The sequence below is a fragment of the Nonomuraea sp. NPDC051941 genome, from assembly GCF_044593615.1.
Window position 1 is genome coordinate 793512 of the sequence record NZ_JBIUCF010000001.1, and the last position, 55835, is coordinate 849346.

Annotated in this window: 50 protein-coding genes and 1 pseudogene (2 of these 51 cut by a window edge); 24 read left to right on the plus strand and 27 right to left on the minus strand. The window is 71.1% G+C overall.

Annotation, left to right across the window (positions count from 1 at the left end; genetic code table 11):
• Positions 1-21, minus strand: the start of a protein-coding gene (locus tag ACIHFD_RS03595) for an APC family permease (protein WP_397365392.1). The gene continues 1473 nt to the left of window position 1, outside the view; 21 of the gene's 1494 nt are visible here — the first part of the coding sequence; the start codon lies at positions 19-21; the stop codon falls past the left edge of the window.
• Between the two features lie 149 nt (positions 22-170).
• Between ACIHFD_RS03595 and ACIHFD_RS03600 the strand changes: the two genes are divergently transcribed.
• On the plus strand, positions 171-1160 hold the full coding sequence (locus ACIHFD_RS03600; protein ID WP_397365393.1) for a hypothetical protein: 990 nt from the start codon (positions 171-173) through the stop codon (positions 1158-1160).
• Here ACIHFD_RS03600 and ACIHFD_RS03605 read toward each other — a convergent pair.
• From ACIHFD_RS03605 to ACIHFD_RS03615, 3 genes are read right to left on the minus strand one after another with little or no spacing between them, the layout of a single operon-like run.
• On the minus strand, positions 1102-1827 hold the full coding sequence (locus ACIHFD_RS03605; RefSeq protein WP_397365394.1) for a DUF998 domain-containing protein: 726 nt from the start codon (positions 1825-1827) through the stop codon (positions 1102-1104). The genes ACIHFD_RS03600 and ACIHFD_RS03605 overlap by 59 nt on opposite strands.
• 56 nt (positions 1828-1883) lie before the next feature.
• Positions 1884-2231, minus strand: a complete 348-nt coding sequence (locus ACIHFD_RS03610) for a nuclear transport factor 2 family protein (RefSeq protein WP_397365395.1) — start codon at positions 2229-2231, stop codon at positions 1884-1886.
• Complete coding sequence (locus ACIHFD_RS03615) at positions 2228-3631, minus strand: MFS transporter (RefSeq protein WP_397365396.1); 1404 nt, start codon at positions 3629-3631, stop codon at positions 2228-2230. The genes ACIHFD_RS03610 and ACIHFD_RS03615 overlap by 4 nt, the downstream gene beginning before the upstream one ends.
• A gap of 93 nt (positions 3632-3724) precedes the next feature.
• Here ACIHFD_RS03615 and ACIHFD_RS03620 point away from each other — a divergent pair, with 93 nt between their 5' ends.
• A complete protein-coding gene (locus ACIHFD_RS03620; protein ID WP_397365397.1) occupies positions 3725-4429 on the plus strand; it encodes a TetR/AcrR family transcriptional regulator in 705 nt (234 codons plus the stop codon).
• 2 nt (positions 4430-4431) lie between these two features.
• Here the strand turns inward: ACIHFD_RS03620 and ACIHFD_RS03625 are convergent, their stop codons facing one another.
• Positions 4432-5058 carry a hypothetical protein gene (locus ACIHFD_RS03625; RefSeq protein ID WP_397365398.1) on the minus strand — a complete coding sequence of 209 codons (627 nt, stop codon included), beginning with the start codon at positions 5056-5058 and terminating at the stop codon, positions 4432-4434.
• Between the two features lie 390 nt (positions 5059-5448).
• Between ACIHFD_RS03625 and ACIHFD_RS03630 the strand changes: the two genes are divergently transcribed.
• The 3 genes from ACIHFD_RS03630 to ACIHFD_RS03640 all read left to right on the plus strand — a co-directional run bounded on the left by ACIHFD_RS03630 (position 5449) and on the right by ACIHFD_RS03640 (position 9901).
• The gene (locus ACIHFD_RS03630) at positions 5449-6669 is read left to right on the plus strand and encodes a cytochrome P450 (RefSeq protein WP_350722173.1); all 1221 of its coding nucleotides are present in this window, start codon (positions 5449-5451) and stop codon (positions 6667-6669) included.
• Between the two features lie 59 nt (positions 6670-6728).
• Positions 6729-9278 carry a polysaccharide lyase family 8 super-sandwich domain-containing protein gene (locus tag ACIHFD_RS03635; RefSeq protein WP_397365399.1) on the plus strand — a complete coding sequence of 850 codons (2550 nt, stop codon included), beginning with the start codon at positions 6729-6731 and terminating at the stop codon, positions 9276-9278.
• A gap of 155 nt (positions 9279-9433) precedes the next feature.
• Positions 9434-9901 (plus strand): hypothetical protein, encoded by a 468-nt coding sequence (locus ACIHFD_RS03640; protein ID WP_397365400.1) that lies wholly within the window; start codon positions 9434-9436, stop codon positions 9899-9901.
• On the opposite strand, the gene ACIHFD_RS03645 is transcribed toward ACIHFD_RS03640, so the two are convergent.
• The gene (locus tag ACIHFD_RS03645; RefSeq protein WP_397365401.1) at positions 9796-11226 is read right to left on the minus strand and encodes a hypothetical protein; all 1431 of its coding nucleotides are present in this window, start codon (positions 11224-11226) and stop codon (positions 9796-9798) included. The two genes, ACIHFD_RS03640 and ACIHFD_RS03645, sit on opposite strands and share 106 nt — an antisense overlap.
• A 146-nt stretch (positions 11227-11372) precedes the next feature.
• On the opposite strand from ACIHFD_RS03645, the gene ACIHFD_RS03650 reads away from it, so the two are divergent.
• Complete coding sequence (locus ACIHFD_RS03650) at positions 11373-11678, plus strand: hypothetical protein (RefSeq protein WP_355194997.1); 306 nt, start codon at positions 11373-11375, stop codon at positions 11676-11678.
• Between the two features lie 266 nt (positions 11679-11944).
• Here ACIHFD_RS03650 and ACIHFD_RS03655 read toward each other — a convergent pair whose 3' ends face one another.
• Positions 11945-12772: a class I SAM-dependent methyltransferase gene (locus ACIHFD_RS03655; RefSeq protein WP_397365402.1), complete on the minus strand. Its 828-nt coding sequence runs from the start codon at positions 12770-12772 to the stop codon at positions 11945-11947.
• A 131-nt stretch (positions 12773-12903) separates the two neighbouring features.
• On the opposite strand from ACIHFD_RS03655, the gene ACIHFD_RS03660 reads away from it, so the two are divergent.
• On the plus strand, positions 12904-13443 hold the full coding sequence (locus tag ACIHFD_RS03660; RefSeq protein ID WP_397365403.1) for a dihydrofolate reductase family protein: 540 nt from the start codon (positions 12904-12906) through the stop codon (positions 13441-13443).
• A gap of 50 nt (positions 13444-13493) precedes the next feature.
• Positions 13494-14426, plus strand: a complete 933-nt coding sequence (gene pip, locus ACIHFD_RS03665) for a prolyl aminopeptidase (protein WP_397365404.1) — start codon at positions 13494-13496, stop codon at positions 14424-14426.
• A 44-nt stretch (positions 14427-14470) separates the two neighbouring features.
• Here the strand turns inward: pip and ACIHFD_RS03670 are convergent, their stop codons facing one another.
• From ACIHFD_RS03670 to ACIHFD_RS03685, 4 genes are read right to left on the minus strand one after another with little or no spacing between them, the layout of a single operon-like run.
• Complete coding sequence (locus ACIHFD_RS03670) at positions 14471-15058, minus strand: ATP/GTP-binding protein (protein WP_350722156.1); 588 nt, start codon at positions 15056-15058, stop codon at positions 14471-14473.
• Positions 15039-15416: a DUF742 domain-containing protein gene (locus ACIHFD_RS03675; RefSeq protein ID WP_185077533.1), complete on the minus strand. Its 378-nt coding sequence runs from the start codon at positions 15414-15416 to the stop codon at positions 15039-15041. The genes ACIHFD_RS03670 and ACIHFD_RS03675 overlap by 20 nt, the downstream gene beginning before the upstream one ends.
• Positions 15413-15832: a roadblock/LC7 domain-containing protein gene (locus ACIHFD_RS03680; RefSeq protein ID WP_397365405.1), complete on the minus strand. Its 420-nt coding sequence runs from the start codon at positions 15830-15832 to the stop codon at positions 15413-15415. Before ACIHFD_RS03680 ends, ACIHFD_RS03675 begins: the two co-directional genes overlap by 4 nt.
• A complete protein-coding gene (locus tag ACIHFD_RS03685; RefSeq protein ID WP_397365406.1) occupies positions 15829-18174 on the minus strand; it encodes a nitrate- and nitrite sensing domain-containing protein in 2346 nt (781 codons plus the stop codon). Before ACIHFD_RS03685 ends, ACIHFD_RS03680 begins: the two co-directional genes overlap by 4 nt.
• A gap of 609 nt (positions 18175-18783) precedes the next feature.
• Between ACIHFD_RS03685 and ACIHFD_RS03690 the strand changes: the two genes are divergently transcribed.
• The gene (locus ACIHFD_RS03690) at positions 18784-19665 is read left to right on the plus strand and encodes a terpene synthase family protein (RefSeq protein WP_350722152.1); all 882 of its coding nucleotides are present in this window, start codon (positions 18784-18786) and stop codon (positions 19663-19665) included.
• A 17-nt stretch (positions 19666-19682) separates the two neighbouring features.
• Here ACIHFD_RS03690 and ACIHFD_RS03695 read toward each other — a convergent pair whose 3' ends face one another.
• The gene (locus tag ACIHFD_RS03695; RefSeq protein ID WP_397365407.1) at positions 19683-21206 is read right to left on the minus strand and encodes a prenyltransferase/squalene oxidase repeat-containing protein; all 1524 of its coding nucleotides are present in this window, start codon (positions 21204-21206) and stop codon (positions 19683-19685) included.
• Between the two features lie 11 nt (positions 21207-21217).
• The gene (locus ACIHFD_RS03700) at positions 21218-22579 is read right to left on the minus strand and encodes a cytochrome P450 (protein WP_397365408.1); all 1362 of its coding nucleotides are present in this window, start codon (positions 22577-22579) and stop codon (positions 21218-21220) included.
• Between the two features lie 297 nt (positions 22580-22876).
• Between ACIHFD_RS03700 and ACIHFD_RS03705 the strand changes: the two genes are divergently transcribed.
• A complete protein-coding gene (locus tag ACIHFD_RS03705) occupies positions 22877-23887 on the plus strand; it encodes a polyprenyl synthetase family protein (RefSeq protein ID WP_397365409.1) in 1011 nt (336 codons plus the stop codon).
• Between the two features lie 25 nt (positions 23888-23912).
• On the opposite strand, the gene ACIHFD_RS03710 is transcribed toward ACIHFD_RS03705, so the two are convergent.
• A complete protein-coding gene (locus tag ACIHFD_RS03710; protein WP_397365410.1) occupies positions 23913-24842 on the minus strand; it encodes an aldo/keto reductase in 930 nt (309 codons plus the stop codon).
• A gap of 126 nt (positions 24843-24968) precedes the next feature.
• On the opposite strand from ACIHFD_RS03710, the gene ACIHFD_RS03715 reads away from it, so the two are divergent.
• Positions 24969-25514 (plus strand): TetR/AcrR family transcriptional regulator, encoded by a 546-nt coding sequence (locus ACIHFD_RS03715; RefSeq protein WP_350722143.1) that lies wholly within the window; start codon positions 24969-24971, stop codon positions 25512-25514.
• Here ACIHFD_RS03715 and ACIHFD_RS03720 read toward each other — a convergent pair.
• The 4 genes from ACIHFD_RS03720 to ACIHFD_RS03735 all read right to left on the minus strand — a co-directional run bounded on the left by ACIHFD_RS03720 (position 25452) and on the right by ACIHFD_RS03735 (position 30433).
• On the minus strand, positions 25452-27044 hold the full coding sequence (locus ACIHFD_RS03720) for a wax ester/triacylglycerol synthase family O-acyltransferase (protein WP_397365411.1): 1593 nt from the start codon (positions 27042-27044) through the stop codon (positions 25452-25454). The two genes, ACIHFD_RS03715 and ACIHFD_RS03720, sit on opposite strands and share 63 nt — an antisense overlap.
• A gap of 143 nt (positions 27045-27187) precedes the next feature.
• Positions 27188-28234, minus strand: coding sequence for a sulfite oxidase (locus ACIHFD_RS03725; RefSeq protein WP_397365412.1), 1047 nt, complete (start codon positions 28232-28234; stop codon positions 27188-27190).
• A 610-nt stretch (positions 28235-28844) separates the two neighbouring features.
• Positions 28845-29957: a serine hydrolase domain-containing protein gene (locus tag ACIHFD_RS03730; protein WP_397365413.1), complete on the minus strand. Its 1113-nt coding sequence runs from the start codon at positions 29955-29957 to the stop codon at positions 28845-28847.
• Between the two features lie 302 nt (positions 29958-30259).
• Positions 30260-30433: a hypothetical protein gene (locus tag ACIHFD_RS03735; RefSeq protein ID WP_397365414.1), complete on the minus strand. Its 174-nt coding sequence runs from the start codon at positions 30431-30433 to the stop codon at positions 30260-30262.
• 404 nt (positions 30434-30837) lie between these two features.
• Here ACIHFD_RS03735 and ACIHFD_RS03740 point away from each other — a divergent pair, with 404 nt between their 5' ends.
• Complete coding sequence (locus ACIHFD_RS03740; protein WP_397365415.1) at positions 30838-31458, plus strand: L-threonylcarbamoyladenylate synthase; 621 nt, start codon at positions 30838-30840, stop codon at positions 31456-31458.
• A 236-nt stretch (positions 31459-31694) separates the two neighbouring features.
• The gene (locus ACIHFD_RS03745; RefSeq protein ID WP_397365416.1) at positions 31695-32735 is read left to right on the plus strand and encodes a PP2C family protein-serine/threonine phosphatase; all 1041 of its coding nucleotides are present in this window, start codon (positions 31695-31697) and stop codon (positions 32733-32735) included.
• Positions 32736-32792: 57 nt separating this feature from the next.
• Here ACIHFD_RS03745 and ACIHFD_RS03750 read toward each other — a convergent pair whose 3' ends face one another.
• The 4 genes and pseudogenes from ACIHFD_RS03750 to ACIHFD_RS03765 all read right to left on the minus strand — a co-directional run bounded on the left by ACIHFD_RS03750 (position 32793) and on the right by ACIHFD_RS03765 (position 37321).
• Complete coding sequence (locus tag ACIHFD_RS03750; RefSeq protein ID WP_397365417.1) at positions 32793-34019, minus strand: RNA polymerase sigma factor; 1227 nt, start codon at positions 34017-34019, stop codon at positions 32793-32795.
• Positions 34019-34434, minus strand: a pseudogene (locus ACIHFD_RS03755) (YciI family protein). Before ACIHFD_RS03755 ends, ACIHFD_RS03750 begins: the two are co-directional and overlap by 1 nt.
• A gap of 199 nt (positions 34435-34633) precedes the next feature.
• Entirely contained in the window at positions 34634-36313 is a 1680-nt protein-coding gene (gene polX / locus ACIHFD_RS03760; RefSeq protein ID WP_350722131.1) for a DNA polymerase/3'-5' exonuclease PolX, read from the minus strand.
• Positions 36314-36352: 39 nt separating this feature from the next.
• On the minus strand, positions 36353-37321 hold the full coding sequence (locus ACIHFD_RS03765; RefSeq protein WP_397365418.1) for an aldo/keto reductase: 969 nt from the start codon (positions 37319-37321) through the stop codon (positions 36353-36355).
• Positions 37322-37558: 237 nt separating this feature from the next.
• Between ACIHFD_RS03765 and ACIHFD_RS03770 the strand changes: the two genes are divergently transcribed.
• The 6 genes from ACIHFD_RS03770 (at position 37559) to ACIHFD_RS03795 (ending at position 46868) form a co-directional block, all read left to right on the plus strand.
• Positions 37559-38680, plus strand: coding sequence for a sensor histidine kinase (locus ACIHFD_RS03770; RefSeq protein ID WP_397365419.1), 1122 nt, complete (start codon positions 37559-37561; stop codon positions 38678-38680).
• A 125-nt stretch (positions 38681-38805) separates the two neighbouring features.
• Positions 38806-41319, plus strand: coding sequence for a class III lanthionine synthetase LanKC (gene lanKC, locus ACIHFD_RS03775; protein ID WP_397365420.1), 2514 nt, complete (start codon positions 38806-38808; stop codon positions 41317-41319).
• Between the two features lie 3 nt (positions 41320-41322).
• Positions 41323-41454 carry a SapB/AmfS family lanthipeptide gene (locus ACIHFD_RS03780; protein ID WP_103955008.1) on the plus strand — a complete coding sequence of 44 codons (132 nt, stop codon included), beginning with the start codon at positions 41323-41325 and terminating at the stop codon, positions 41452-41454.
• A 76-nt stretch (positions 41455-41530) separates the two neighbouring features.
• Positions 41531-43192 (plus strand): ABC transporter ATP-binding protein, encoded by a 1662-nt coding sequence (locus tag ACIHFD_RS03785; protein ID WP_397365421.1) that lies wholly within the window; start codon positions 41531-41533, stop codon positions 43190-43192.
• Positions 43189-44910 carry an ATP-binding cassette domain-containing protein gene (locus ACIHFD_RS03790; protein WP_397365422.1) on the plus strand — a complete coding sequence of 574 codons (1722 nt, stop codon included), beginning with the start codon at positions 43189-43191 and terminating at the stop codon, positions 44908-44910. Before ACIHFD_RS03785 ends, ACIHFD_RS03790 begins: the two co-directional genes overlap by 4 nt.
• Complete coding sequence (locus tag ACIHFD_RS03795; RefSeq protein ID WP_397365423.1) at positions 44907-46868, plus strand: prolyl oligopeptidase family protein; 1962 nt, start codon at positions 44907-44909, stop codon at positions 46866-46868. Before ACIHFD_RS03790 ends, ACIHFD_RS03795 begins: the two co-directional genes overlap by 4 nt.
• Here ACIHFD_RS03795 and ACIHFD_RS03800 read toward each other — a convergent pair.
• Positions 46854-47462 (minus strand): DNA-binding response regulator, encoded by a 609-nt coding sequence (locus tag ACIHFD_RS03800; protein WP_397365424.1) that lies wholly within the window; start codon positions 47460-47462, stop codon positions 46854-46856. The genes ACIHFD_RS03795 and ACIHFD_RS03800 overlap by 15 nt on opposite strands.
• Before the next feature lie 122 nt (positions 47463-47584).
• Here ACIHFD_RS03800 and ACIHFD_RS03805 point away from each other — a divergent pair, with 122 nt between their 5' ends.
• Positions 47585-48079, plus strand: a complete 495-nt coding sequence (locus ACIHFD_RS03805; RefSeq protein ID WP_350722116.1) for a carboxymuconolactone decarboxylase family protein — start codon at positions 47585-47587, stop codon at positions 48077-48079.
• On the opposite strand, the gene ACIHFD_RS03810 is transcribed toward ACIHFD_RS03805, so the two are convergent.
• Entirely contained in the window at positions 48057-49094 is a 1038-nt protein-coding gene (locus ACIHFD_RS03810) for a zinc-dependent alcohol dehydrogenase family protein (RefSeq protein WP_350722114.1), read from the minus strand. The two genes, ACIHFD_RS03805 and ACIHFD_RS03810, sit on opposite strands and share 23 nt — an antisense overlap.
• Before the next feature lies 1 nt (position 49095).
• Positions 49096-49926, minus strand: coding sequence for a helix-turn-helix transcriptional regulator (locus tag ACIHFD_RS03815; protein ID WP_397365426.1), 831 nt, complete (start codon positions 49924-49926; stop codon positions 49096-49098).
• 103 nt (positions 49927-50029) lie between these two features.
• On the opposite strand from ACIHFD_RS03815, the gene ACIHFD_RS03820 reads away from it, so the two are divergent.
• The 3 genes from ACIHFD_RS03820 (at position 50030) to ACIHFD_RS03830 (ending at position 53265) form a co-directional block, all read left to right on the plus strand.
• Positions 50030-50740, plus strand: coding sequence for an SDR family oxidoreductase (locus ACIHFD_RS03820; RefSeq protein ID WP_397365427.1), 711 nt, complete (start codon positions 50030-50032; stop codon positions 50738-50740).
• Positions 50741-50775: 35 nt separating this feature from the next.
• A complete protein-coding gene (locus ACIHFD_RS03825; protein WP_397365428.1) occupies positions 50776-52173 on the plus strand; it encodes a glutamate--cysteine ligase in 1398 nt (465 codons plus the stop codon).
• Between the two features lie 108 nt (positions 52174-52281).
• A complete protein-coding gene (locus ACIHFD_RS03830) occupies positions 52282-53265 on the plus strand; it encodes a hypothetical protein (protein ID WP_397365429.1) in 984 nt (327 codons plus the stop codon).
• A gap of 6 nt (positions 53266-53271) precedes the next feature.
• Here the strand turns inward: ACIHFD_RS03830 and ACIHFD_RS03835 are convergent, their stop codons facing one another.
• Positions 53272-54000: a PaaX family transcriptional regulator C-terminal domain-containing protein gene (locus ACIHFD_RS03835; RefSeq protein ID WP_397365430.1), complete on the minus strand. Its 729-nt coding sequence runs from the start codon at positions 53998-54000 to the stop codon at positions 53272-53274.
• Between the two features lie 31 nt (positions 54001-54031).
• On the opposite strand from ACIHFD_RS03835, the gene ACIHFD_RS03840 reads away from it, so the two are divergent.
• Positions 54032-55693, plus strand: a complete 1662-nt coding sequence (locus ACIHFD_RS03840; protein ID WP_397365431.1) for an acyl-CoA dehydrogenase family protein — start codon at positions 54032-54034, stop codon at positions 55691-55693.
• Positions 55694-55719: 26 nt separating this feature from the next.
• On the opposite strand, the gene ACIHFD_RS03845 is transcribed toward ACIHFD_RS03840, so the two are convergent.
• A protein-coding gene (locus ACIHFD_RS03845; protein ID WP_397365432.1) for a hypothetical protein crosses the window boundary here: on the minus strand, positions 55720-55835 show its 3' end. 178 nt of this gene lie beyond the right edge of the window; the window shows 116 of its 294 coding nt (coding positions 179-294); its start codon lies beyond the right edge, outside the window; the stop codon is at positions 55720-55722.

The following is a 55835-nucleotide window of genomic DNA, read 5'->3' on the forward strand; positions in this document are numbered from 1 at the left end:
CAGCAGCTCGTTCTCGGTCATGGGCGACCTCCTACCTGCAAAGATCCGCCGGGCCACGGCCGTCGTCAAGCACGTGAGCCCGGCGGGTGATTACATCACGAATATATTTACATCAGTTGTAACTTTACTCGAAGTGGTGTTATCTGGAGGTCGTGACAACGACTCATCAGATGCCCTTACTCGCTCGCGTGGCGCCCGCGATCGGGCTGTTCTTCCTGGCGCCGCTGACCGCCGAGTTCCTGATGGGGAACATGGCGATCACCAATGTCGGGGTGCTGGTCGGCACCGTTCCCCTCTACGGGACCGGCGCCCTGCTCATCCGCGAGGCGGTCCGGCGGACCGGGCGCGGCTGGCCGGCCATGCTGGCGTTCGGGCTGGCGTACGGGATGTTCGAGGAGGCGTTCCTCACCCAGACGTTGTGGAACCAGGCCTGGTACGGCGTGCGCATCCTCGACTACGGCTACGTTCCCGCGCTGGGGACCGGGGTGCCCTGGTTGATGCTCATGGTGGGGGTGCACACCATCTGGAGCATCAGCGTCCCGATCGCGGTCATGGAGACGCTGGCCGGTCCGCGCCGCACCGAGCCGTGGCTGAAGAAGCGCGGCTTCTGGGCCGTGGCGGTGTTCTTCGCGATCTACTTCGGCCTCGGAGCCTTCGTCACGGGCGCGCTCGGCGGCTGGTTCGCCACCCCGATCCAGTACGCCGGCGCCGGTGTGCTGGTCGTCGCGCCCATCGTGCTCGGCCTGCGCCTGCGCCGCGCCGCCCCCTCCGTCGCGGGGCGGGCGCCGAGCCCGTGGGTGGTGTTCGTGTTCGCCCTGGTGGCCGGCGCGTTGTTCGTGCTCCTCTACGCGTGCGACCCCACGGGCCTGTCGCCCTGGCTGGCCGGGCTGCCGGTCCCGGCGTGGCTGAGCGTGCTGCTCTATCTGGCGTTGTTCGCCGGGGTCGGCGTCCTGGTGAGACGCTGGTCGCACGGGTCCGGCTGGTCGGACGCGCACCGGCTGGCGCTCGCGGCGGGGGCCATGCTCACGTACGCGTGGCACTCGTTCCCGTGGAAGGTGATCGTGCCCGCGAGCCCGGCGGCCGACCTGACCAGCAATGTGATCATGACGGTCGCCGCGGTCGTCCTGCTGGTGTTCGCGGCCCGGCGGGTGGCCGCCTGAGCAGCCGGAGCGCCAGCAGGGTCAGCCAGGCCCAGCCGATGGTCACCGCCACGCGCTGGAAGAGCCCGCCGTGGGCGACCAGCGCCGGGTTCTGGCTGAAGGCGATCGTGGCCAGCGCCATCGCGATCGTGAACCCGGCCCCGCTGGCGGCCGAGTACGCCGCCCACCCGAGCTTCCGGTCCCGCGCGAACCCGACCGCGAAGACCAGGCAGGCCGCGATCAGCGCTGCGAATCCCGCCAGCGAGAGGTAGTCGTGCAGCGCCGCGTGCGTGCTGCCGTGCTGGGTCAGCAGGTCGGGGGTGCCCTGCGGGTAGCCGCTCACCGGGTCGGTGGTGAACACCCCGGCGCCGATCAGGCCGGCGCCCCAGACCCCCACCAGGGCCGGGCCCCAGACCTTGTGGAGCGCCCGCCGCAGCCCGGCGGCGAAGGCCAGCGTCAGGAGGCCGGCCACGACGAAGTTGACCGCCTGCATCCAGCCGCCCGGCCCGAGTGCGAGCGAGCTGACCGGGTGGCGCAGCGGGTCGTAGTGGGCGCGGAGGGCGCCCTCGACGAGGAACGCGACGACGAACAGCGGCCCGGCGACCACCCCGCACAGCAGCAGCCGCCTGGGCGTCGGGTCGCCGGGCCCCGCAGTGGGGGCGGGGCCCGCAGGTGTGAGAGTTCGCATGCTTGTCAAGCTAGACTGACAGGCGCGCTGCTGTCAATCCAGCCTGACAAGGAGGCTCATACGAAGAAACCGACCACGCGGCTGATGCGGTCGCCCGCGAACTCCACGACGTCGTAGCCGGTGGCCACCGGCGTCTCCGAGCCCGGCGCGCCGAGCCGCCAGGTGAACAGCGCCGTGTCGTGATGGGCGCCGACCAGCGTGCCGAGGGTGAACACCAGGTCGCCGAAGTTCTCCTGGGCCCGGCCGATCGCCTCGGACAGCTCCGCGTGCCCGCGCAGCCCGGCGTAGTCGGGGTCGGAGTAGACGGAGTCGTCGGTGAGCACGGTCTTGATCAGGAGGTCCCGGGCGGCGGCGTCGCGCTCGTTCCAGACGTCCAGGTACCTGCCGATGAGGTCGTCGATCATGACGTGATTCCTTCCGTGGTTCGGTTCGGTTCGAGTGCCAGGGCGGCGAGGCCGCCCAGGGCGGTGGCGGCCGCGGCGGCCCAGCCGGCCGCGTGCAGCCCGCCCAGCAGATCGGAGGAGGCGGTGGCGACGGCGACGAAGACGGCCAGCCCCATCGCGCCGCCGACCTCCTTGGCGGTGCTGGCCAGGCCCGACGCGACGCCCTGCGCCTCCGGTGCCACCCCGGCGCCGGCCGCCGCGAACAGGGCGACGAAGGCCACGCCGCCGAAGAATCCCCAGACGAGGCTGCCCGGCATCAGCGTCCAGAAGCCGCCGCCCGCGGGCATGCCCGCGGTCAGCAGGGCGATCCCGGCTGCGGCGCCGAGCATGCCGACGCTGAGCGTCGTGCGGATCCCCCACCTGCCGAGCATCACCGGGGCGGCCTTCAGCGCGGCGGCCATGCAGACGAGGGTGAGCGGCAGGAACGTCAGCCCCGCCTCCAGGGCGCTGTAGCCGAGGACCGGCTGCAGGTACGTGGTGAGCACGTAGTAGGCGCCGCCCAGCGTGCCCTGGAACACGGCGATCACCACCATCGTGGTGGCCGGGCCGCGCCGCCGGACCAGCCGCAGCGGGATCAGCGGATCCCGGCCACGCGCCTCGACCAGGACCAGCAGCCCCAGCAGCGCCAGGCCCGCGACCAGCGACCCGGCGCCGCGCAGCGACCCCCATCCGGCCTCCGGCCCGCTCGCCAGGCCGAACACCACCAGCGTCGACCCCGCCGTCGCCAGCAGCGCGCCCGGCACGTCGAACCCGCGCAGTCCGGACGCGGGACGGCCGTCGGAGGGGAGCAGCCGGGGTGCGGCGAGGACGGCGCCGCCGGCCAGGGGGACGTTCACGAAGAACACCCACTCCCAGCCCAGGGCGCTGGTGAGCACGCCGCCCAGCAGCGACCCGGCGGCCAGCCCGGCGCTGCCGGCCATGCCCCAGGAACCCAGCGCCCGGTTGCGCGCGGGCCCCTCCTCGAACCCCCGGTAGATCAGCGCGAGCGTGGCCGGGGTGAGCAGCGCCCCGCCGACGCCCTGGACGGCGCGGGCGGCGATCAGCACGCCGGAGCCGGGGGCCAGCCCGCCGGCCAGGGAGGCCACGCCGTACAGCGCCAGTCCGAGCATGAACGTGCGCCGGGCGCCGAGCTTGTCCACGGCCCGGCCGCCGAGCAGCAGCCCGCCGAGTCCGATGGCGTACGCGCTCACCACCCACTGCACGGATCGCGCGCTGAAGCCCAGCGCCGTCCCGATGTCGGGCAGCGCCACGTAAACGATGTTGTAGTCGAGAGCCACGATGAGCTGGGTGAACGCCAGCAGCGCCAGCCTGGGCCCGGAACGGCCCACGTCGGTCGGCGCACGAGAGGTGGCAAGCGTCACTCGGAATCCCCTCTCTTTACACGGCGCGAACTTTCTACACGCCGTTCAATTCATACACGGGGAACAGTAGCCCAACGCTGTAGACTGTCAAGCGTGGGTGATCAGACGACGATGACCAGGCGCGAGCGGCTGCGCGCGGAGACCACGGCGGAGATCAAGGAGATCGCGCTCAAGCTCATGGCGGCCGGCGGCCCCGACGCCATCTCGCTGCGCGCCATCGCCCGCGACATGGGCATGACGGCCGGTGCGATCTACAGCTATTTCGCCACCCGCGACGACCTGGTCACCACGCTCATCGCCGACCTCTACACGGCCCTGGTGGACAGGGCGGAGTCCGCCCGCGACGCCGTTCCCGCCGCCGACCCGGGCGGCCGCGTCCTGGCCTGGGCGCAGACCGTACGCGAGTGGGCCCTGGCCAACCCGCAGGGCTTCCGTCTCATCTACGGCGACCCGGTCCCCGGCTACCAGCCCCCGGAGGACAGCCCGGCGAACGAGGCCGAGCACCGGGCATGCCGGGGGCTCACGGGCCTGGTCGCGGCGGCCTGGACCGGCCCGGGCCCGGGCTCCTACACCTGGTCCGACTTCGACCCCGGCCTGGCGGCGGACATCCGGGCCACGTTCCCGGACCTGCCGCCGGACGCGGTGGCGCTCACGCTACGGGTGTGGGGCCGCATGCACGGCCTGGTCGCGTTGGAGATCTACGGCCACCTGCGCACGCTCACGAGCGATCCGGCCGCGATCTACCGCGACGAGATGATCGACCTGATCACGTCCCTCGGCCTGACCCCACCCGCCTGACCTCAGCCGCCTCCGGGGCGGAGAAATTTGGTACGGGCGTCGGTGGGGACCGCGGCCATCATCTCCAGGACCTCCGGCGTGATCACCGGGCCATCCCCGAGCCGGATCGCGCCGATGCGGCTCTTCACCTGCCCGTCGACCGGGTCGACGGCCTCGAAAGTACGCCGGTCGAGGTCGTCGGGAAAGCTGAGACGAAAGACGCCGAGCCCTTCTTCGATTTCGTAGGAGTGGTCATCGACCTTTCGATAACCGTGCTCCACGGGATCGCCCGTCGGGCCGAAGGCGTCCGCCAGAACGGCCGTGACGTTCGGCGAGGCGGGCAGCGGCAATCTGTTGATTCGCCTCGACGACGCGTCCCAGTGGAGCATTTGCTGCTGCCCGGCCCGCCATCTGGACCAGCTGATGAGCCGGCCGTTCTCGTCGATCTGGGCGGCGGCCAATTCGATGACCGCCTCTCCGGCCGCCTCGATGTCCATCAATATCCGGGACCGCTGCCGGTGAATTGCGCCATCCGGGTCATTGCTGAACTCGTCCAGACTGAACTGCACGCCGATCGTACGAATTCGCTCATTCATTTTTCGTCCGGAGTCGATCCGGGCGCTCGAGCCGCCGCACAGCACCACCGCCAATGTCGATACGGCGACCCTGGCCGCCTCCCGGGACCTCGCCAACTGGATCGGCGAGGCGGGTGATCAACGGGAGGCGCGACCGCCTCGCGGACCTGATCCCGCTCTTCGAACGCGCCTGGGGCAGAGTCGCACGCCGACTTCACCGGCCGCGCGGGAGACCCGTCCGCCGCCGTCCTGCTCCCGATCCGCGAGCGGGCCTCGGGCGCAGACCATCCCCTCACCCGCGCCCGCCGGGCGGCCGAGAACCCGTCGTTCTGAACCCCCGACCAGCACGGTCGAACGCAAGGTAACCATCACGTCACTGAACACCGGCCCCTGTTGTTTCTTGATCACTGCGGATATTTGATGGGACGGCTGGTCACTTACCGACTTACTCCCTAAGAGCGGCAAATGACAACGAACCTCCCCTCGTTCCCCGCCGTGGACGAGAACCCGCTCGACACCTGCATCCGGTTCCGGGAGATCGCTCCCGTGGTCGAGGTGGAGTTCCCAGGGGGTGTGCCCGCCTACCTGGCCCTGACCCACAAGGCCGTACGGGAGATCCTCGCCGGCGACAACAGGACCTTCCTCAGGGATCCCCGGCACTGGCCCGCCCTGCACGACGGATCGATCCCCGAGGACTGGCCGCTGCGCGCCATCATCCAGGGCGGTCACCTGTCCACCATGGACGGCGACGACCACAGGCGCCTGCGCGGTCTGATCAGCAGCGCGTTCACGCCGTCCCGGGTGCAGGCCCTGGAGCCGCGGATCCAGCAGATCATCGATGAGCTGCTCGACGAGGTGGTGGCCGCCGGCGACGGCGTCGACCTGGTGCCCGCCTTCACCGAGGCGCTGCCGATGTGGGTGATCTGCGAGTTGTTCGGCATCCCCGCCGAGGACCGGCTCCGCCTGCGGAACTGGACCTCCACGCTGCTCGCCCACACCACCCCGCCGGAGGTGGCGTTCGCGACGCAGAACGACCTCCAGGCCTTCCTGCACGAACTGGTGGAGCGCAAGCAGCGGGAGCCGGGCGACGACCTCACCTCCGGCCTGGTCCAGGCGCGCGACGAGGGCGACAAGCTCACCACCGACGAACTGGTCGGCGTCCTGTGGATCATGCTCGTCGCCGGCCACGAGACCACCGTCCACCTGCTCGGGTACGCCATCGTGGCGCTGGCCCGGAATCCCGATCAGCTCGCGCTGGCCAAGGCGGGGGAGCGGTGGGCCGACGTGGTCGAGGAGACCGTGCGCTACCGCCACTCGGTGATGATGACCAGCTTCCGTTTCACGGCGGAGGACGTGACCGTCGCCGGGGTGCACATCCCCAAGGGTCAGGCCGTGGGCGTGGTCTACCAGGCGAGCGGCGTCGATCCGGTGGAGTACGGGGAGAGCGCGAACGCGTTCGACATCACCCGCGAGCAGACCGGGAACCTCGGCTTCGGCCACGGCCCGCGCTACTGCATCGGGGCGCCCCTGGCCCGGCTGGAGAGCCGGCTGGCGCTCGCCACGCTGTACCGGCGGCTGCCGGGGCTCAGCCTCGCGATCGACCCCGACGACATCCCGTACTCCCCGTCGTTCTTCACGATCGGCCCGCTGTCGCTGCCGGTCAACCTCGGTGTCGCTCAGCCCTGACGTGCCGCCGGGCTGGGAGCATGGATTTCGCCTCCCTGGCCCGGCGAAAGGGATCATGTATGGTGAGCCCGGCATATCCCCCCAACGGCCTGGAGCTCGCCGTGCCGCACATGTCCCGCCGCCAGGTTCTCTCCCTGCTCCCCGCCGCCGGTCTGCTCGCCGCGGCCGGCCCCGTACGCGCCGCCGCGGGGATCGACCACGCGCGGCTGCTCGCCAACACCGTGGCGATCTTCGCGGGCACCCCGGAGGTCAACGCCCGGCCCGAGGTCGCCGGCAAGCTCGCGTCGATCACCGCGACCGCCCGGCAGCGGCTGACCGCCATGGACCAGGCGGGCACCGGGGAGCTGTTCTCCGGACTGAGGCTCGGCACCGACGACGTCAACCTGCGGCTGGCGTACCAGTACCTGTTCGAGATCGCGCTCGCGACCCGCACACCGGCCGGGCAGCTCGACGGTGACACCGCCGTCCAGCGGCGGGTCCTCGACGGTCTGCAGTGGTTGCACGAGCGCTACTACGGCGACCAGTCGGCGGGCTACTACGGCAACTGGCACAACTGGGAGATCGGCATCTCCACTCACGTGAGCAGGACCCTGGCCCTGCTGGCCGACCGCGTACGGGAGGACCGGCCCGACCTGACGGCGACGTACATCGCCTCGATGGACGCCTACCTGCGCAACGGCAAGAACGGCGACGTCGATCTCGACTCGCGCTTCCACACCGGGGCGAACCTGGCCGACATCACCGCCAACCGGATCGTGCAGGGCGCGCTCACCGGCGACGACGCCCGCGTCGGCAAGGCCATCTCCGACCAGGCCACCGTCTTCGCCACGATCGACCCGTACAACCTCCAGCACGGCAACACCGACGGCTACTACCGCGACGGCTCCTTCATCCAGCACCACTCGGTCGCCTACACCGGCTCCTACGGGAAAGCCCTGCTCACCCGCGTCGTCCAGACCCTCAAGACCCTGGAGGACGCCACGAGCGGCGGCACCTCCGAGGACCTGGCCGGCGTGGTGTACCGCTGGGTCGCCGACGGCTTCGCCCCGCTGATCTTCGAAGGCTGGATGATGGAGATCGTCAAGGGGCGGGCGGCCTCGCGCACCACCACCGGCTACGCCGACGTCGGGGTGGTCGTGGAGGCCGTCGCCGACCTGGCCGACCACGTCGAGGGCGCCGAGGCCCTCGCGCTGAAGAAGTACGTCAGGTTCCTGCCTGCCGCCGACACGGCCGCCTTCGTCTCCCCGGTCAGCGTCGCCCGGTACGCGGCCATCCGCGCCGACTCCGCCATCCCGGCCGCCGACCTCAATCCGTCCGCGCGCTGCGTGGCGTTCAACTCCATGGACAGGACCGTCCACCGACGGCCCGGCTACGCCTTCGCCCTGGCGCGCAGCTCCGAGCGGATCAGCAAATACGAGTACATGAGCGGCGAGAATCTCATGCCCTGGTTCCAGGGTGACGGCGCGTACTACCTCTACCTCGCGGGGGAGGACCAGCGCGAGGTGTTCGGCGTCGACTACTACACGGCCGTCTCGCCGTACCGGCTGGCCGGGATCACCGCGCCGGTGGAGGAGCGGCGGACGGTGCCCGAGCTGTACGGCCGGCTCTGGTACGAGAACCCGGGCCACCCGCTGAACTTCACCTCCTCCTCGGAGTCCCAGAACACCTACGTGTACTTCCCCAAGGCCGGGAACGTCTTCTCCGGCGGCGCGACGCTCGGCGCGTACGGCGCGGCCGGGATGGTCCAGTCCGACGACGCCGCCTACACCGCCAAACAGGCGGGCATCCTGCCCGACGACTTCGTCGCCTACCGCAACGCCCGCGCGACCAAGTCCTGGTTCATGCTCGACGACGAGATCGTGGTGCTGGCCGCGGGCGTCTCCGGTGAGGGCGGCCGGGCCGCGGTGACCACCGTGGACAGCCGCATCGCCGCCCCGGGCGACGCGGTCGCGCTCACCGGCGAGAGCTGGGGCGGCCGCGCCTGGCAGCCGGGCGACACCACGCCGCCGCGCTGGCTGCGCTACGCCAACGGCACCCGCGCCACCGCGATCGGGTACGCCTTCCTCACCCGGCAGACCGTCGCGGCCGGGCTGGAGACGGTGACCCGCAGCCGCCGAGTCGTGCGTACGTCCAACCCCGACACCGGCGTGACCAAGAACGTCTTCACCGCCTCGATCGCCCACCCCGCCACCGGCGACGTCCCCGCCCTCGCCTACACCCTGGTCCCGAACGCGACCGAGGCCCGCCTGCGCCGCTATGCGGACGGCCCGCTGACCGTCCTGGCCAACGACCGGCACGTGCAGGCCGTCAGGCACAAGGCGCTCGGGATCGTCGCCGCCAACGTCTTCTCCGATGGCCCCCGCCACGCCGGGCACCTGATCGTCGACGGCCCCGCCTCGGTCATCGTCAAGTCCGGCGAGCGCACGGTCGTCGCCCTGTCGGACCCCACGATGAAACGCGACCGCGTCACCGTCGTCCTGACCGGCGCGCCCCTCAGGCTGGAGGCGGCCGACGAGGGGGTGACGGTACGGCGCGTGCCGGGCGGCACCCTCGTCCAGGCGACGACCCGCCACTCCCACGGCCGCACCTTCACCGCCACCTTGCGCTGACCTGCCGAGCCCGCTCCTCCATCGCGCGGATCAGGGGCTGCCCACCGGCCCCTTATGGTGATCACGGCGGCCGAAGGAGCGCCGGTAGGCGGCGGGCGTGGTGCTCGAAACGGGCCGCGCTTTCCCTCTCGTCCCCCGAGGGGGATGATGCCTTCGTGGCTGGTCGCGACGCGTTGACGGCCGCGGTGATCGCGGCCGGGTGCGACGCCGCCGGTGAGGGATGGGACGGGGCGCACCGCATGTACGCCCTGACCGACCGCGACACCTACCTCGGGGTCGCCTACCCCCTGGACCCGCTGGCGGAGGTGCCGCCGGACGCCCTCCTGGCCATCCCCCTCACCCCGCTCGGCCCGGGCAATCTCGGGACGGAGCTGGCCAAGGTGACCTGGCCGGACGACGTGCACGGATGCGTGCTGGTGACCGAGGTGACCGTCGTGACCCGCCTCGGCAGACGGCGGCGCGGCAAGAGCTTCGGCGTACAGCGGGCGCAGCTCGCGGTCGGCGTGTTACGCGACGGCTACCACCTGTCCCTGCTCAGGTTGCGCGACGAGGACGAGTGGCGCGTCTGCCCCGATTCGCTGTCGACCGACGGCCTGGTGACGGCCTTGGCCGGGACGTTCTGATCGGCCGCGCTCCTGAGGATCACGCGCCATCCGGAACGGCCGGGGGAGTGGACCTCGTCGATCCGGACGTTGTCCGAGCCGATCATGACGCCGCGGCCGTCCGGTACGCGCTCGGTCCGACCGCCGTGGCCCTGGACGACGTCGGCCGCCGGCCTCTTCGCCGTGACGAGCCGCGTCAACATCGCGCCCAGGTCCCGGTCGGTCATCCGGCCCGCGGGGTCTCGGTACATCTGGCCGATCGCCCGCATGGCGCCCTCGTTCTCGGCCAGGGCTCGTGCGAGCAGCGCGTCGGGGCGTTCGAGGCGGTAGTGGAAGTGGTTGTTCTGGACGTTGCCCCGGCCGACCACGACGCCCGCGGAGCCGCGTACCACGATCTCGCCGCCGGGACCGAGGACGCCCGACAGGCGGACGCGCTTCGGCACCGACCTCGCGGTGACGGCGTCGTCGCGGGCCATGACCCTGGCCGCCTCCTTGCCGAGGAGGGAGCGCATGGCACGGTTGGCGCGGGCGCTGGCGGGGTTCTCGACGAGGTTGGCCAGGGCGCGTTCGTGGGCGGGTGTCGCGGTGAGGACCTCCGCCAGGGAGACCGGGCGGTCGGCGAGCTGGTAGTGGAAGTGGTTGTGCTGCCGGTTGCCCGAACCGACCACCACGCCGCAGGAGCCGCTGATGTCCACCCTGCGGGTCCGCCCGCCCAGCAAGGTCTCCTTGACGGTGACGCCGTCCGCGGACTGCCGCCCGACGGTCAGCACGTTCTCCGCCGCGGCCGGCGACGCGGCGCCCTCCGGTGGCTCGGTCTCCGCCGCGGCCGGCGATTCGGGGCCTTTCGGTAGCTTGGTCTCCACTGAGGCCGGTGACTCGGCGCCCTTCGGTAGCGTGGTCTCGCCTCGTACCGGCTGCCCCTCACGCTCCGGCCGAGAGCCCGGCACCTGGGCGATGACCGTCTCCACCCGTCTTCTCAGGCGCGACGCCTTCGCCGAAGGCGTGTCCTCCCGCAGGAGGACGGCCGCCAACGGGTGCCGCGCGGGCTGCCGCCGCAGCTCCGCCTCCAGGCTCTTGATCTCGGTCAGGAACTTCCGCGCCCGAGCGGACCGGCTCGGCGACGGCGCGCGTTCCTCCAGCCCGCGCACGGCCGCCGTGAGCCGGTCGAGCTCCGCGGCGATCTGCTTGCGCCGCTCCTCGAGGCGTCGTGCCGCCTGCTCGTGCGCCGACACGCCGAGTGGCGCCGGGTCCGGCCGGGCCTGCGCGGACAGCGACCGAGCCGCCGGCTGGGCCCGCTCCTCCGAGCGTGCCGCCGGTCTCCTGGAATGTCCCCTGTACGCGCCCACGCCGACTCGCCCCCCTGGCCTGCTCCACATTTCTCTCGCGCGCCGCCCGCCGTCAAGGCGATAACCCTGGCCACCACGTATCGGAAAGGTCTTAACAACCAGCCCCGTATAGGCATCGATCATGGTCCGGGCGAATGATGCGAGATATGAAGTGGCGGGTGCTGATGTGGACCGCCGTGGCGGCCGGGGCGGTCGTCGCGGCGGGGCTGGGCGCGTACGTCGCGGTGGCCGGGATGGACAAGGCGGCGGGACCGGCCGGGGTGATCGCCGCGTTCTGCGAGCTGGCCGCCCTCACGCTCGCCGTCACCGGCTGGATCAGGCAGCGGCAGGCACCCGGGAACGGTGAGCGCGAGGCGCGGACGTCGCCCGGCTCCGGGGCCGTGGTGCACATCCAGGAGGGGAAGGGCGTGCAGATCGGTGACCACAACGAACAGACCAACAACTTCGGATGATCCCGCAGGGGCTGTTCGCTGGGACGGGTCGGTTCTATGCACGGTTTCGTCCGGATTATCCGAGAGTTGTCTTCGACGATCTGATCCGCGCTTTCGGGTCGGCGGACCTGCCGGGTGGGCTGGGGCGGTTCCGGCTGGTGACCATGGGGCGCTCGTTCCACCGGATGGATCGGGAGCGGGTGCTGGAGGCGCTGGCCGGCATGGTGGAGGACGACGGCGGTGTGGTGATCGCCATGAATTCGAGCGGTCGTGGACGGCGGAGCGGATCATCGGCTACCTGTATTCGACGTCGCTGCCGCTGCGGCGGCTGCTCGGCGATCGGCGGCCACGGCGAGAAGGTGGGCACTGACGTTGATCATCAGAGGGTCCTGCTCGGCGACGCGGGCGCACTGGAGCGCCGCGTCCACAAGCTGATCGAATTCGTGTTCCCCGGCGACGTCCAGAGCAGGCCAGGCAGGCCCTTCGACTCCGTACACGTGCACGTCCATCAGCCCCGTGCTCTCCAGTTCGGCTCTCAGCTCGTCCGCGGTATGGAAATGGGTGGGCATGAAGCCCACGTGCCCGTCGTAGTCCCCGGTGGCGATGACATTCCTCACCGCGGGCGCCATCTCCGTGGTGAGCCGTCCTGTCGTGCCGGTCTCCAGGAGCGACAGGTAGCGGCTGATGGCGGCGGCCACCACGAGGCCTCCCGGACGCAGCACCCGCCGGGCTTCGGCGAGCGCCTGGGAGCGGTCGGCCGCTTCGGTCAAGTGGTAGAGCGGGCCGAACAGCAGGACGACGTCCGCGCTCTGATCCGGGGCACGGAGCTCACGGGCGTCGCCCAGCTCCGCGGTGACGCCGGGCAGGGCGGCCGCGGCTTCGACGTGAGCGGGCACCGGATCGACCAGGTGCACGTCGTAGCCGTCCGCGGCCAGCCACTGCGCGTGTATCCCCGTGCCGCCGCCGACGTCGAGGATGCGCGCCGGCGGCCGCGTCAACGTGCGTCTCAGCAGCTCTTGGGTACGCCGGTACTCCAACATGCCGTGCGGCGATCTCGTGAGGCGTGTGCTCTCGGAGGTCGCCTTCGTGTAGTGCTTCACAAGCTCGATGGTCACGGGATCCATGGTGCCAGTGGGGATCCGGCGGAGGCGCTGTCGCTTCTGTACAAGATGTGCGCGTTCCTCGCTGCCTATGCTCTGAGCACGCCGAACGGGGCGAACTCCTCCAAGACGCAAGGAACGGAACCATGGCTAAGATCATTTCGAGCTTCTTCATCTCCCTCGACGGCGTGGTCGAGTCGCCCGACCAGTGGCACTTCCCGTACTGGAACGACGAGATGGGCGCCGTCGTCGAGGCGGGCATGCAGAGCGCGGCGGCGATGCTGATGGGCCGCAAGCTGTACGACGAGTGGTCCGCGTACTGGACGTCGGCGGAGGCCGACAAGGAGATCGCCGCGACCTTCAACGCCCTTCCCAAGTACGTCGTGTCGAGCACCATGGAGAAGGCGGACTGGGAGAACACCACCGTCGTCAACGGTGACGTCGCCGCCAGGCTGCGCGAGCTCAAGGAGCGGATCGACGGCGACATCCAGATGTCCGGCTCCGCGACGACCGTGCGGTGGCTGCTGGCCAACGGGCTGCTCGACGAGCTCAACCTGCTCGTCCACCCGATCGCCGTCGGCCATGGGCAGCGGCTGTTCGAGGACGGCCCGACCCACGCGCTGAAGCTGGTCACGTCCGAGACGTTCGAGACCGGCGTGCTCAACCTGCGCTACGAAGCGCCTTGAGGACGGTCACGGCGCCGTCCCCAAGCCCGGCGGGCGTTACCTTGACGCCTATGTATTCTCCGATCGAAGCGTACGACCAGGGCATGCTCGACGTGGGCGACCGCAACCAGGTCTACTGGGAGGTGAGCGGAAACCCGGCGGGCAAGCCGGTGTTGATCGTGCACGGCGGTCCCGGGGGCGAGTTCTCGGCCAACTGGCGGCGCTTCCACGACCCCGAGGCGTACCGGATCGTCCTGTTCCACCAGCGGGGGTGCGGGCGCAGCACGCCGAACGCCGGGCTGCCGGAGACCGACCTGTCGGTCAACACCACTCAGCACCTCATCGCCGACATGGAGCTCCTGCGGGCGCACCTGGGCATCGAGAAGTGGCAGCTGGTCGGGGCCTCGTGGGGCTCGACCCTGAGCCTGGCCTACGCGCAGCGGCACCCGGAACGGGTGAGCGAGGTGATCCTGATGGCGGTCACCGCGAGCCGCCGCAAGGAGATCGAGTGGATCACCCGGGACGTGGGACGGGTCTTCCCCCAGGAGTGGGAGCGCTTCCGCGACGCAGTGCCGGAACAGGACCGTGACGGGAACCTGGCCGCGGCCTACGCCAGGCTCCTGGCCGACCCGAGCACCTGCGAGAAGGCCGCCCGCGACTGGTGCGACTGGGAGGACACCCACGTGAGCCTCGACCCGCAGTACCAGCCGAACCCGCGCTTCCAGGATCCCGTCTTCCGGATGACGTTCGCGCGGCTGGTGACCCACTACTGGGGCAATGACTGCTTCCTGCCGGAGAAGGGCGACCTGGTGGAGCAGGCTCACCTGCTGAAGGGGATCCCGGGGGTGCTGGTCCACGGCAGGCTCGACGTGAGCGGGCCGCTCGAGACCGCTTGGGAGCTCCACAAGAGCTGGCCGGGCAGCGAGCTCGTGGTCTGCGGCGAGGGACACGGCGGGAGGGACATGGTGGCGGAGGTGGTCGCCGCGACGGACCGTTTCCGCTGAAAAACCCCGGGAGGCGCCCCTGATGAACGGGCGCCTCCCGGGGGCTAGCTGCCGACCGGTTCGGCGCGGAGCCGGGCCGAGTGTTTGACCAGGGCGATCAGGACCTCGCGGCTCGAGTCCTTCTTGCGGGCGTCGCACATGATGATGGGGACCGAAGGGCTGAGCTGGAGCGCCAGCCGTACCTCGTCCAGCTCGAACGACGGCGATCCCTCGAAGCAGTTGACGGCCACCACGAACGGCGTCCCGCGCCGCTCGAAGTAGTCGACCGACGGGAAGCAGTCGGCCAGGCGTCGCGTGTCCGCCAGGATGACGGCCCCCAGCGACCCCTCCGCCAGCTCGTCCCACACGAACCAGAAACGCTCCTGGCCGGGTGTGCCGAACAGGTACAGGACGTAGTCGTTGCCCAGCGTGATCCGGCCGAAGTCCATCGCCACGGTGGTCGTGCGCTTGGCCTCCACCGAGGAGATGTCGTCCACGCCTATCCCGCGGTCGGTCAGGACCTCCTCGGTGCGCAGCGGCCGGGTCTCGGAGACAGCCCCCACCATCGTCGTCTTGCCCGCGCCGAAGCCGCCCGCGATCAGGATCTTGATCGCCGTCGGCAGGCGCGGACGCTCAGAGCGAGCGAAGACCATCGAGCACCGCCCTGTACATCTTCATGTCGTGCATGTCCACCTCGGATTGTGGTTCCTGGGCAGAGACGAGTTCGCGGTCGAACAGGTCGCCGAGCAGCACCCGGATCGTGCCGGCCGGCAGGTCGAGGTATGCCGCGATCTCGGCGACCGACTTCGGTTCGCGGCAGAGCTGGATGATGCGCAGGTGCTCCGGGTCGAGCCCGGCGTCGGGGCCCGGTGGCGGGCCCACCGCGAGGGCCATGGAGATCAGGTCGAACCGGCCGTGCACGGGCTGCGTACGGCCACGGGTGACCACGTAGGGCCGGATGATCTCCGGATCCACCCAGTGTTCATCCGTCGGTTCGTCCGCGCCTCTCACCGGTCGCTCCTGGCGACGGCCTCGGCGTTGCGGGCGCCCGAGGTGAGGTACTGGCCGACGCGGGCCACCATCATCGCCATCTCGTACGCGACCAGCCCGATGTCGGCGTTCTGCGCGCACAGGACGGCCAGGCAGGCGCGCTCGCCCGCCGTGGTCACGATGAGGAACTGGTTCTTCCACTCCACGACCGTCTGCCGCACGGAGCCGCCGGAAATGTGGTCCGAGACGCCTTTCGCCAGGCTCTGCAGCCCGGAGGCGACGGCGGACAGGTGCTCGCCGTCGGTCCGCTGCAACGCGGCGGAGGAGGCCATCAGCAAGCCGTCGGACGACAGCACGATGGCGTGCTCGACCTCCTTGACACGGCTGACGAGGTCGTCGAGCAGCCAGTTCAGGTCGGTGCCGGAGGTAGGGGTCATGCCTCATCTCCAGACTGCTCATCCAGCATCTTGGCGGCTTCGGTGCGGCCAAGACGGGTGCCTGACTGCAGAGATCCCATCATCGCGCGGATCTCCTCCGGCGAGCGCTCGTCATCGTCCTCCTCGAAGTCGGGCTGCGTGGGCGTGTCGTCCCGCAGCGCTGGCGCCAGGTTGGCCTGGGGCACCCGGAGGGGCAGCCCGTTCGACGTGAACTCGGTCACAGGCTTCTGCTCCGGTTCGGCTGGCGTTTCGGGTTGTGTCTCCACAGCGGTGATCGGGCGGGCAGGCTGGGGGACCGGCGTCGGCGCCGGGACCGGCATCGGGCGTGCGGGCTTGAGCGTCCGCACGTTCTCCCCGGTGACCGGCCGCGACGCGGTGGCCGCCCCGGTGGCCGCCGCGGCCACCGCCGTCGTCCGGCGCGGCAGCCGCTCGCGCCGCCCGCCGTCCTGCGGTTCGGGCGTGGGATCGAGCTGTACGAGCTCCTGCGGCAGCAGGACCACGACCGTCGTCCCGCCGTACGGCGACGCCTTGAGCACCACCTGGATCTCGTGGCGCTTGGCCAGCTGGCTGACCACGTACAGGCCCAGCCGGGCGGTGCCGGTGATGCGGAACTCGGGCGGGTCCGCGATGCGCTCGTTCGCGGCGTCCAGGTCCTCGGGCTTCATGCCCAGGCCCCGGTCCTCGATCTCGATCACGTACCCGTTGGCCACGAGCTGGCCGCTGACCTGCACGTTCGTGTAAGGGGGCGAGAACGACACGGCGTTCTCGATCAGCTCGGCGAGCAGGTGGATGACGTCACCGACGGCGCGGCCGACGAGCACCACGTCGCCCATGGGCATGAGCGTGACGCGGGTGTAGTCCTCGACCTCGGCCAGCGCGCCGCGGACGACGTCCACCATGGGGACCGAGCGGCGCCACGTACGGGCGGGGGCCGAGCCGGACAGGACGATCAGGTTCTCCGCGTTGCGGCGCATGCGGATGGCCAGGTGGTCGAGCCGGAAGAGCTCCTTCAGCTCCTCGGGGTCGGTCTCGCGGCGCTCCATGACGTCGAGCACGGTGAGCTGCCGGTGGACCAGGCCCTGCGTCCTGCGGGCCAGGCTCAGCAGGATGTCGCGGATGCTGCGGCGCAGCTCGGCCTGCTCGGCGGCGACGCTGACGGCGGTGTGCTGCACGGTGTTGAACGCCTGGCCCACCTGGCCGATCTCGTCGTCGCCGAAGTCCAGCGCGGGCACCTCCTTGGCCAGGTCGACGTCCTCGCCGCGGCCGATGCGCTCGACGACGCCGGGCAGCCGGTCGTCGGACAGCTCATGCGCGGCGTCGCGCAGCTTCTGCAGCTGGGCGAGCAGGTCGCGGGCCGTGGTGATGGACAGGATGATCGAGGCGATGACGGCGATGAGCCCGAGACCACCGGCCAGGACCAGCCGGACGATCACGTTGACGGCGACGGGCACGATCCGGTCCACCATGCGGTCGCCCGCGCCGAGCACCATGCCGTTGAAGTCGGTCAGGAAGCGTTCGGTCGCCGACTTCCACTCGTCACCGGTGAACGGCAGGTTCAGGGCGGCCGGGTCATGCTCCATGACCTGCGTTTCCATGGTCTGGAGCTGGACGAACGGCCGGCTCTTGGTCAGCCTGTCGTAGGCGGCCCTTTCGGAATCGGGCAGTTCGGATGCGGCCTGTCCGGCGACGATCCGCCAGGCGCCCACGGCCTGGCTGAACTGTGCCTGGTCGGCGGGGGTCAGCCGCCCTTCGGCGAGCGCGCCGGCAAGCAGCGCGTCCTCCCGGGTGAGGAGCTCGCTGGCGCGGCTCAGAGTGATGAGGGTACGGACGTCCTTGGCGACCTCCTTGTCGTCGAGCGTCGCCATCGACCCGTAGAGACGGTCGATGGGGTCGATGACGTCGTTGTACTCGGTCATCACCTGTACGCGGTCAAGCTTGCCCGCGTCGATGGCCTTGCGTATCTCCTTGACCGATTCGAGCTGCTTGAGCAGGTCGGCGAGCCGCTTCTCGCCCTGATCGTCCAACGCCCAGGTGACCAGCCCGGCGTTGACCGACTCCTGGAAAGCGGCGATGACGCGGTCGTTCTGCTTACGCTGTGTTTCGAGCTCTTTGCGGGTTTGGGGGGTCTTCTCGCTCAGCCTCACGACCGAAAGCCGGCGCTCTTTTTGCAGGCCGAAGAGCACCGGGTCGCTGGGGGTCGCAATGGCGGAGTCGAGTTGGGAGACCCACAGGAGGTTGACTCCCTCGCGGAGGGTGACCCACGCAGCGAAGACCCACAAGGCCGCCAGGGAGAGCAGCAGAGCCGTGATCTTGGTCCGCAGCCCCGTCTTGCGGAAGCGCATTATCATACCCACCCTGTGCAAGTCATTTCTGGTCTGCCGGACACCTTGCGTGCGGCGAGGTTACATACAGTATCGATCAAGGAACTCTAGCGCACTCGCAAACCGCCTCTCAAGAAACATTAATCACAGATGTCAGGTTCTGACAGCCTATTAGTCAACTTTTCACCCAAAGATGTGGAGTGTCGGTATACACCGCAAGTGACCAGCCCTACCTGCAGTCATTTCGGCATTCGTAACAACCTCGCAGATCGTCTTCTTGGCCAATCACACCGGCCGGCGGGCTCGCCGCAGCAGGGCCGCGCCCCTACACCTCCGCGGCGAGGGCAGGATCGATGCCCGCGACGCCGCCGTCATCGCCGACCGAGCCCGGATGCGCCGGCCTGGCTCCCGTCCTCCGCGATCGGGTGCCTCGGGACGCGGGGCGGCGGAACCCCGCTTCCCTGCCGCGGAGATCGGGCTCGGCCCCCCGCTCGCCGGGTCGGAGTGTGCCGTGGGCGCCGCCCGCGTTGTGTCATCTCAGTCGCGGTGTGATCATTAACCGATTCCGAACAATGCACAGTTTCCAACCCTGGTATCCCTTTTGGCTGGGAGTACCTGACAGGAGCCGTCATGAGCCCCTCGCCGTCCCTCCCTGATGAGCTTTCGTCCGATGCGCTGTCCGCCCGCGCGGCGGAATGTGCCCGTGACCTTCGCAGCACTGCCGCGTGCTACCCCGAACTCTTCGACACCGGTGAGTTCGCCGACACCCCGGGTCAGATCGCGAACATGATGGTCTATGGCACCCCGCGCCATGACCCGGGCGTGCTGCGGAGTCCCTCCCGGCTGGCGTTCTGGATTTTCCCGCTCGACGCGGCCATCGACCGTGATGCGACAGAGCGATCCCAGGTGCAGGCCATCGTCGAGGAATGCAAGGACGTCATCGCCGGCGACGACCCGCGTACGCCCCTGGCCCGGCCGCTCGCTCACATCCGCGACGACCTGGCTCACGCGCCCGCGTTCGGTCATCTGGGACCGGTGTGGCGCACCGAGTTGGCCGCGATGCTCGATGCGATGGCGCGGGAATGGGATTGGAAGACCGCGGCCCGGCAGACCGGCGCCGCACCCACCGTGCAGGAGTATCTGGGTAATGCGGCGAACTTCGGCTCCACCTGTGTCGGGGTCTCCCGTTTGATCAGCACCGACGAACCGGAAGCCACTCGCGAGCACCTGCCGGCGATCATCGACGCCGCCAACGCGACTCAACGGGTCATGCGCCTGGTCAACGACCTGCGCACCGTCAACCGCGACCGCCAATGGGCGGACCTGAACGCACAGATGCTCGGGCTCGACGAGCACGCTCTGCGGGAACTGATCGCCGAAGAGCGCAAGGCATGTGACCCGGCGCTGGACCGGCTCGCGCAGTCCTGTCCGGGCGTGGCAGAAGATCTTCGCCGCCAGATGATGATCACCTGGGGCTTCTACTTCGACGGCGGTGATTTCTGGACCGTCTGAGCCGGAGCTCATCGGAGCTAGACCGCCTGCGCCCGGGCCTGCCGGCTGAGGTGCGACGACGCGATCACCGCGGCGCGGGTCACGGCGCGGGGGACGTACAGGTCCTTGTCGTGCCAGAGTGGGGGGTGGTCGCCGCCGGTCGAGCGTGACAGGTATTCGTGACCCCGATCCGCCGCACGGATATGCCGCGGATCCGCACGTCCTCGGGTCAGCAGCAGGATCTGCATCGCGTACGCGGTCTCCTCCGCCGTGCCCTCCCAGCGGCCCCAGGAGCCGTCCGGCCGCTGAGTCTCCAGCGTCCACTCGGCGGCCGTGCGCACCGCCTCCCGCGAGACCTCTCCGCCGAAGGCGTCGAGCGCCAGCGCGCAGCTGACGGTGGCGTAGTACGGCGACGCGTGCCACCGGTCCGTCCAGTTCCCGTCCGGGCCCTGGCAATCCCGGATCCAGGCGGCCAGCTCGGCGATGGTCTCGTCGTAGCGCGGTGCGGCGTCGGGCCTGCGGCGGACGTACTCGCCGAAGGCGTCCAGCACGTGCGCGTTGACGCTGACCGAGACGCCCTGCTCGCCGGGCCAGGTGGAGAAGTGGGTGCCGGAGCGGAACCCCCACAGGCTGTCCGGTTCGTGCGGCGCGCCGAGCAGCGCCAGGGCGTACAGCGCCACGGACGTCGTGTCGGCGTCGGCGGGCAGCCCGGATCCCGCGGGCGTGCCGGCCGGACCTATGGCCGCTCTGATGTCGGCCACCATCTCCGGCGGCACCTCGACGGGCACGCCCGCCCGGAGCAGCCAGCTCAGCACCCAGCCTCGCTCGAACACGGTGATGGGCAGCCCGACGGGCACCGGGCCGCCGTACAGCCGGACCACCGCCTCCAGATGTCCGCGGGCCGGCTCGTGCGCGTCGGGTCCCCCGCCCTCGCCCAGCCAGGCGGCGGTCGCCGCGGGCGAGGCGCCGACACTGCCGATGGGCGTGGGCCGGATGCCGGGCGCTCCGGCGGCCTCGTCGGCCGCGATCTCCAGGGCGTGGAGCAGCTTCTGCGGCACCTCCATGCCGGACTTGACCCAGGATCTGACGGCGTGGAGCGTGTCGTAGCTCATGGCCTCGGGCAACGGGATCGGCGCCCGGCCCGGTAAGCCCTCGACGTGCTGGTTGATGCGGTCGACGAGGGAGGGGACGATGTGCTCGATCGCCGGCATGTCGGGCAGCTCGAGCGGGCCGCTCAGCCAGGTGGCGAGCACCCGCAGGCCACGGTCCGCCGCACCCGCCAGGCGCTCGCGGTCCGTCTCCAGGTCCCCGCGCGTCACAGCGGAGAGGATCCCCTCGGTGGCGCTCAAGGTCGGCACCACGCCGTACCCGTCGGGCGCGCCCCAGGCGCCGTCCTGCCGCTGGGTGTCGATCAGGTACTCGATGCGTTCCAGGTGGCCGGTCAGCCAGGGCGCGAGCGAGACCAGCCGGCCGGTTTCGTAGACCGAGGGCGAAACCTGCCCCCACGGCCTGAGCATGAGGCTCTGGACGAGTTCTTCCGCTGCCGCGGTGCTGTCCGCCATTTCGCCGATGCTCACGCCGCACGATTCCGTTCGACCGGGTGCAACTGGAGGAAGAGCTTCTCCTTGGGCCGCAAGGTGGCTCCCCCCACCAGGGGCGTCAGCTTCTGCGGGTAGGGCAGCGCCGGCCGGTACCTGGTGAACAGGTTGGCGATCAACAGAGATGCCTCGATATAGAACAGGTGCTGGCCGAGGCAGACGTGCGGGCCCGCGCCGAAGGGGATGAACGAGTAGCGGTGCCGGCGTTCGGACTTCTCGTTGTCCCAGCGCTCGGGGTCGAACTCCGTCGGCCGGGGCCAGAACTCCTCCAGCCGGTGGGTGGCGTACGGGCTGACCAGCACTTGCGAGCCGGCCTTGATCCGGACGCCGCCGATCTCCGTGTCCGCCACGGTCTGGCGCGGGACGACCCAGGCGCTCGGGTAGACCCGCACGAGCTCCTGCAGGACCATGCGGAGATACGGCATCTCGGCGACGTGCGACGGCCGCACCGGGCCGCCGCCTATCACCCGGTCGATCTCCTCCTGCAGCCGGGCGTTCACGTCCGGGTGGTCGTCCAGCACGGCCCACAGCCACATCAGCGACATCGCCGTGTTCTCCGAAGCGGCGCCGTAGACGTTCACCAGGTCGTCGCGGATCTGCTGCAGGTCGGCCTTGCCCTCCTTCTCGAGCCTGGCCGCGAGCAGCGCCGAGACGACCTCCTTGCTCTCCTTGCCCTCGGTGTCCTCGCGCTGCGCCCGCTCGATGAGGGGGTTGATGATCTCGTGGATCTTCCTCGTGGATCGCAGGAAGGCGCGGTCGCCCGGGACCCTGATCGAGTACGGCGCGGAGGGGAAGAGCATGCGGAAGCCGATCGAGCTGGCGCACGTGGCGAACTCGGGCGCCAGCCGTTCGGCGGTGTCACGGGTGATCCGGCCGCCGAACAGCAGGTTGATGACGGCCTGGTTGACGATCGAGGTCATCTGGTGCTCGACGTCGATCGGGCGGCCCGTCAGCGCGTAGTCGTCGAGCTCGACGATGCGCTCGGCGATGATGTCGGCCATGTCCTCGGCCAGTGCGGCCGTGTAACGCGCGGTGAAGAGCGGCTGGAGGATCTTCCGGGCGGACGCCCAGGCCTCACCCTCGCCCATGATGCTCTGACCGATCAGGCGCTGGAGCGGCTGCCAGAACATGCCCGCGCGCACGAAGTTGGTCCAGTCCGTCTTGAACACCTGCTGGACGTGGTCCGGATGCGAGATCAGGTAAGGGCGGAAGGGGCCGAGGTCGAGCCGGACGACCCGCCCGGCGGCGTCGGTGCCCATCCGGGCCAGTTCGATGGCGGGGTTCCTCACCAGTCGGGGGATGGCCCGGTAAAAGGGAACAACTTCGGGCTTGGTCACGGACGTTCCTTGGCGTGCGGCATGGCTGCGCTCCCGGATCTAGGATGCGATCTCTGCAAGGCGGACATTTATCGCGAAAAAAGTGATTTATAATAAATTGTCCGATTTGTTGTTATTTGGGAGGGGGTGGCGGTTTGCCTGTCGCGCGGGGCGGCCTCCATCGCCACGAGTGCTTCCTCCATCGCGTACCGTGTCCGTCTCACGCCGTGGACATTTCCTGACAAATGTCAATCGATGGGTGGAGTATCACATGCTTGTGCATGTAGATTCAAGATCGTACCGGGGTAGGAGCACCGTTTGAATCTCAGCCATCCCTTGGGCGGCGGTGCTGTGGCCCGCTGCCGGGGTCTGCTCGAACCGGCTCTCCGCGAGGCTGTCTCGGTCCTGCATCCGGGGGGCGCCCGGATGGCCGCGTTCGCGCTGGGCTGGTCGGATGCCGACGGGAGGCCGCACCAAGGCGACGGTGGCAAGGGTGTGCGGCCCGCCATCGCGATGCTCAGCGCCGAGGCCGTGGGCGGCACCGCCGAGTCGGCCCTCCCGGCGGCGGTGGCGGTGGAGCTGGTGCACGCCTTCTCGCTGGCACACGACGACATCATCGACCACGACGAGCGGCGGCGGCACCGGGAGGCGCTCTGGAAGGCGTACGGGGTCGGGCCGGCGCTCCTGACCGGCGACGCCCTCCTGGCCCTGGCCGTCGGCCAGCTCGCCGGGCGGCCCGAGGCGATGACGTACCTGTCGAAGGCGCTGATCGAGCTCGTCAACGGGCAGACCGCGGACATGGCCTTCGAGAACCGGCCGTGGCGCGGGCCCAAGGCGGTCACGATCGCCGAATACACGGAGATGGTCGCGGGCAAGACGGGCGGCCTGCTGGCGGCCGCCGCGGCGGCGGGGGTGACCCTGGGCGGCGCTCCCGAGCTGGGCGACCTCATGTGGCAGACCGGGCGCGATCTGGGGGTGGCGTTCCAGATCGTCGACGACATGCTGGGCATCTGGGGCGAGCCACGCGTCACGGGCAAGCCCGTCTACTCCGACCTGCGGCGCGACAAGAAGACGTTCCCCGTCCTCGCGGCCCTCGCCGCCGACCACCCCGCCGCCCGCGAGCTCTCCGACCTGCTCGCGGAGGGGGTCTCGGACGAGGACTCCGTGCACCACGCCGCCCGCCTCGTCGAGGAGGCCGGCGGCCGGGCCGCCGCGCAGGCCCAGGCGGAGCGGTACGTCGCGGCGGCGGTGGCGGTGATGGACGAGCACCTGCCGGACGCCGCCGACCTGCGCGCCCTGTGCGTCTCCCTGGCGGACCGCGCCCGCTGACCGCAGGCACGGCCCGTCGGATGCGTCAGGCTTGGGAGGCCTCGTTCAGGAGGGCGAGCTCCTCCTCCGTCAGGGTCAGCTCGGCGGCCGCCAGCAACGGCTGGAGCTGCGTCACGTCCCGGGCGCTGGCGATCGGGGCCGTGATCGTCGGCTGGGCGGCGAGCCAGGCCAGCGCCACCGTGGCCGGGGCCACCTCCTGCTCGGCCGCCACCTTGAGCAGCGCCTCCAGCGCCCGGCGCCCGTGCTCCTTCTGCAGGTACTCGGCCGCCATCCCGGCCCGCGGGCTGTCGATGGTCACCCCGGGCGCGTACTTGCCGGTCAGGAAGCCGCGCGCCAGCCCGAAGTACGGCGTGCTGGACAGCCCCTCCCGGGCCACCACGTCCCGCAGCTCGCTCTCGTAGCCGCGCTCGACCAGGTTGTACTGCTGCTGCAGCGCCACATACCGGGTCAGCCCCTCGTCGCCGGAGGTCTTGAGGGCCTCGGCCAGCCGGTCCGCGCCGTAGTTGGACGCGCCGACGTACCGGATCTTGCCCTCGTGGACCAGCGCGTCGAACGTCGCCAGCGACTCCACCAGCGGCGTGTCGTGGTCGTCCACATGTGCCCAGTAGAGGTCGATGTAGTCGGTACGCAGCCGGCGCAACGAGTCCTCGACCGCCGTCCGGATCGTCGCGGGGGACAGCCCGGTCAGGCCCTCCAGCATGCCGACCTTGGTGGCGAGCACGAGCGAGTCGCGGTTGCGGCGCACGTGCATCCACTCGCCGATGATCATTTCTGACGTGGACTCGCCGGTCACCCAGTACGGGTAGACGTCGGCGGTGTCGATGAAGTTGCCGCCGCCCTCGACGTACGCGTCCAGGACGGCGAAAGAGGACTCCTTGTCGGCGGTCCAGCCGAAGACATTCGTACCGAGCGATATCGGGAAAACGGACAGCTCCGTGGTGCCTATCGATCTCATTCCGCCATTATCCGCACCTCCCTTGAGCAGGCCCGATGGCACCCCCTCGATCGGCGCCGGGTGGACACGGGTGTCTCGCTTCCGCGGGATGGCGGGGCGGTCGCGGGTGACGCTATGGTGCGAGCTGTGGTGATCGGTGACGCGCGCACGCGCATCCTGGACGCGGCCGAGGAACTGTTCGCGGGCGGCGGCTATGAGGCCACCCCGACCGCGGTCATCGCGCGGCTCGCGAAAGTGCCCAAAGGGCTGATCTTCCACTACTTCCCGCGCAAGATCGACGTCCTGGTGGCCCTGGTCGACGAGCGCACGCTGGTCGAGGAGGGGCGAGAGGTCGACGCCGTGCCGGGCGATCCGGCGCGGACCCTGTCCAAGCTCGCCCGCGGCCTGCCGCTGCGGGCCTCGCCGGCGATGCGGCGCATCCTGTTCAGGGAGGCCGACACGCACGGCTCGGTCAAGGAACGGCTCGGGCGGCTGAACGGCGAGCTGATCAGGCGCTCCAGGTTCGCGCTGGAGCTGGCGCTGCCCGGGGCGCGCGGGGACCTGGCCCGGCTGGAGGTGGCGGCGGCCACGTTCGCCGCCGTCCTGCTCTACCAGGAAAATCTCTGCCAGCTAACGGGCCACCAGATCGATCCCGACGCCGTCGCGGAACTCATCGCCCACTCGCTCGTCTAGCAACTCGTCCAGTGCCGTGCGCAGGTGGCCGAGCAGGCCCCACACGTCGTCCATCCGCTCGGGGCAGGCCACGATGCCGAAGTCGAGCATGCCGTCGTAGGAGAAGCAGGTGATGTTGAGGCCGCCGCTCACGTCGGTCAGCACGGACAGCGGGTAGTACGACAGCACCCGCCCGCCGCACAGATACAGCGGGAACTGCGGGCCCGGGACGTTGCTGATGATGAGGTTGATGGGCGGGAACGCCATGCCCGCCAGCCGGAAGATCGCCGGGGTGGCCAGGCTGGTGAGCGGGGCGGGCAGCACCGAGCACAGCTCGCTCAGCCAGGTCGCCGGGGCCAGCGCGAAACGCCGCTTGGCCCGGCCCATGACGGAGCCGACGGCCTGCAGCCGCTCCTTGGGGTCGGGGACGTTCGTGGGCATGGGGGCGACCATGGCCGAGATCTGGTTGCCGACCAGGTCCTTGGCCCCGGCCGTACGGATCGCCACGGGCACGGCGACGATCAGCGGCGCCTCCGGCAGCGCGTCGCGCTCGCGCAGCCATGACCGCAGGGCCGAGGTGCACAGGCTCATGACGATGTCGTTGACGCTCATGCCGTGGGCCTTGGCGACGTTCTTGACGTCCTTGAGCGACAGCGAGCCGAACGAGAGGTGGCGGCGGGCGCTGATCGGGCCGTTGAACAGGGTGCGGGGGACGGCGAGGCTGGGCAGCTCGGGGCGGTCGTGCCGGTCGCCGGCGACCAGCCGCGCGGCCTTGGCGATCAGCTTCGCGCCCGGGATGCCCGCCGCCAGCGGGATGGCGTCGAGGTCCTCGGCCGCCCTGACGACCGACTGGACGGCCCGCACGGGGTGGGTCGCCGTCCGCATGGCCGCCCCGGCCAGCATCGCGGCCAGCCCGGGAACGCCTTCCGGGGCGCGGGTGTCGTTTGTGGCGTGGACGGTGGCGGGTGTCGGGCGGGTGTCGTTCGCGACGTGAACGGCGATGGGCGTCGGACGGGGGCCGGAGCGGCGGGGGCGGTCGGCGCTCGCGGTCGGGATGTCGCGCCTCTCGAGGTGGCCGTCCGGGGTGAGATCGAGCAGGGTGGCGAGCGTCTCCGCGCCCGAGACGCCGTCGATGGCGGCGTGGTGGACCTTGGTGTAGACGGCCACCCGGCCGTCCACCAGCCCGTTGATCAGGTGCATCTCCCAGAGCGGGTGCGCCCGGTCCAGCCGCCGCGCGTGGATCTCCGCCACCGCGTCCGCGAGCTGCCAGTCGTCCCCCGGAGCGGGCAGCGTCAGCTCGAACAGGTGGTTGCCGAGGTCGAACGCGGGGTCCTCCGCCCAGTACGGATGGTCCAGCCCGAGCGGCACCGCGGCGAGCCGGAGGCTGAGCGCGGGTGACAGGTGCAGGCGTTCGAGGAGGAGCTCGGCCAGCGCGTCCCTGTTGACCGCGCCGTCGGCCGGGTCGAGGATCGCCAGCCCGGCCACGTGAGCGGCGGTGGTCGCGGTCTCGACATTGAGGAACTGGGCGTCGAGTGCGGTCAGCTGGCGCATCTGCTCTCCTTTTTCCCGTGATCTGTGCAGCGTCGCACGATGGGATTTCTGGAAGGTTTCCGCGCGAGTCTTTCAGATGAATTCAGGTGCGCCGCGCCAGCTTTTAGCGAATGTCCAGCTCAGCCTCGGTCGGTGACAATTACCTATCCATTGACCACGTCGACGGGGTGCCGTACGACCGCGTCGAAGTGGTACCCGAACGGATGACGCGGCGTGACCAGGGGTTGGGTGGCCCCGGTCTCGTCGGTGGCGCGTGCCATGAGCACGTACGCCCCCGTGCGCCGGGGAGCCCATGAAATGTGCCATGGCAGCCAGGCGCTGACCAGGTGCTGTCCGTGGTGCTCGGCCGGCCGCCAGCTCAGCCCGGCGTCGAAGCTGACCTCCACCCGGACGATCCTGCCCTGCCCCGACCATGACCGTCCGCGCACGATGTGCGGGCCGGAGCGGGGCAAGCGCGCATTCCAGGCGAGTTCGAACGCGCTCTTCACCGGCTGCGTCGTGACGTCCGGGTAAAAGACCGTGTTCCATGGCGTGAAGAGCTCTCTCGTTGAAACTTCTATTTCACCCAGCCATTTGATCGATGCTATTCCCACCCATCCCGGCACCACCAGCCGCACCGGAAATCCGTGGTCCGGCGGCAGGCGCTCGCCGTTCATTTCATAGGCGACGAGGACGTCGTCCATGGCCTTGTCGATCGGCAGCGGCCGGCGTACGTGCCCGTACCCCTCGAACGGCGCGTCCAGCCCCGTGGGCAGCACGTCCACCGCGCTCGGCAGCACCCCGGCCTGCTTGAGCAGGTACTTCAGCGGCACCCCGCGCCACCGCGCGACGCCGATCGCCCCGAGCCCCCACTGCGTGCCGGGCGCGGCCTCGTGCTGCTGCGTGCCGTAGAAGCGCCGCCCGTTCCCGGCGCACTCGATGGCCACGTCGAGCGTGCGGGACGGCATGGCCCGCAGCTCGTCGTAGCCGAACTCACGCGGACATCGAACGCCCGCCCCGTGCACCAGGAGGCGCCAGGTGGTGACGTCGATGATCGGCGTGGCGGTGTGGTTGCGCACGAAGAAGCGGCTGTTCGGAGTGTGGTAGCCCTGCCCCGACATGGCCTCCCACCGCATCTCCGCGCTCGCACCGTGCACCCTGAACAGGTGGTCGGGCAGCGGCTTCACGATCGTCGCCAGTGCTTGCTTCATGGACACCGCCTCCGTAAGAGCTATTTCCTACCTGTAAACCATTTAATCCCTTCACGCTGTCCTGTGGCGCCCCTCGTTGCCGAATTCTGTCCGACCGGTACGGGAACGTTCCACTCCTCCACCCCGCCCCTTACCCTCAGCCGCCCCTCCCACAACGAGCCCCGGCGCCGCTCCCACCAGCCCACACACCCGCCCGTTCGGACGCGTCCGTTTCGCACGCGTCCGCCCGCGCCCGCCCGCTCGGATCCGGCCACTCCGCATCCGCCCGGCTCGCGTCCCGCCGCCCCGCACCCACCGCCGCGCTGCTGGTCAGCTCGCATCCGGCTGTCCCGCATCCACAGGATCGCGTTCATCGCCCCCGCGTCCGGCCGTACCCGCGTCCGGCCGTCCCGCTGGGGTCGGAGGTGGCGAGGTGCGAGAGGCGGGGGCGGGTGTCGGCCGGCTGTGCTCTTCGGGCGGTGAGTCGCGCCTCCTCGTCGGCTGGATCGGGCTCGGCCGGATTCGGCTCGGGTGGATGGGGTGCGGTGTCGCCTGGGTCGGCGCCGACTCGGTGGGCTTCGGCTTCGCGGGGGCGCGTGTGCTCACCTGGGTGGCAAGCAGGCGGTCTGTCCTACTTGCCGGGGCAGAGGACGGCCTTCGCCGTCTGGTTGATGGCTCGGCCGATGGCGGCCGGGTCCTGGGTGCTGGTCGTGGTGGACGTCGCGAACTGGATGCGGCCGTCAGGGGAGCTGAAGGTGACGGAGGTGAAGCTGGCGGTGCCGCCCGCGATGACCCGCAGCTCCGGCTCGCCTCCGCACAGGGGCGGCTGGGAGGGGGCGTTCTCCGGCGGGTCGGTGAGCAGCTTCTGCAGGGCCGGCGGGAGGAGTTTGCCCTGGCCGAAGGCGCGGTAGAAGGCGCTGATGTCGCGCGAGGTGGAGATCACGCCTCCGGAGCCGTTCCCGTAGCTCGCGTTGAGCCGGTCCATGTCGTGCACCTGGCCTTGGTCGTCGGTGCTGTAGCCGTGCCCGTGCGGGCCCTCGATGCCCTGCGGCGGCTTGACCGCCAGGTACGTACGGCTCATCCCGAGCGGGACGAAGAGCCGGCGGGCGAACTCGGAGGCCAGCGAGCGGCCGGTCACCTTCTCGATGATCATGCCGAGCAGCGTGTAGTTGGAGTTGGAGTAGGAGAACTTCTCGCCCGGCTCCCCGGTACGCGGCTGGCTACGTGACTTCTTCACCAGGTCGATCGGCGGGTAATAGGTGGTGAAGTCGTATATGTCGACCAGATCGGGAGCGAACCAGTTCGGGATGCCGGATGTGTGCCGGATGAGCTGCCGCACCGTGATCTCGTTGGCCCGCTCCACGATGTCCTGGCTCGCCACCTCCGGCAGGAGATCGCTCAGCTTGTCCTCCAGCCCCAGCTTGCCCTCCTTGACCAGCTGGAGCGCCACCGTCCCCGTCAGCAGCTTGGTCTGCGACCCGATCCGGTAGCGGGAGCCGGCGGGGATGCGCCCGCCCTTGCCGTTGAGCAGCCGCGAACCCGCCGAGCCCTGGCCGACGCGCTTCCCGTCCACGTACACCTCCCCGATCGTCCCCACCACCCCGCTGGTCCGGGCGAGTGCGTCCAGGGCCTGCTGCACATTGGCTACCTCGGGGGTGGCGGCGGTCGCGGGCGTGGCGGCGGCGGCCAGCGTCAGCATCGCGCAGGCCAGACCGGCGAGGCGTGCCGTAATGGCGTGACTCATGGTGATGATCCCTTCGTGATGTGCGGGATCCTTTGTAGGGCGGGGGGTGTTTCCTGACCGTTTCCGCCGGGGGAGGGTGAGGGGTCATGGCCGGTACATGGTGGTGTGTCGTGGGCTGGCCTTCCCGCTCGACCTCGAGGCTGAGGAACCCACGGACAGTCGTTGGCGCTGGAGTCGCCACGCCGCCGGGGAACACGGAATATCACCATGCTGTAGCCGGCCTCGCCTGACGAATAACCTCTTGAGGTCTCGGCCCAGCGCCATGTCGGACATCCTCCAGGTGGACGCGCCTGCCACGGCCGCTAACGGGTGATCGCGGCGAAGACGGCGACGGACAGCGCGTAGCACAGCACGATCACGAGCGCTCCGGCGGCGCCGGCGAGGAACGAGCGGGGCACACCGGGGCGCCGCCATGCCGCGAAGGCCCTGTTGACGAGCGGCATCAGGACCCAGGTGAGGATGGCGACGCTCAGCACGTTGCCAATGAACAGGACGAGGTAGGGGGCAGGCGCGCGCCGGTCAGCACCCGGCTCACCGTCAGGTTCAGCTCTGCCGGACGCCCAGGCGGGGTGGACGGCGGGCTCGTCCAGGCGTGCGAGTGCCGCGGTGGCGCGCTCGCGGAACTCGGAGACGAGGACATCGCGGACCAGGTTACGGGCCGTCGCGCAGGGCGTGGGTGCGTGGCCGCTGGGCTGGGAGCCCCCACGAGATGAGCCTCGAACCCCTCATCCCGACCCCCGGCACGGCCCATGGAACCCGGGGACTGGCCCTCCTCGCCGACGTCAGCCACCTGAATCAGGAGACGCTGCCGGGCGGCGAGACCGTACCACTCTGGGGTCGCCTGTCATGCCACGGTTTGCCGGACCCTAGGATCCGAGGCGTGGCCAGATACTTCGATCTTCATCCGGACAACCCCCAGCCTCGCCTGATCAGCCAGATCGTCGAGATCCTGCGGGCGGACGGGCTCATCGCCTACCCCACCGACTCGTGTTATGCCCTCGGATGCCGACCGGGCAACAAGGAGGGCCTCGACCGGATCAGGGAGATCCGCGGCCTTGGCAGCGACCACCACTTCACCCTGATATGCCGCGACTTCGCCCAATTCGGCCAGTTCGTTCACCTGAGCAATGCCCTGTTCCGCCAGGTCAAGGCGGCGACTCCCGGCGGTTACACGTTCATCCTTCCCGCGACCAAGGAGGTGCCGCGGAGACTGCTGCATCCCCGGAAGAAGACGGTCGGCGTCCGCATCCCAGATCACGTCGTCACCCAGGCGCTGCTGGCCGAGCTCGGCGAGCCGCTGGTGTCCAGCACCCTGCTGCTGCCCGACGAGACCGAACCTTCGACGCAGGGCTGGGAGATCAAGGAGCGGCTCGACCACGTGGTGGACGCGGTCATCGACTCTGGCGAATGCGGCGCCACTCCGACGACCGTCGTCGACTTCTCGCAGGGGGAACCCGAGATTCTCCGCCGGGGCACGGGAGACACGTCCCTGTTCGAATAGGCGACGACCGCGATCTCCAGGCCGGCTCCCAGGGTGCCCTGGGAGTGTCGCCTCGACAGGCGATTCGACATTCACTAGAAAAGGATCAGATCTGGCACCTGAGGGAATGGCGTGCAGGGACCACCAGAGGACGTCATGCGGCCTTCCCCCACAGGTCGATCGGCTGCGGGATCGGGGCGCGGATGAACCCACTCTCCACGAGGTTGCCCCGGTACGTCTCCTTCATACCGGCCGCCATGATCGTCATCGGCTCCGTCTTCAACCTGCTGTCCCCGCGCTACTACTGGGGCGACTACCTGCTGGGCGCCGCGGTCGTGGTGGCAGGGGCGCTGCTGTCGCGACGGCACACGATCGTGGTCGCGGCGGCCGTCGTCCTGGTCCAGCTGGTGTTGTTGATCAAGGATGGCTACTTCGGTCATGCCGTCGGCACACTCTCCTTGATCAGCGCGGTGTTCACCGCGCTCATAGGCCTCGGGGTGAACCGCGTGGTCGCCGGCCACAGCCGCCGGCTGCAAGTGGTGCGTTCCGTCGCCGAGGCCGTCCAGCGCGCCGTGCTGCCCGCACCACCGGCGCGGGTAGGTCCGCTGGCCATCGCCGCGGTCTACAAGGCCGCGCAGATCGAGGCCTTGATCGGCGGAGACGCCTACGCCGTCCAAGACACGCCGTACGGCACCCGATTGCTGATCGCGGATGTGCGAGGCAAGGGCCTGGACGCGGTCGGCACGGTGGCCGTCCTGCTCGGCACGTTCCGAGAGGCGGCAGACCAGGAAGCCGACCTCGGGATGCTGGCCGAGCGCATGGAGCGCGCACTGATCAAGGAAGCCTCCTCGCGCGAGGAGAACGTCCGGATGGAGGGGTTCGTCACCGCGGTGCTCGGCGAGATCACCTCGGACGCGGACCGGGTACGGCTGCTGAACTGCGGCCACCCCTCGCCGTTCCTCCTTCAGGGTGACACGGTGTCCTGCCTGGATCCCGCGGAGCCGAGCCTTCCCCTGGGCATGAGCCGCCTGGGCGTACCGCGGGCACGACCCGACCACTGGCCCTTCCCCACCGGGAGCACGCTCCTGCTCGTCACCGATGGGGTGACGGAGGCCCGAGGCCGTTCCGGGACGTTCTACGACCCGGTGAGCCGGCTCGCCGGCCGGGGCCCGTTCCGGCAGCCGGAGGAGGTGGTCGAGGTGCTGGTACGAGATGTCGAGCGCTGGATCGGCGGTCCGCGCGATGACGACATGGCGATTCTGGCGATCACCCGGCGTGCTGGTGAACCGGCCCCGTGAATCCGCTCACCACAGCAACAACAAGGCGCGGCATCAGTACAGTACGAGCCGGAGAAGTCAGCCCAGCGTGGCCGCCTTGCGCAGCAGCACGGAGCGTTCGCGCTGGTTGGCGCACAGCCGGGCCGCCAGCTCCAGCTCGGCGCGCGCTTCCGGTCGCCGGCCGAGTCGGGCCAGCAGCTCACCGCGTACGGTCGGGATCAGATGCGAACCGGGGAGCCGGTCCGAGGCGACCAGTTCGTCCACGATGGCCAGGGCTTGCGCCGGGCCCGAGGCCATGGCGACGGCGACGGCCCGGTTGAGTTCGACCACCGGCGAGGGTGCGACCCGGCCGAGTGCCTCGTAGAGCACCACGATCCGGTCCCAGTCGGTCGCCTCGACCGAGGGCGCCGACGCGTGGGTGGCGGCGATCGCGGCCTGCAGGCCGTAGGGGCCGAGGCCGTGAGTCGATGCCTTGGCCAGCGCGGCCAGTCCACGGCGGATCGCCGAGAAGTCCCACAGCCGCCGGTCCTGCTCGTCGAGCAGGATCGGGGAACCGTCCGGGGCGGTCCGGGCCGGGAAACGCGCGGCCGTCAGCTCGCACAACGCCAGCAGGCCGTGCACCTCCGGCTCGTCCGGCTGCAGCGCGACCAGCGTGCGGGCCAGCCGGATGGCCTCGTACGCGACGTCGGGGCGCAGCAGCCGGTCGCCCGACGTGGCCGTCGACCCCTCGGTGAAGATCACGTAGAGGACGCTGAGCACGCCGCCCAGCCGCTCCCGGCGCTCGGCGGCCGGCGGCAGCTCGAACGGCACCCCGGCCGCCGCGATCGTCTTCTTGCCCCGGGTGATGCGGGCCTGCACGGTCGGCACGGGTACGAGGAACGCGCGGGCGATCTCCTCGCTGGACAGGCCGGCGACCACGCGCAGGGTCAGCGCCACCCGGGCCTCGGGGGAGAGCACCGGGTGGCAGCTGACGAACATCAGCGCCAGCACGTCGTCATCGATCTTGTCGGGATCGATTTCTTCGTCAACCGCCGAGCCGACCGCCAAGTCGGCCGACAGCAGGGCGTATCGGTCCTGGAGGGCGGTCCGGCGGCGGATCGCGTCGATCGCCCGCCGCCGGGCCGTGGCCATCAGCCAGCCGGCCGGATTCGCCGGAGAGTCGAGCGGCCACGACACCAGCGCCTCGGCCACCGCCTCCTGGGCAGCGTCCTCGGCCAGCCCGAAATCGCCGGTGAACCGGGTCAGCGCGGCGACGATCCGCGCTGACTCGATCCGCCAGACGGCCTCGACATCGGCCGTACTCATCAGATCTGCCCGTTGCGCTCGCGCCCGGCCCAGTCCTTGATGATCACGCGTCGACCTGCGGGACCTCGTCGCTCCCGGGCACCCGCCGGACCTCGATCTTGGACCCGGGGGCCGCCGGGACCCGCTTGGCCCACTCGACCGCCTCCTGCTTCGAGGCGACATCGAGCAGGAAGAAGCCCCCGAACAGCTCCTTGGTCTCGCCGTACGGCCCGTCCGTGACCACCGGGGTCTCACCGCTGAAGTCGACCACGACGCCCTGGCCCGGATCGTCCAGCCCTTCCGCCGCGAGGAGAACGCCGGCCTTGACCATCTCCTCGATGAACTGGCGGGTCGTGGCCATCATCTCGTCGATGTTCGCCATCATGGCCGCGTTCGACTCGTCGGTGCCCCGCATGATCAGCAGGTACTTCGGCATCGCGTTCTCCTCGTCCGGCGGGGCCGCGTCTCGGCCCTCGCACCCACACGTCGAACGAGCGGCCCGCGGATCGACACGGCCGTGGAATCTTTAGGGCTCGCGTTCGGCGCGCCAGCCGTCCGCGCCGCGAGGCCGCCCCCGCCCGAAAGCCGCCCGCGCCGTAACGCCGCCCCCCGCTCGGCCGAGGGCGGCGTGGCGGTCAGCGGCCGAGGAATGTCAGGAGCCGGTCCAGGGGCCAGGTGTTGATGACGTCGTCCGTGGTCAGCCACGCCCGCTGCGCGAGCCCCACCCCGAACCGCTGGTTGGCCAGGTGCGGGATCGCGTGCGAGTCGCTGTCGATCGAGAACTTCACCCCGTGGTGCTTGGCCAGCCGCACCAGGTCCGACGGCAGATCGGACCGGTCGGGGAAGGAGTCGATCTCCATGGCGGTCCCGGTGCGGGCGGCCACCCGGAAGATCGCGTCCCAGTCGGCGTCCACGGGCGGACGCTTGCCGATCTTGCGGGTCGTCGGGTGCCCGATGATGTCCACGTACGGGTTTTCGCAGGCGGCGATGAAACGCCGGGTCATCTCGTCGCGCGACATCCCGAAATGCGAGTGCACCGACGCCACGCACACGTCGAACCCGGCCAGCACCTCCCCGGGCCAGTCGACCGACCCGTCGGGAGCGATGTTGAGCTCCGTGCCGTGCAGGATCCGCATGTCGGGATATTTCCGTTGGAGCTCGGCCACCTGCCCCCGCTGCTCCAGCGCCTTGTCCAGCGTCATCCGCTGCATCGCCAGGTCGGGGGCGTGGTCGGTGACCGCGTAGTAGGCGTAGCCGCGGGCGTGCCCGGCCGCCACCATGTCCTCCAGCGAGGCGATGCCGTCGGTCAGGTTGGTGTGGGTGTGCAGGTCGCCCTTCAGGTCGCCCAGCTCCACCAGCTCCGGCAGCTCGCCGCGCAGGGCCGCCTTGACCTCGCCGCCGTCCTCGCGCATCGGCGGCGGCACGTACTGCATGCCGAGCGCGGCGTAGATGTCCTCCTCCGAGGCGGCGGCGATCACCCGCTCACCCTCGAACAGCCCGTACTCCGACAGCTTCCAGCCCTTCTTCACCGCCATCTCCCGGATGGCGACGTTGTGCTCCTTGGAGCCCGTGAAGTACTGCATCGCCGCGCCCCACGACTCGGCGGGCACCACCCGCAGGTCGACCTGGATGCCCGACGTCGTGCGGATCGAGGTCTTCTTGTCGCCCGCCGCGATGATCTCGGCGACGTAGGGCTGGGCGCGGAAGGCGGTCATGATGGACTCGGGCGCGACCGCCAGGATGTCGATGTCGCCGATGGTGTCCTTCATCCGCCGCAGCGAGCCCGCGTACGCGATGCGCTCGGCCTCCAGCGAGGCCATCACCTGCTCGGCCAGCGACATGGCGACCCCGACGTGGACGCGGCGGCCGGACTGCTCGAGCTGCTCGATGCCCTTGAGCAGGTTTGCCAGCGTCTTGGGGCCGAGGCCCTTGACGCCGTCGAGGCGGCCGGAGGTGATCGCCTCGCGCAGGGCCACCGTGGAGTCGATGCCGTAGTCCTCGAACAGCATGATCGCCGTCTTGGGCCCCAGCGTCGGCACCCGCGTCAGCGCGCGCACGCCGTCGGGCACCCGGCCGCGCAGGTCGTCGAGCTGCCGGAAGCTCCCGCGCTGCAGGAACTCCTCCATCTTCTTGGCGATCGCCTCGCCCACCCCGGGGACGCTGCGCACGTCGACCACCGAGATGTCCTCGGGGAACCCCGCGATGGCCTTGGCCGCCTTCTGGTAGCTCCGCACCCGGAAGGCGTCGCCGCCGCAGAGCGCGAACAGCTCCGCGTACTCCTGCAGCGCCGACGCCGCCTCCTCATTTGCCCGCATGGCACAACCCTAAAGGTCGGCCCCGACAATCCAGGACCGTCAGAAGCGCACCTCACGGGGGCGGTACGGCTCACCGAGGTGGGCCAGCTCCGCCTCCGAGAGCGACACCGACGCGGCCGCCACCGCGTCGTCCACGTGCCGGTCCTTCGTGGCCCCCACGATGGGCGCGGTCACGGCCGGCTGGTGGAGCAGCCAGGCCAGCGCCACCTGGGCGGCCGGCAGGCCGCGCTCGCCGGCCACGTGCGCCACCCGGTCGAGGATCGTCTTGTCGTTCTCCGGGTCGTACAGGAAGTCGATGCGCCCGTCCGACCCGGTCCGGGCGGTCGTCGCGGACGAGCCGGCCCTGGCCAGCACGCCGCGCGCCAGCGGGCTCCACGGAATCACGCCCACGCCCTGGTCGGCGCAGAGCGGCAGCATCTCCCGCTCCTCCTCCCGGTAGAGGAGGTTGTAGTGGTTCTGCATCGAGACGAACTTCGTCCAGCCGTTCTTCTCCGCCACGTGCTGCGCCTTGGAGAACTGCCAGGCCCACATGCTCGACGCGCCGATGTAGCGGGCCTTGCCCGCCTTGACCACGTCGTGCAGCGCCTCCATGGTCTCCTCGATGGGCGTCTCGTCGTCCCACCGGTGGATCTGGTACAGGTCCACGTAGTCGGTGCCGAGCCGATCGAGCGAGGCGTCAATGGCCGCGTGGATGTGCTTGCGCGACAGGCCCTGGTCGTTGGCGCCCTTGCCCATGGGGAAGTAGACCTTGGTGGCCAGCACGTAGTCCTCGCGACGGCGGAAGATCGCGCGCAGCGCCTCGCCGGTCACGGTCTCGCTCGCACCCTGGCTGTAGACGTCCGCCGTGTCGAAAAAGGTCACGCCCGCGTCGGCTGCCCTGCGGATGATCGGCTCGGCCTCGTCGCGCGCCAGAGCCCACTCCTGCCTGGCGGGGTCGCCGTAGCTCATCATGCCCAGGCAGATCCTCGAAACTTTCAAGCCGGTGTTGCCAAGTCGGGTGTAATCCATAGGCCCACCATAGGGGCGGCATTGCGGTGGTCTGCGGGCAGGCTGGACGGTGACGAGGGGCAGGAGCCGGATTGGTCTGGTTAACCGGCGGTCCGACGGGAAGTCATGGGTGGCCAAAAGCGGAAATGACCTTTACAGGGCGGGCCCGATCGGGTCGATTAGGGAGAAGCGAGACAACGGCGGGCGGGCTCTCGCGACACGGCCGCATCCGGCGCCCAACCGCATACCGGGGGTGAGGTGGAAGCGACACACCGTGCGCTCCTGTCGTGGGCACGTTCCAAACTGAAGAACCCCGGCTGGCTGGGCGGCCTCGGGCTGGCGGCGGGGATGGTCGGCGTGACGGTGCCGGTCCAGCTCGGGCTGGTGCGGTCGGGGATGGGGATCGCGGGCGGGGTGACGCTGTTCGTCCTGCTGACGCTGCACGTCAGGTTCATCATGGAGACCCCGGTACGGCGGGCGGGCTCGTGGTGGATCGTGGCCGTGCAGGCGTGGCTGACGTACCTGCCGCTGACGGTGTTCGGCGCGGCGTGGACCCCGGTGTGCGCCCTGCTGTCGGGCGCGCTGCTGGTGATGGCGGCCCGGATCCGCTCGATCGTGCTGGTGGCGCTGGCCCTTGCCTGCGGTCCGGTGATCCTGGCCGCGCCGGAGCGGGCGATGATCGATCCCGCCTGGGCGCTCGCCGGCCCGGTGCTCGGCCTGGTCGAGTACGCGCTGGTGACGCTGGGCAGGCAGGTCACGCGGCTGACGAGGGCGCGTACCGAGGTCATGCGCAAGGCCGTCGCCCTGGAGCGCCGCCGCTTCACCCGTGACCTGCACGACCTGGTCGGCCACCGCCTCACCGTCCTGGTGCTGAAGGCGCAGCTCCTGGAGCGGCTCGTGGCCGAGGGCGACCGGCGGGCGCGGGACGAGTCGTCCGAGACGCTGGATCTGCTGCGCAGCCTGTCCGCCGACGTCCGGGCCGTCGCCCACGGCCTGCGCAGCTCCTCCCTGGCGGCGGAGCTCGGCTCGGCGCGCTCGCTCCTGGAGTCGGTACGGGTCCGCTGCCAGATCAAGATGTCCTGCCCCGACCTCCCGGGCGATGTGGAGGAGGCGCTCACACACGCCCTGCGTGAAGGCGTGACGAACGTCCTCAGACATGCCGAGGCCCGGCAGTGCTCGATCCAGCTCCTCGAACGTGACCAGCTCGTCCGCCTGACGATCAGGAACGACGGCGTGCGCCCGCCGCGCCGGCCGGGAGACGCGGGACAGGGCCTGCTCAACCTGGCCGAACGCGTCTCCGGCCTCGGCGGCTGGCTCGAGGCCACCTCCTCCCGGACCGGGCAGTTCACCTTCAGCGCGTACGTTCCACGAAAGAAATAGCCAATTGTGAAAAACACACAAATGCAATTTCAATAACCATATTTTGGTGTTGTTACGTGTAACTAGACCGAATTGCCTCCCCGGCGGCAATCTCTAAGGGACAACGCCTTGGAGGTCGGCGCCAGATGGACAAGTACGAGCTGTACTGCCTGGTGGATCCGCGTTTCTACGACTCGCTCGAACACGGCACGGCCGAAGACGCCGACTTTCCCATCCTGCGTGAACCCCTGCCCGACGGTTGGTCCACCGCCCTGACCGACACGTGGTGCTATTACGCCCCCGACAACGAGCCGCCCCTGCCCGCCCAAGGCTGGAAGATCCACGTGTCCGCCCGCGTGGAGGACGCCGAGCAGGCCATCGCCGCCGTGTGGGACTACTGCCTGCAGCGCCGGATCGCGTTCAAGTTCCTGCGCGGCACCCCCGTCCTCGTCATGGTCAACTCCAAGGCCGCCTCCCGGGCGTCCAGCGGCAAGCTGATCACCGTCTACCCGAGGGACGAGGGCCAGCTGGAGCTCGTCCTGAAGGAGCTCGACGAGCTGCTGCGCGGCGTCGAGGGCCCGTACATCCTCAGCGACCTGCGCTACGGCGCCGGCCCGCTGTTCGTCAGGTACGGCGGGTTCGCCGAGCGGCACTGCCTGTCCGGCTCCGGCGAGCGCGTGCTGGCCGTCGAGGACGGCGACGGGCGGCTGGTGCCCGACGTGCGCGGAGCGACGTTCTCGGTGCCGCCGTGGACGACGCTGCCCGGGTTCCTGGAGCCGCATCTGGCCGCGCGCAACGCCGTGACGACGACCGGGCTGCCGTACCGGGTCGAGAGCGTGCTGCACTTCTCCAACGGCGGCGGCGTCTACCTCGCGCGGGACACGCGTACGGAGGAGCGGGTCGTGCTCAAGGAGGCCAGGCCGCACGCCGGGCTCGACGCGGCCGGACGCGACGCCCTCACCCGGCTCCGCCACGAACGCGACATCCTCCGGCGCCTGGACGGCCTGCCCGCCGTGCCCGCGCTGCTCGGCTACTTCGCCCTGGGCGAGCACGAGTTCCTCGTGCAGGAGTTCGTGGACGGGACGCCGCTGCAGCGGCGGCTCGTGCAGCGCTACCCGCTGACCCGCGCCGACCGCACCGAGCCGGACCTGGCCGACTACACGACATGGGCGGTCGAGACGCTGGAGAGCGTGGAGCGGGCCGTCGAGTCGCTGCACGAGCGCGGGGTCGTCTTCGGCGACCTGCACCCGGACAACATCCTGCTGACCGCCGAGGGCAGGGTGGCGCTGATCGACTACGAGGTCGCCACCCTCGTCGCGGACGGGGCCCGCGCCGCGCTGGCCCACCCCGCCTTCATCGCGCCCCCCGACCGCCAGGGCGTGGACGTGGACCGCTACGCGCTGGCCTGCCTGCGGCTCGGCCTGTTCGCGCCGCAGTGCACGATCATGCTGCCGCTGCACCGGGCGAAGGCGGCCCAGCTGGGGGAGATCGTCAAGGAGACGTTCCCCGTGCCGGAGGCGACGGTGGACGCCGCCGTCGCGGCCATCGGTGGGGACGGCGACCCCGTGATCATGCCGGACACCTGGCCCGAGCTGCGGGACGCGATGTGCCGGGCCATCGTGGCCGGCGCCACGCCCGCGCGCGACGACCGGCTCTTCCCCGGCGACGTGGCCCAGTTCCGGCCGGGCGGCGGGCTCAACCTGGCCTACGGCGCGGCCGGCGTGCTCTTCGCGCTCCACCGGGCCGGCCTCGGGCCGTTCCCCGAGTACGAGCGCTGGTTACGCGACCGGGCGCTGCGCCCCGTCCAGGGCTCCGGGCTCGGCCTGTACGACGGGCTGCACGGCATCGCGTACGTCCTGGGCCTGCTCGGACACCACGAGCACGCGCACGAGCTGGTCGACGTCTGCCTGCGCGAGAAATGGGAGCGGATGGAGTCGGCGCTGTTCTCCGGCCTGTCCGGCATCGGGCTGAACCTCCTCGACTTCGGCCGCGCCGACCTCGCCCTGCGCGCCGTGGACATCTGCGCCGAGCGGCTGGCCGAACCCGTCCCCGAGCTCAGCGGCGGCCCTCACCCGAGGGCCGGGCTCATGTACGGCTCGTCGGGGCCCGCGCTGCTGTTCCTGCACGCGTACGAGCACACCGGCGACCGGGCCCTGCTCGACCTGGCGGCGACCGCGCTCCGGCAGGACCTGCGGCGCTGCCGGCACGCCGCGGACGGCTCGCTCCAGGTGAACCAGGGCTGGCGGGTGCTGCCGTACCTGGACGAGGGGTCGGCCGGCATCGCCCTCGTGCTGGAGCGCTACCTCGCGCACCACCACGACGAGGAGCTCGCGACGGCGCTGGCCGAGCTGCGGCTGGCCGGGCACGCCGGCTTCTTCGTCCAGTCGGGGCTGTTCACCGGCCGGGCGGGCATGCTCGCGGCCCGCGCGGGCGACCCGCGGGAGCACATCAAGGGCTTGAGATGGCACGCGCTGCCGTACGGCGGGGGACTGGCGTTCCCCGGCGACCAGCTGCTGCGCCTCTCCATGGATTTCGCGACCGGAACGGCGGGCGTGCTCTTCGCCCTCGGCACGGCCCTGGGCGACCAGCCTGGCCACCTGCCGTTCCTGGCGGCCGCTCCCGGGCGGCCCGCTCCCTACGAGTCACGGAAGGAGGTGTAACGGATGGTACTTCTCGACCTGCAGGGTCTCGAGGCGCCCGCGGCCAGCGATGTCGCCAGTGGTGGCAGCACGCTGACGGTTCTCTCGTGTCACTCTGGCAAGCCCAGCAACCTCAGTGTCGCGCTTTGCCACTGATTCGCTATATCGGTCCCCGCGCCGTGTCACACGGCGCGGGGACGCCGACCTCAAGCCGACACCAAGGAGGCATCGGGTGCTAGCGGGTGACCGGCTGGTGATCGGGACGGTACGGCGTAGCGGCCCCTGGCCCGCCGTCCTGGCCGTCACGGCGCTCGTGGGCGCGGCCGGTGAGCTGGCGGTCCCGTACCTCGTCGGGCGCACCGTGGACGCCTTCGTCCTGCGCCGGCCGGACGGCTCGTCCTGGCTGGCGCTCTCCGCTTGTGCCGTCGCCGCCGTCGTGCTCTGCGAGAGCCTCGGCGTCTGGGCCCGCGGCGCCTGCGGCGCGTTCGCCGCGGCCAGGCTGCGGCTGGGCGTCCTGCGCCACGTGCTCGGCGCCGGGCCGGCCGCCACCCGGCGTTTCCCGGAAGGCGAGCTGGTCACCCGGGCCGGACTGAACGCCGAGGAGGTGGGCCGGGCCCCGGAGACGGTGACCGGCGCGCTCGCGCTGCTCGTGCCCACGGCGGGCGCGCTCGTCGCGCTCACGCTCATCGCGCCCGTCCTGACGCTGACGCTCGGGGTGGGCATCGTCGTCATCCTGTTCGTGCTGCGCGCCTTTCTTCGCGCGACGACGGTGATCTCGGGCGGGTACCAGGAGGTGCAGGGGGAGATCGCCGCCCGGCTCGTGGACGCCATGGAGGGGGCGCGCACGATCGCCGCGGCGGGGACCGCCGCCCAGGAGGCGCGGCGCGTGCTGGAGCCGCTGCCCCGGCTGCGGGCCCACGGCATGTCGCTGTGGCGGGCCAACGCCGGGGCCGCGGTCCAGTCGGGGCTCGTGGTGCCGCTGCTGGAGGTGGCGGTGCTGATCGTCGGGGGGTTCATGCTCGCCTCCGGCCGGCTCACGGTCGGGGAGATGTACGCCGCCGCCCGCTACGCCGTGCTCGGGGCGTCCCTGAGCACCTCCCTGGGCTACGTCGGCGGGCTGGCCCGGGCCCGGGCGGCCGCCGGACGGGTGGCCGAGATCTTCGAACTCGCCCCCGTCGCGCACGGCACGCGGACACTCCCGCCCGGTCGGGGCACGGTCGAGTTCCGCGACGTGGCGGTGGACGGCCTGACCGTCGGCGACCTCACGCTGCCCGGGGGCTCGGTGACCGCCGTCGTCGGGCGGTCCGGCGCGGGCAAGTCCCTGCTGGCCGCCCTGGCGGGCCGCCTGACCGACCCGGAGCGGGGCACGGTCCTGCTCGACGGGGTCCCGCTGCGGGAGCTGTCGCGGGAGGAGCTGCGCAGGGCCATCGGGTACGCCTTCGAACGCCCGGTCCTGGTGGGTGAGACCGTGGCGGAGGCCATCACGGCGGCCGCCGGGCCCACTGCCGTCGAGGCGGCGAAGGCGGCGTGCGCGGACGCGTTCGTCCGGCGGCTGCCGCTCGGCTACGGCACACCCCTGCGCGGGGCCCCGATGTCCGGCGGCGAGCGGCAGCGGATCGGCCTGGCCAGGGCGTTCGCGCAGGGGGAGCGGCTGCTGGTGCTCGACGACGCCACCTCCAGCCTCGACACCGTGACGGAGCGCGAGGTCGGCCGGGCGCTCACCACCGATCGGCGGGGCCGTACCCGGCTGATCGCGGCCCACCGGCTCGCCACGGCCGCCCGCGCCGACCAGGTCGTCTGGCTGGAGGGCGGGAGGGTGCGCGCCCGGGGGCCGCACGACGTGCTGTGGCGGGACCCGGCCTACCGGGCCGTCTTCCAGGGAGCGGCACCATGAAGGCGCTCGTCCGACGGCGGCAGGCGGCGCGGGGTGTGTTCTGGCGGGCCTTGGGGCGGGAGCCGCGGCGGCTGGCCGCGATCGGGTTCTGGTCCGTGCTCGAGGCGGCGCCCGCGTTCCTCATCGGGCACGCCGTCGCCCGCGCCATCGAGGACGGGTTCGCCAGGGCCGAACCCGCGACCGGGCTGGCGTGGCTGGCCGCGCTCGGCGTCGCGTGGCTGGTCGGGGCGGTGGCCGCGCGGCAGGTCGTGCTGGGGGTCGCGGCGGTGGCGGAGCCGTTGAGGGACGACCTCCTGACGCACGTCGTCGAGGGGACCCTGAACCGGGGCGCGAGCCGCGACAGCGCCGCGGTGGCCAGGGCGACGCTCCAGGTCGAGCTGGCCAGGGACGCCTTCGCGGCCGTGGTCACGACCGTCAGGGGGTTCGTGTTCACGGTGGCCGGCGTGGTGCTGGGCCTGGCGACGCTGGCCCCGCAGGCGCTCGCGCTCGTGCTGCCGCCGTTCGCGATCGGGCTCGGGCTGTTCCTGGCCTCGTTGCCCGCCCTCGCCCGCAGGCAGCGGGCGTTCCTGCTGGCCGACGAACGGCTGGCCGACGAGATGACGGCCACGGCGGGTGGCCTGCGCGACATCGAGGCGTGCGGCCTGCGCGAACCCGTGGCCGCGCGGCTGGATCGCCAGGTCCGCGCGCAGGCCGCCGCCGCCCGCGCGCTCGCCCGGGTGACCGCCGCCCGCACCGCGGCCCTGGCCGTGGGCGGCTGGCTGCCGGTCGTTCTCGTGCTGGCCGGCACCCCACGGCTGCTGGACGGCGGCCTCGGCCCCGGCGTGATCGCCGGCACGCTCGCGTACGTCACGCAGTCCCTGGCCCCCGCGCTCGGCGGCCTCGTGCAGGGCCTCGGCGTCAGCGGCATCCGGCTGGCCGCCACGCTCGGCCGCATCGCCGAGTCCGCCCCGCCCATCGGGCCGTCCATCGGGCCGCCCCGGCCCCGGATCCGCCCCAGCGCCTGCGACGTGCGGCTCTCCGCCGTCACCTTCGCGTACGGCCCGCACTCGGCCCCCGTCGTCGACCGCCTGGACCTCACCATCCCCGAGGGTGACCACCTCGCGGTCGTGGGGCCCAGCGGCGCCGGCAAGTCCACGCTCGCGGCCCTGGTCAGCGGCATGCTCCAGCCCGATACGGGCGAGGCGCTGGTCGGCGGCGTCCCCGCCGACCGGCTCGACCCCGCCGCCCGCGTGCTGATCCCCCAGGAAGCGTACGTCTTCCGCGGCACCCTCATGGAGAACCTCATCGCCCTCGGCGCGCAGGGCGCCCCCGATCTCGCCGGGAAGCTGGACGAGGCCGTCACGGCCGTCGGCGCCCGCGAGCTGGTGGACGAGCTGGGCGGCTACGAGGCCCGCCTCGACCCGGCGGCGCTGTCGGCCGGGCAGCGCCAGCTCATCGCACTCGTGCGCGCCCACCTCACCCCCGCCCCCCTGGTCATCCTCGACGAGGCCACCTGCCACCTCGACCCCGCCGCCGAAGCACGTGCGGAGACCGCGTTCGCGCGGCGCGGCGGCACGCTCGTCGTCGTCGCGCACCGCCTCACGTCCGCGCTGCGCGCCCGCCGCATCCTCCTCATCGACGGAACCCGGGTGACCATCGGCACCCACGACGAACTGATCAGGACCTCTCCGCTCTACGCCGACCTGGCCGGCCACTGGCACCCGGAGCCCGTGTCATGAAATTTCTGGACAAGTATCCGCGCGCCGAGCGCCTCCCCGGCAGCTCGACGCCAGGTGAGATCGACGACCCGTACCGCGGGCTCGAAGACCCCGACGACCCCGCCACCAAGGCCTGGCTGGCCGAGCAGGACCGGCTGTGGCACGACAGCGCCGCCCGGCTGCCCCAGCGCGAGCGCTTCCTCGCCCGGCTCACCGAGCTCAGGGAGACGGGCCTGGTCACCCCGCCGCTCTGGCGCGGCGACCGGAGCTTCCACCTGCGCCAGACCACTTCCCAGGAACACCCGGTCCTCCACTGCGGCGACCGCGTCGTCCTCGACCCCATGGACCTCGACCCCACGGGCCTCACGACCCTGGACGACTGGCAGCCCGACCTGGAAGGGCGCCTGCTGGCGTACCAGATCTCGCGCCGGGGCGACGAGAAGGCGGACCTGTACGTCAGGGACGTCGACACCGGGGCCGTCGTGGACGGGCCCATCGGCGGTTGCCGCTACTCCGCGGTCGCCTGGCTGCCGGGCGGCGCGGCCTTCTACTACGTGCGCTTCCACGAGGGCGTCTACCTGCACACGATCGGCGACGCGGCGGACGTCCCCGTCTTCACGCGAGGGCCGGTCCGCTACGGCGTGCAGATCAGCGCCGACGGCCGCTGGCTGACGATCTCGGCCGGCGGCTCGCTCTGGCTCGCCGAGCCGGGCGGCCGGGGCGAGCCCCGCCCCGTACCGGACGCTCTGGCCGCCGCGGTGGCCTGCGACGGCCGCCTCTACCTGGTCACCGACCGGGACGCGCCGCGGCGCAGGCTCTGCGTGGCCGATCCGGCGGAGCCCGGCGCGTGGCGGGAGCTGATCCCCGAGGACCCGGAGGCGGTGCTGGGCGCGTTCACCGTGCTCGACGGCGACCGGCTGCTCGTCGCCCGGACCCGCCACGCCGTGGGGGAGATCGCCGTCCACCACGCCCGCACGGGCGAGCGGCTGGGCTCCGTGCCGCTGCCCGGCAGCGGCACGATCGCCTCGCTGACCTCGCGCCCCGGCGGCGGCTCCGAGGCGTGGTTCGCCTACACCGACGCCGTCACGCCCCCCGAGGTCTGGCGCCACGACGTCCGCACCGGCGAGACCACCCTCTGGTCGGCCCCGCCCGGCCGCGTGAGCCGGCCCGCCGTGCGCAGCCACCACATCGAGTACGCCTCGGCCGACGGCACCCGCGTCCGCATGGTCGTGGTGGCGGGCCCGTCGGCGGGCGGCCCCCGTCCCACGATCCTCACCGGGTACGGCGGCTTCGGCATCCCCCTGCGGCCCGGCTACGCCGCCGACTCCCTGGCCTGGGTCGAGGCGGGCGGCGTGCTGGCCGTCGCCAACCTCAGAGGCGGCGGCGAGGAGGGCGAGGAATGGCATCGGGACGGCATGCTGGAGCGCAAGCAGAACGTCTTCGACGACTTCGCGGCCGCCGCCGGCAAGCTCATCGCCGACGGCTGGACGACCCCCGGGCAGCTCGGCATCTGGGGCGAGTCGAACGGCGGCCTCCTCGTCGGCGCGGCCCTCACCCAGCGGCCCGGCCTGTTCGCGGCGGCGGTGTGCTCGGCGGGCCTGCTCGACATGGCCCGCTACCACCTCGGCGGCCTCGGCCCCTCCTGGACCGGCGAGTACGGCGACCCCGACGACCCCGAACAGCTCGGCTGGCTGCTCGCCTACTCGCCCTACCACCACGTCAGAAAGGGGACGGACTACCCGGCGACGCTGTTCACGGTCTCGGCGGCCGATACGCGGGTCGATCCGATGCACGCGCGCAAGATGTGCGCCGCCCTGCAGTGGGCGGCCGGCGGGGACCGGCCGATCCTGCTCCGGCACGAGCCGGACGTGGGCCACGGCGCGCGGGCGGCCAGCAGGTCGGTCGCGCTGGCGGCGGACGCCCTCGCCTTCCTGGCCGCGCACACGGGCCTGGAGGTGATCGGCCTAGATCCAGCCTGACTCCCTGGCGATGCGGATGGCGTCGATCCTGCTGCGGGCACCCAGCTTGGCCGTCGTCTTGGACAGGTAGTTGCGTACCGTGCCCTCCGACAGGAACAGCGACGCCGCGATCTCCCCGATCGACGCCCCGTCCGCCGCGGCCCCGATCACGTCCAGCTCGCGCGGCGTCAGCGGCGCCTCGGGCGGCCGCATGGCCGCGATGGCCAGCTCCGAGTCGATGACCCGCTCTCCCTCGGCCACCCGGCGGATCCCGTCCGCCAGCCGGTCGGGCGGGGCGTCCTTGGCCATGAAGCCCCGTACGTGCACGTCGAGCGCCTGTTTGAGCAGTCCCGGCGTGCCCACGCCGGTCAGGATGAGCACCCCGCACTCGGGCAGCTTCGCGTGCAGCTCGCCGGCGGCGGTGAGCCCGTCCTTGCCGGGTAACGCGATGTCGATGACGGCGACGTCGGGCCGGGTGGCCCTGGCCGCGGCCAGGATGCGATCTCCCCTGGAGACCTCGGCCACGACCTCGATGTCTTCCTCATAAGCCAGCAGCGCCACGATCGCCCCGCGTACCAGGTTCATGTCCTCAGCGAGCAACGTTCGAATCACCATGCGTCCTTGCGGTCGGCCGGCTTGCAACGTCTGCGGGCTTCCTAATCCTGACTTATTGACCCGGATGTGAAAAGTCCTGCCAAATAACCGTCAGGCCAAACATGCGCTTTTGTGGAATGGTCATGGACATGGAACCACGCGTACGCCCCCTCCCGCCCGAAGAATGGGACGATTTCACGAAGGCGAACCCGCAGAACGTGTTCACCACGCTGGCCCGCCACCCCGCGCTCTACAAGGGGTGGCTGGGTTTCGGCGGCGCGCTGCTCGACGGCACGCTGCCCGCCCGCGACCGGGAGCTGGCCATCCTGCGCACCGCCTACCACACCGGCAGCGCCTACGTGTGGGCCCACCACGCGCGCCTGGGCAGCGCGGCCGGGCTCACCGACCTGGAGATCGCCTCGGTGAGCCACCCGGACGCCCTCTGGCCGGTCGAGGACCAGCTCATCCTCCAGGTCGCCGACGACCTCCACTCCATCGGCGACCTGACCGACGCCACCTGGACGGCGCTCTGCGACCGCTACGACGAGCCGGGCCGGATCGAGCTGGTCGTGCTGGTGGCCCACTACACCATGCTGGCGCTCGTGCTCAGGACGCTCAGAGTGGAGCTCGAGGAGTGATCATCGTGACGCCCGGCACCGAGCCGATCGAGGCCAGCGCCTTGCCGGCGTCGGCCAGCCCGATCGTGCGGGTGACGAGCTGGTCGGGATGGAGGATCCCGGCCCTGATCATCTCCAGCATCGGCGGGTACGCGTGCGCGGCCATGCCGTGGCTGCCCAGCAGCCGCAGCTCATGGCCGATCACGCGGCCCATCGGCACCGGCGTCGGCCCTCCCGGCAGCAGCCCCACCTGAACGTGGCGGCCCTTGCGGCGCAGGCTCTCGATGGAGGCGGCGCAGGTCTGCGGGCTGCCCAGCGCGTCGATAGACACGTGGGCGCCGCCCCTGGTCAGCTCCCTGACCTGGGCCGCCACGTCCCCGGCCGAACCGTTGACGAAGTGCGTGGCGCCCGCCCGCTCCGCCAGGTGCAACGCGTCGGTGCTGATGTCCACGGCCACCACGCGGGCCCCGGCCGCCGTCGCGATCATCACGGCCGACAGGCCCACGCCGCCGCACCCGTGCACCGCGACCCACTCGCCCGGCCGCACCTCGCCGACCTGCGCCACGGCGCGGAAGGCGGTGGCGAAGCGGCAGCCGAGCCCGGCCGCCGTGGCGTAGTCCATGTCCTCGGGGATCGCGATCAGGTTGACGTCCGCGTGGTCGATGGCCACGTACTCGGCGAACGAGCCCCAGTGGGTGAAGCCGGGCTGCGTCTGCCGCTCGCACACCTGCTGGTCGCCGGTGGCGCAGGACGGGCACGAGCCGCAGGCGCAGATGAACGGGACCGTCACCCGCGCCCCCGGCAGCCAGCCGCGCACGTCGGAGCCGACCGCCTCGACGACGCCCGCCAGCTCGTGGCCCGGCACGTGGGGAAGGATCTTGATGTCGGGGTCGTGCCCCTGCCAGCCGTGCCAGTCGGACCGGCACAGCCCCGTCGCCTCGACCCTGATCACCGCTCCGTGCGGGGCGGGGGACGGGTCGGGCAGCTCGCGCACGTCGAGCTCACCGCCGAAGATGTCAAACGCAACCGCTCGCATCTCATGAGCTTAGGGTCAGTTGCCGCAGGTCGCGCAAGGCCTGGTGGGAGGGCGAACCGGGTTCGGTGGTGTAGAGGACGAGGCGGAGGTCGTCGCGGTCGGGCACGGGCATGACCTGGCAGATCGCGTCGATGGTGCCGACCAGCGGATGTGTGACCTGTTTGCGCTGTTCCCTGCGGATCTCGACCTCGTACCTGGCCCACAGCTCGGCGAAGTGCGGGCTGAGCGCGAGCATCTCGGCGACCAGCGCCTGGATCTTGCGGTCGTCGGGGTAGCGGCCCGCGGCGGCGCGCAGGTCGGCGACGGAGGAGCGGGCGAAGCGGCCCTTCTCCTCGTCGCTGAGATACTCGGCGATGTGGGGGGACATGAAGACCCAGCGGATGACGTTGCGGTCGTCCGGGGCCACGGTGTCGAGGCCGCCCATGAGCACGCCGGCCAGGGGGTTCCAGGCGCGGATGTCGTACCTGGCGTCCAGCACGTACGCGGGGACCTCCTCCATGAACCCGATCAGGTGCAGCAGGCTCTCGGGCAGGTCCTCCCTGATCCGGGGCGTCTCCACCGCGTGTCCGGCCAGGTGGAGCAGGTGGGCGCGCTCGTCCCGGCCCAGCATGAGCGCCCTGGCCAGCGCGTTGAGCACCTGCCTGGACGGGTGCGGGCCCCGGCCCTGCTCCAGCCGGATGTAGTAGTCGATCGACATGCCGGCGAGCTGCGCGACCTCCTGCCTGCGCAGGCCCGGCGTGCGGCGCCGCTCGCCGCCCGGCAGGCCCACCTCGGCGGGGGTGACACGGGCGCGCCTGACGCGCAGGAAGTCGGCGAGTTCGTCGCGGTTCATGCCTCCATCCTCAGTGATGTCCGGCCGTGCTTGGGTGGTACCGGTGATACCAGCCTCTCCAGACCTCTCCCGGACTCGCTGTGACCTGGGCGAACGTGGACGCATGACGAAGATTGCCCTCATCACGGGCGCCAACAAGGGAATCGGCTACGAGATCGCGCGGCTGCTGGCCGAGCAGGGTGTCACCGCGATCGTGGGGGCGCGCGACGAGGAGCGCGGGCGGGCCGCCGCGGAGCGGCTGGGGCAGCCGTACGTGCGGCTCGACGTGACCGACGAGGCGAGCGTGGCGGCCGCCGCGAAGTGGGTCGAGCAGGAGTACGGCCGGCTGGACATCCTGGTGAACAACGCCGGGATCACCGGCGGCTTCATGGACCCGCGTCCCAGCGCCACCCCGGCCGGGGTGCTCAGGGAGGTCTACGAGACGAACGTGTTCGGCGTGGTCACGGTCACCAACGCGATGCTGCCGCTGCTGCGGGAATCGGAGGCCGGCCGGATCGTGAACATGACGTCCGAGCTGGGCTCGCTGACCATGGCGATGGACCGGGAGAGCCCTTTCTGGGACGTCAACATCATGCCCTACAACTCCTCCAAGACCGCGCTCAACATGGTCACCGTCAGCTACGCCAAGGAGCTGATCGACACCCCGATCAAGGTGAACGCGGCCAACCCCGGCTACTGCGCCACCGACCTCAACGGGCACAGCGGGTTCCAGACCGCCGAGCAGGGCGCGGCCATCGCCGTGCGGCTCGCGACCCTCGACGCCGACGGCCCCACCGGGGCGTTCATGGAGGACAGGGGATCTATCCATTGGTGAGGTGTCAAGCCAGGTGAATAGGACAGAGGGGGGTGATGGGACGAGATCTAGATAAGGAGCGGTTCTCCGAGGCGGAGTACGCCGCCTTCGGGGAGCGGATCCGGGAGCAGCTCGGTGTCCTGCGCGAGCTGCTCGCCACCCCCGGCTTCGGCCAGGGCCCGGCGACGGTCGGGGCCGAGCTGGAGCTGTTCCTGATCGACGAGCGGGGCCGGCCGCTGCCCCGCAACAGCCAGGTGCTCGAAGCCCTCGGCGACCCCCGCGTGGTGCTGGAGCTGGGCCGCTACAACGTCGAGGTGAACCTGACCCCGACGCCGCTGGCCGGCCGGCCCTTCGAGCGGCTGAGCGGCGAGGTTCAGGAGACGATCGTGAAGGTGGACGGGGCGGTGGAGGGCGGAGGCGCGCTGCCCATCGGCATCCTGCCCACGCTCGACGCCGAGGACTTCACGGTCGGCGCGATGAGCGACCAGAACCGCTACCGGGCCATGAGCAGGGGCATCAGGCGGCTGCGGCTGGAGCCGTTCCTGGTCAAGATCGACGACCTGGAGCTGTCGGTGGAGGACGTGATCCTCGAGAGCGCCAACACCTCCTGGCAGGTGCACATCCGCACGCCGCCCGACCGCTTCGCCCGGCTGTTCAACGCCGCTCAGCTGGCCATCGGCCCGGTGCTGGCCGCCTGCGGGAACTCGCCGTTCTTCTTCGGCAGGCGGCTGTGGGAGGAGACGCGCATCGCGCTGATGGAGGAGGCCGCCGACGACCGGGACGTGCAGCGGCGCGAGCGCAGGGACGGGCGGGTCACGTTCGGCTCCGACTGGGTGCGCGAGGGGGCGTATGAGCTGTTCGAGCGGTACGTGCGGGACTACGACCCCGTGGTGCCGGATCTGAGGGACGACGCGGGGCCGTACGAGGTGCCGGAGCTGCGGCTGCACCAGGGCACGATCTGGCAGTGGAACCGGCCCGTCTACGACCCGGCCGACGGCGGTCACCTGCGGGTCGAGATGCGGGCGCTGCCGGCGGGCCCGTCGTGCGCGGACATGGCGGCCAACACCGCGTTCCTGCTCGGGCTCACGCTGTCGCAGGCGGAGCGTGACCTGACCGGCTTCCGGTTCGGGGAGGCGTACCAGAACTTCTACCGCGCCGCCATGCACGGGCTGGACGCCAAGCTCTCCTGGCCCGGCTCCGACGCCGACTTCGAGGCCGCCGACCTGGTGCTCCGCCTGCTGCCCGAGGCGCGGGAAGGGCTGCTCGCGGCGGGGGTGACGCCGTCGGACGCCGACGGCGCGCTGGACGTGATCGCGCAGCGCACCCGACTGCGCCGCACGGGCGCGGCCTGGCAGCGGGAGGCTCTGGAACGTTTCCAGGGCGACAGGGAACTACTCGTACAGCGTTACCGTGAGCTGTCACTGTCGGGGCTTCCGGTGCATTTGTGGCCCTGAAGGCAAACTTCTCTCGCACTCCGTCCGTCAAACTAGGTCAAGGGACGGCAAAGCGAGGAAGTTATGGCGGCAACGGGGATGGTACCCACGAACAAGGCACCTTTCGCCTTGCGCAGGGAAACGGGCGACCTGGCCGAAGGGGCGGCGAAGCTGGCGGGGCAGATCGGCGGCGCCGGTGTCGAGGCGGTGCTGGCGCAGGCGAACAGGATGGCGACCCGCAAGGGGGCATCGGGCGCGCTCGGGGCGATGAGCCCGAAACCGTCCGAGTGGTACGCGTTCGACGTCAAGGACCAGGACACGGTCGACTGGTACCCGCAGGGGCTGACCTGCTCGGACGAGTCGGGCTCCATCGGGGTGCCGGCATTTCTGGCGTCCTGGTACTTCAAGCCGGAGGTGGGTGAGCGGGGCATCAGGGTGTCCTTTCTCAGCCCCAAAACCCTGAAATATCAGCATGCGCTGCTGGTCGAGGCGAAGCCGGATGGCTCGTACGGGCCCATCAACATCCACGCGGGCGGCATCGCGTGCGACGGCGACCTGGTCTACATCGCCGACACCAAGCGCGGGCTGCGCGTCTTCGACCTGAAGCACGTGCTCGACCTGCGCACCGCCCAGAACGACCTGGGCGACCCCACGCGGGTCGGGCGGCAGGGCGGCAAGTTCCACGCATTCGGCTACCGGTACGTGATGCCGCAGACCGACTTCTGGAAGGTCGCGAAGCCGGGGCCGCTCTTCTCGTTCGTCTCGATCGACCGCAGCGGCGGCACGCCGCGGCTGGTCACCGGCGAGTACCGCGAGGACGACCCGGGCGGCTGGGTGGGCCGCTGGCCCCTGGGCCTGGCCGGAGGCGAGCCCGAGGACGCCTTCGTGATGGGACAGCCCAAGATCCAGGGGGCCATCTCGTGGGGCGGCAAGTGGTACCTGAGCCAGGCGGCCGGCGCGAACGCCAACGGCAAGCTGCTCGTCCAGACCGACGGCAAGCTGGAGACGCGGGGATTCCCCATCGGGCCGGAGGACCTGACGGTGCAGGGCGGCAAGCTGTGGAGCGTCACCGAGTTCAGGAACCGCCGGATCATCTTCGGCGTGCCCCTCTGACGGTTTTCAGCCCTTGAGGTGCTCGTACAGCACCTCGCGGTAGTGGCGGTCGAAGTCGTCGTACCGGGCGCGCAGCTCCGCGCCCGGCCAGCCGGTCGGCAGCAGCTCCCGCGGGAGCAGCGGGTCTGCCAGGAGGTGGCGCAGCACGGCGGCCGAGACCAGGAAGCCCTCGGCCAGGCCGCCGGCCCGGTCAAAGGCGCGGTCGAGGGCCCGCTCCAGCTTGCGGGCCTCGGCCGCCCAGCCGTCCAGGTCCCACAGCAGGGGAGTGGGGTCGTCGTGCGGGCGGCCGTCGATCAGCGTGCACTGCGCCGTGACGGCCTCCGGCCACGCGCGCACCAGATTGGCGGGCCGCATCCAGGTGCCCTCGCGCAGCTCGGCCAGGCGCAGCGCGGTCATCATGGCCCGGAACGCGGCCCGGTCGGCGGGCGCGCGCCGCTCCGCCGTGACCACGGCGACCTCCCACGTGCCGTCCCACGGCCTGGTGTGCGGGTCGCGGCTCTCGTCCTGCCTGGCCTGGCGCTCGGCGAGCCGCTCCGACAGCGTGTAGAAGCGGCCGTCCTGGAGGAGGTCGCCGGCCGCGACCATGCGCGACAGCGCCACCCGTACGGTGCCCTCGGCGATGCCGAACAGCGCGCCGATGCGCACCAGCTGCCGGGCCGGCAGCCGCGGCGGGTGGCTGCCCAGCAGCGCGCTCAGCACGGCCGATCTGGCGCTCAGGGTGTTACGCTCTTCCATCGCGTGTCGAGTATATGTAACACTCGCGAGTATGGGGCGCTATCTCATCGAACCTTTCGACCGCAGCGACCGTTACGCCACCGAGCGCTACCAGGGCGCCGCCGGGCGCAACTGGTGGACCTGCGATCCCACGCTGCGCCTGCTCATGCGGCGCCACCTGGGCGAGGGCTTCGCCTGGGCGGAGCCGCGCCTGGACCGGCTGGGCGCGCTGATGGGCGGGCTCGTGGCCGAGTGCGCCGAGGAGACCGACCGCAACCCGCCGCGGCTGGAGAAGTACGACAAGTGGGGCAGGGACGTCAGCGAGGTCGTCATGCCGCCGTCGTTCCACGCGGCCCGGCGGGCGCTCATGGAGGACAACTTCACCTCTCCGTCCTTCGCCGCCGAGGCCCGGGCGCACGGGGCGAACCCGGCCGCGCTCGCCGCCGCCTGGACGTACCTGCTCGATCAGGCCGACATCGGGATGGGCTGCGCGCTCGGCACCGGAGGGGACATGGTGGTCTCCCTCGCCGAGAAGTACGCGCCCGAGGACGTACGCGATCGGGTGCGGGAGATCTTCGCCAACGGCTACTACTCCGGCGAGGCCGCTCAGATGTTCACCGAGCGGACGGGCGGCTCCGACCTGGCCGCGCTGGAGGCCACGGCGGAGCCCGCGGGCGACGCGTGGCTGCTGACGGGCTTCAAGTGGTTCGCCTCCAACGCCAACGGATCCGCGTTCGTGGTGCTGGCCAGGCGCCCTGACGGGAACGTGTCGCCGTTCCTCGTGCTGTGGGACCGGCGGGACGGAAGCCGCAACGGCCTGCGGATCAGGCGGCTCAAGGACAAGCTCGGCACCCGTTCGGTCGCCTCGGCGGAGGTCGAGTTCAGCGACGCGGAGGCCTTCCCCCTCTCGGGGGAGAGCTCCGGCTCCGGGCTCGGGACCATGATGAAGCTCACCAACGCCTCCAGGCTCGGCGTGGCCATGATGGGCGTCGGCGTGGCCAGGCGCGCGCTCGTGGAGTCGATCTGCTACGCCCGGTCCCGCGAGGCGTTCGGACGGCCGCTCATCGACCAGCCGCTCATGCGCCGCAAGCTGAGCGAGCTGATCGTCGAGGTCGAGGCTGCCCAGGCGCTCGCCTTCGACGGCCTCGCCGGCCCCCGCCTGCGCATCGCCCCCGCCCTGATCAAGCTGCGCGCCGCCCGCCTCGGCGTGACGGCGGCGAGCGACGCGATCGAGGTGCACGGGGGCAACGGCTACATCGAGCAGTGGCCGGTGGCCCGCCTCCTGCGCGACGCCCAGGTCAACCCGATCTGGGAGGGCGGCGACAACATCCTCTGCCTCGACGTCCGGCGGGCCATGGTGAAGGAGCAGGCCCACCTGCCCTTCCTCGACCGCCTGCGCGACCTGGCCACCTCCGACCTGGTCCACGCCCGCATCGACGACCTCGCCAAGGCCGTCACGGCGTGGGCCGCGCTGGAGCCCTCGGCGGCGGAGGAGCGGCTGTATCCGCTGGCGCAGTTCATGGCCGACGTGTACGCCGCCGCCCTCCTGGAGGACCAGGCCGCCTGGGAGCTCGACGACGGCCGCAAGGCGCTGGTGGCCCGGCTCTACGCCGAAGCCCACCTCGTGGATCACGGCCCGCTGCGCGGCATCGACCGCCCGGCGGAGGGCTCGGAGCTGTTCGACGAGCTCATCTCGGGGGCTGTCACGCTCTGACGACCGCTGGGGTGGGTCCGCTCACCTCAGCCGGCGATCACCACCAATTGGTGCAGCGACTGGAGGGCGGGTCGTGGCGGCCCCACCTCAAGCACACTGGTGCGCTGTGTGGCGCTGGTCTTGGTCAGGTGAGTCCTCCCGC

Bases quoted from the DNA above. Each gene is read 5' to 3' on its own strand.
- ACIHFD_RS03745 (WP_397365416.1), top strand. From the start codon at position 31,695: ATGATCGTCATCGGCTCCGTCTTCAACCTGCTGTCCCCGCGCTACTAC.
- ACIHFD_RS03780 (WP_103955008.1), top strand. From the start codon at position 41,323: ATGGTACTTCTCGACCTGCAGGGTCTCGAGGCGCCCGCGGCCAGCGAT.
- pip (WP_397365404.1), top strand. From the start codon at position 13,494: ATGTATTCTCCGATCGAAGCGTACGACCAGGGCATGCTCGACGTGGGC.
- ACIHFD_RS03730 (WP_397365413.1), bottom strand. From the start codon at position 29,957: ATGAGTCACGCCATTACGGCACGCCTCGCCGGTCTGGCCTGCGCGATG.
- ACIHFD_RS03840 (WP_397365431.1), top strand. From the start codon at position 54,032: ATGGGGCGCTATCTCATCGAACCTTTCGACCGCAGCGACCGTTACGCC.
- ACIHFD_RS03600 (WP_397365393.1), top strand. From the start codon at position 171: ATGCCCTTACTCGCTCGCGTGGCGCCCGCGATCGGGCTGTTCTTCCTG.
- ACIHFD_RS03680 (WP_397365405.1), bottom strand. From the start codon at position 15,832: ATGACCCCTACCTCCGGCACCGACCTGAACTGGCTGCTCGACGACCTC.
- ACIHFD_RS03805 (WP_350722116.1), top strand. From the start codon at position 47,585: ATGGACATGGAACCACGCGTACGCCCCCTCCCGCCCGAAGAATGGGAC.
- ACIHFD_RS03790 (WP_397365422.1), top strand. From the start codon at position 43,189: ATGAAGGCGCTCGTCCGACGGCGGCAGGCGGCGCGGGGTGTGTTCTGG.
- ACIHFD_RS03710 (WP_397365410.1), bottom strand. From the start codon at position 24,842: ATGAGATCGATAGGCACCACGGAGCTGTCCGTTTTCCCGATATCGCTC.
- ACIHFD_RS03820 (WP_397365427.1), top strand. From the start codon at position 50,030: ATGACGAAGATTGCCCTCATCACGGGCGCCAACAAGGGAATCGGCTAC.
- ACIHFD_RS03815 (WP_397365426.1), bottom strand. From the start codon at position 49,926: ATGAACCGCGACGAACTCGCCGACTTCCTGCGCGTCAGGCGCGCCCGT.
- ACIHFD_RS03605 (WP_397365394.1), bottom strand. From the start codon at position 1,827: ATGCGAACTCTCACACCTGCGGGCCCCGCCCCCACTGCGGGGCCCGGC.
- ACIHFD_RS03765 (WP_397365418.1), bottom strand. From the start codon at position 37,321: ATGGATTACACCCGACTTGGCAACACCGGCTTGAAAGTTTCGAGGATC.
- ACIHFD_RS03695 (WP_397365407.1), bottom strand. From the start codon at position 21,206: ATGGCGGACAGCACCGCGGCAGCGGAAGAACTCGTCCAGAGCCTCATG.
- ACIHFD_RS03810 (WP_350722114.1), bottom strand. From the start codon at position 49,094: ATGCGAGCGGTTGCGTTTGACATCTTCGGCGGTGAGCTCGACGTGCGC.
- ACIHFD_RS03795 (WP_397365423.1), top strand. From the start codon at position 44,907: ATGAAATTTCTGGACAAGTATCCGCGCGCCGAGCGCCTCCCCGGCAGC.
- ACIHFD_RS03630 (WP_350722173.1), top strand. From the start codon at position 5,449: ATGACAACGAACCTCCCCTCGTTCCCCGCCGTGGACGAGAACCCGCTC.
- ACIHFD_RS03725 (WP_397365412.1), bottom strand. From the start codon at position 28,234: ATGAAGCAAGCACTGGCGACGATCGTGAAGCCGCTGCCCGACCACCTG.
- ACIHFD_RS03835 (WP_397365430.1), bottom strand. From the start codon at position 54,000: ATGGAAGAGCGTAACACCCTGAGCGCCAGATCGGCCGTGCTGAGCGCG.
- ACIHFD_RS03685 (WP_397365406.1), bottom strand. From the start codon at position 18,174: ATGCGCTTCCGCAAGACGGGGCTGCGGACCAAGATCACGGCTCTGCTG.
- polX (WP_350722131.1), bottom strand. From the start codon at position 36,313: ATGCGGGCAAATGAGGAGGCGGCGTCGGCGCTGCAGGAGTACGCGGAG.
- ACIHFD_RS03825 (WP_397365428.1), top strand. From the start codon at position 50,776: ATGGGACGAGATCTAGATAAGGAGCGGTTCTCCGAGGCGGAGTACGCC.
- ACIHFD_RS03670 (WP_350722156.1), bottom strand. From the start codon at position 15,058: ATGGTCTTCGCTCGCTCTGAGCGTCCGCGCCTGCCGACGGCGATCAAG.
- ACIHFD_RS03635 (WP_397365399.1), top strand. From the start codon at position 6,729: ATGGTGAGCCCGGCATATCCCCCCAACGGCCTGGAGCTCGCCGTGCCG.
- ACIHFD_RS03650 (WP_355194997.1), top strand. From the start codon at position 11,373: ATGAAGTGGCGGGTGCTGATGTGGACCGCCGTGGCGGCCGGGGCGGTC.
- ACIHFD_RS03690 (WP_350722152.1), top strand. From the start codon at position 18,784: ATGAGCCCCTCGCCGTCCCTCCCTGATGAGCTTTCGTCCGATGCGCTG.
- lanKC (WP_397365420.1), top strand. From the start codon at position 38,806: ATGGACAAGTACGAGCTGTACTGCCTGGTGGATCCGCGTTTCTACGAC.
- ACIHFD_RS03610 (WP_397365395.1), bottom strand. From the start codon at position 2,231: ATGATCGACGACCTCATCGGCAGGTACCTGGACGTCTGGAACGAGCGC.
- ACIHFD_RS03750 (WP_397365417.1), bottom strand. From the start codon at position 34,019: ATGAGTACGGCCGATGTCGAGGCCGTCTGGCGGATCGAGTCAGCGCGG.
- ACIHFD_RS03720 (WP_397365411.1), bottom strand. From the start codon at position 27,044: ATGCGCCAGCTGACCGCACTCGACGCCCAGTTCCTCAATGTCGAGACC.
- ACIHFD_RS03660 (WP_397365403.1), top strand. From the start codon at position 12,904: ATGGCTAAGATCATTTCGAGCTTCTTCATCTCCCTCGACGGCGTGGTC.
- ACIHFD_RS03800 (WP_397365424.1), bottom strand. From the start codon at position 47,462: ATGGTGATTCGAACGTTGCTCGCTGAGGACATGAACCTGGTACGCGGG.